The 44,078-nt window shown below is 43.6% G+C and carries 38 protein-coding genes and 3 pseudogenes (1 of these 41 running past the window's edge); 36 read left to right on the forward strand and 5 right to left on the reverse strand.

Going from position 1 to position 44,078, the window contains the following annotated elements; genetic code table 11:
- The 6 genes from KUV50_RS08575 to KUV50_RS08600 all read left to right on the forward strand — a co-directional run.
- Positions 1 to 338 carry the 3' portion of a DUF2851 family protein gene (locus tag KUV50_RS08575; RefSeq protein WP_222579711.1) on the forward strand. The gene continues 955 nt to the left of window position 1, outside the view, so only the last 338 of its 1,293 coding nucleotides appear in the window; the start codon falls outside the window, past its left edge; the stop codon is at positions 336 to 338.
- Complete coding sequence (gene lpxK, locus KUV50_RS08580; RefSeq protein WP_222579712.1) at positions 335 to 1,393, forward strand: tetraacyldisaccharide 4'-kinase; 1,059 nt, start codon at positions 335 to 337, stop codon at positions 1,391 to 1,393. The genes KUV50_RS08575 and lpxK overlap by 4 nt, the downstream gene beginning before the upstream one ends.
- On the forward strand, positions 1,390 to 3,090 hold the full coding sequence (locus KUV50_RS08585) for a hypothetical protein (protein ID WP_222579713.1): 1,701 nt from the start codon (positions 1,390 to 1,392) through the stop codon (positions 3,088 to 3,090). The genes lpxK and KUV50_RS08585 overlap by 4 nt, the downstream gene beginning before the upstream one ends.
- Before the next feature lie 3 nt (positions 3,091 to 3,093).
- Positions 3,094 to 6,759, forward strand: coding sequence for a methionine synthase (gene metH, locus KUV50_RS08590; RefSeq protein ID WP_222579714.1), 3,666 nt, complete (start codon positions 3,094 to 3,096; stop codon positions 6,757 to 6,759).
- 226 nt (positions 6,760 to 6,985) lie between these two features.
- Positions 6,986 to 7,486: an O-acetyl-ADP-ribose deacetylase gene (locus KUV50_RS08595; RefSeq protein WP_222579715.1), complete on the forward strand. Its 501-nt coding sequence runs from the start codon at positions 6,986 to 6,988 to the stop codon at positions 7,484 to 7,486.
- A gap of 255 nt (positions 7,487 to 7,741) precedes the next feature.
- Positions 7,742 to 10,222, forward strand: a complete 2,481-nt coding sequence (locus tag KUV50_RS08600) for a gliding motility-associated C-terminal domain-containing protein (protein WP_222579716.1) — start codon at positions 7,742 to 7,744, stop codon at positions 10,220 to 10,222.
- Between the two features lie 53 nt (positions 10,223 to 10,275).
- On the opposite strand, the gene KUV50_RS08605 is transcribed toward KUV50_RS08600, so the two are convergent.
- Both KUV50_RS08605 and KUV50_RS08610 read right to left on the reverse strand, forming a co-directional pair.
- Positions 10,276 to 11,331 carry an amidohydrolase family protein gene (locus tag KUV50_RS08605; protein WP_222579717.1) on the reverse strand — a complete coding sequence of 352 codons (1,056 nt, stop codon included), beginning with the start codon at positions 11,329 to 11,331 and terminating at the stop codon, positions 10,276 to 10,278.
- A gap of 113 nt (positions 11,332 to 11,444) precedes the next feature.
- Positions 11,445 to 12,806, reverse strand: a complete 1,362-nt coding sequence (locus tag KUV50_RS08610; protein ID WP_222579718.1) for an ATP-binding protein — start codon at positions 12,804 to 12,806, stop codon at positions 11,445 to 11,447.
- A gap of 717 nt (positions 12,807 to 13,523) precedes the next feature.
- Between KUV50_RS08610 and ruvB the strand changes: the two genes are divergently transcribed.
- From ruvB to KUV50_RS08725, 21 genes and pseudogenes are all read left to right on the forward strand, one after another.
- On the forward strand, positions 13,524 to 14,561 hold the full coding sequence (ruvB, locus tag KUV50_RS08615) for a Holliday junction branch migration DNA helicase RuvB (RefSeq protein ID WP_222579719.1): 1,038 nt from the start codon (positions 13,524 to 13,526) through the stop codon (positions 14,559 to 14,561).
- Positions 14,562 to 14,581: 20 nt separating this feature from the next.
- Complete coding sequence (locus KUV50_RS08620; RefSeq protein WP_222579720.1) at positions 14,582 to 16,096, forward strand: NAD(P)H-dependent oxidoreductase; 1,515 nt, start codon at positions 14,582 to 14,584, stop codon at positions 16,094 to 16,096.
- Between the two features lie 41 nt (positions 16,097 to 16,137).
- The gene (locus KUV50_RS08625; RefSeq protein ID WP_222579721.1) at positions 16,138 to 18,156 is read left to right on the forward strand and encodes an alpha/beta hydrolase family protein; all 2,019 of its coding nucleotides are present in this window, start codon (positions 16,138 to 16,140) and stop codon (positions 18,154 to 18,156) included.
- Between the two features lie 299 nt (positions 18,157 to 18,455).
- Positions 18,456 to 19,286, forward strand: coding sequence for a helix-turn-helix domain-containing protein (locus KUV50_RS08630; RefSeq protein ID WP_222579722.1), 831 nt, complete (start codon positions 18,456 to 18,458; stop codon positions 19,284 to 19,286).
- 191 nt (positions 19,287 to 19,477) lie between these two features.
- Positions 19,478 to 20,050 (forward strand): YceI family protein, encoded by a 573-nt coding sequence (locus tag KUV50_RS08635; RefSeq protein ID WP_222579723.1) that lies wholly within the window; start codon positions 19,478 to 19,480, stop codon positions 20,048 to 20,050.
- Between the two features lie 405 nt (positions 20,051 to 20,455).
- The gene (locus KUV50_RS08640) at positions 20,456 to 21,397 is read left to right on the forward strand and encodes a ClpXP adapter SpxH family protein (protein WP_222579724.1); all 942 of its coding nucleotides are present in this window, start codon (positions 20,456 to 20,458) and stop codon (positions 21,395 to 21,397) included.
- Positions 21,390 to 21,830: pseudogene (locus KUV50_RS19400) on the forward strand (DoxX family protein). Before KUV50_RS08640 ends, KUV50_RS19400 begins: the two are co-directional and overlap by 8 nt.
- Positions 21,831 to 21,953: 123 nt before the next feature.
- A pseudogene (locus tag KUV50_RS19710) lies at positions 21,954 to 22,510 on the forward strand (trimeric intracellular cation channel family protein).
- A gap of 355 nt (positions 22,511 to 22,865) precedes the next feature.
- Positions 22,866 to 23,150, forward strand: coding sequence for a GNAT family N-acetyltransferase (locus KUV50_RS08665; protein WP_222579727.1), 285 nt, complete (start codon positions 22,866 to 22,868; stop codon positions 23,148 to 23,150).
- A 233-nt stretch (positions 23,151 to 23,383) separates the two neighbouring features.
- Positions 23,384 to 24,322 carry a ring-cleaving dioxygenase gene (locus KUV50_RS08670; protein ID WP_410000037.1) on the forward strand — a complete coding sequence of 313 codons (939 nt, stop codon included), beginning with the start codon at positions 23,384 to 23,386 and terminating at the stop codon, positions 24,320 to 24,322.
- A gap of 11 nt (positions 24,323 to 24,333) precedes the next feature.
- Positions 24,334 to 24,954: an alpha/beta hydrolase gene (locus tag KUV50_RS08675; protein ID WP_222579729.1), complete on the forward strand. Its 621-nt coding sequence runs from the start codon at positions 24,334 to 24,336 to the stop codon at positions 24,952 to 24,954.
- A 38-nt stretch (positions 24,955 to 24,992) separates the two neighbouring features.
- Positions 24,993 to 25,160: a hypothetical protein gene (locus tag KUV50_RS08680; RefSeq protein ID WP_222579730.1), complete on the forward strand. Its 168-nt coding sequence runs from the start codon at positions 24,993 to 24,995 to the stop codon at positions 25,158 to 25,160.
- Between the two features lie 309 nt (positions 25,161 to 25,469).
- On the forward strand, positions 25,470 to 27,773 hold the full coding sequence (locus KUV50_RS08685; protein ID WP_222579731.1) for a putative monovalent cation/H+ antiporter subunit A: 2,304 nt from the start codon (positions 25,470 to 25,472) through the stop codon (positions 27,771 to 27,773).
- 3 nt (positions 27,774 to 27,776) lie between these two features.
- Positions 27,777 to 28,193 carry a Na+/H+ antiporter subunit B gene (locus tag KUV50_RS08690; RefSeq protein ID WP_222579732.1) on the forward strand — a complete coding sequence of 139 codons (417 nt, stop codon included), beginning with the start codon at positions 27,777 to 27,779 and terminating at the stop codon, positions 28,191 to 28,193.
- Entirely contained in the window at positions 28,194 to 28,553 is a 360-nt protein-coding gene (locus KUV50_RS08695) for a Na+/H+ antiporter subunit C (protein ID WP_222579733.1), read from the forward strand.
- Complete coding sequence (locus tag KUV50_RS08700) at positions 28,550 to 30,055, forward strand: proton-conducting transporter membrane subunit (RefSeq protein WP_222579734.1); 1,506 nt, start codon at positions 28,550 to 28,552, stop codon at positions 30,053 to 30,055. The genes KUV50_RS08695 and KUV50_RS08700 overlap by 4 nt, the downstream gene beginning before the upstream one ends.
- A 6-nt stretch (positions 30,056 to 30,061) precedes the next feature.
- Positions 30,062 to 30,538 (forward strand): Na+/H+ antiporter subunit E, encoded by a 477-nt coding sequence (locus tag KUV50_RS08705; RefSeq protein ID WP_222579735.1) that lies wholly within the window; start codon positions 30,062 to 30,064, stop codon positions 30,536 to 30,538.
- Positions 30,535 to 30,807, forward strand: a complete 273-nt coding sequence (locus KUV50_RS08710) for a cation:proton antiporter (protein WP_222579736.1) — start codon at positions 30,535 to 30,537, stop codon at positions 30,805 to 30,807. Before KUV50_RS08705 ends, KUV50_RS08710 begins: the two co-directional genes overlap by 4 nt.
- Positions 30,804 to 31,196 carry a monovalent cation/H(+) antiporter subunit G gene (gene mnhG / locus KUV50_RS08715; RefSeq protein ID WP_222579737.1) on the forward strand — a complete coding sequence of 131 codons (393 nt, stop codon included), beginning with the start codon at positions 30,804 to 30,806 and terminating at the stop codon, positions 31,194 to 31,196. The genes KUV50_RS08710 and mnhG overlap by 4 nt, the downstream gene beginning before the upstream one ends.
- A gap of 119 nt (positions 31,197 to 31,315) precedes the next feature.
- Positions 31,316 to 31,666: a hypothetical protein gene (locus tag KUV50_RS08720; RefSeq protein ID WP_222579738.1), complete on the forward strand. Its 351-nt coding sequence runs from the start codon at positions 31,316 to 31,318 to the stop codon at positions 31,664 to 31,666.
- Between the two features lie 7 nt (positions 31,667 to 31,673).
- Positions 31,674 to 32,333 carry a DedA family protein gene (locus KUV50_RS08725; protein ID WP_222579739.1) on the forward strand — a complete coding sequence of 220 codons (660 nt, stop codon included), beginning with the start codon at positions 31,674 to 31,676 and terminating at the stop codon, positions 32,331 to 32,333.
- Between the two features lie 93 nt (positions 32,334 to 32,426).
- Here the strand turns inward: KUV50_RS08725 and KUV50_RS19715 are convergent, their stop codons facing one another.
- Both KUV50_RS19715 and KUV50_RS08735 read right to left on the reverse strand, forming a co-directional pair.
- Complete coding sequence (locus KUV50_RS19715) at positions 32,427 to 32,591, reverse strand: aspartate dehydrogenase domain-containing protein (RefSeq protein ID WP_222579740.1); 165 nt, start codon at positions 32,589 to 32,591, stop codon at positions 32,427 to 32,429.
- Positions 32,592 to 32,604: 13 nt separating this feature from the next.
- Complete coding sequence (locus tag KUV50_RS08735) at positions 32,605 to 34,272, reverse strand: thiamine pyrophosphate-dependent enzyme (protein ID WP_222579741.1); 1,668 nt, start codon at positions 34,270 to 34,272, stop codon at positions 32,605 to 32,607.
- 782 nt (positions 34,273 to 35,054) lie between these two features.
- Between KUV50_RS08735 and KUV50_RS08740 the strand changes: the two genes are divergently transcribed.
- Together KUV50_RS08740 and KUV50_RS08745 are read left to right on the forward strand one after the other, a co-directional pair.
- Positions 35,055 to 36,227, forward strand: coding sequence for an MFS transporter (locus tag KUV50_RS08740; RefSeq protein ID WP_222579742.1), 1,173 nt, complete (start codon positions 35,055 to 35,057; stop codon positions 36,225 to 36,227).
- Between the two features lie 233 nt (positions 36,228 to 36,460).
- Positions 36,461 to 36,955 carry a hypothetical protein gene (locus KUV50_RS08745; protein ID WP_222579743.1) on the forward strand — a complete coding sequence of 165 codons (495 nt, stop codon included), beginning with the start codon at positions 36,461 to 36,463 and terminating at the stop codon, positions 36,953 to 36,955.
- A gap of 50 nt (positions 36,956 to 37,005) precedes the next feature.
- Here the strand turns inward: KUV50_RS08745 and KUV50_RS08750 are convergent, their stop codons facing one another.
- A complete protein-coding gene (locus KUV50_RS08750; RefSeq protein ID WP_222579744.1) occupies positions 37,006 to 37,161 on the reverse strand; it encodes a hypothetical protein in 156 nt (51 codons plus the stop codon).
- A gap of 249 nt (positions 37,162 to 37,410) precedes the next feature.
- Between KUV50_RS08750 and KUV50_RS08755 the strand changes: the two genes are divergently transcribed.
- The 7 genes and pseudogenes from KUV50_RS08755 to KUV50_RS08785 all read left to right on the forward strand — a co-directional run bounded on the left by KUV50_RS08755 (position 37,411) and on the right by KUV50_RS08785 (position 43,500).
- Entirely contained in the window at positions 37,411 to 37,884 is a 474-nt protein-coding gene (locus tag KUV50_RS08755; RefSeq protein ID WP_222579745.1) for a Dps family protein, read from the forward strand.
- A 174-nt stretch (positions 37,885 to 38,058) separates the two neighbouring features.
- Positions 38,059 to 38,871 (forward strand): SDR family oxidoreductase, encoded by an 813-nt coding sequence (locus tag KUV50_RS08760; protein ID WP_222579746.1) that lies wholly within the window; start codon positions 38,059 to 38,061, stop codon positions 38,869 to 38,871.
- A gap of 120 nt (positions 38,872 to 38,991) precedes the next feature.
- A complete protein-coding gene (locus KUV50_RS08765; RefSeq protein WP_222579747.1) occupies positions 38,992 to 39,630 on the forward strand; it encodes an HdeD family acid-resistance protein in 639 nt (212 codons plus the stop codon).
- A 289-nt stretch (positions 39,631 to 39,919) separates the two neighbouring features.
- Positions 39,920 to 41,392, forward strand: coding sequence for a catalase (locus KUV50_RS08770; protein ID WP_222579748.1), 1,473 nt, complete (start codon positions 39,920 to 39,922; stop codon positions 41,390 to 41,392).
- Between the two features lie 269 nt (positions 41,393 to 41,661).
- Positions 41,662 to 42,393 carry an MgtC/SapB family protein gene (locus KUV50_RS08775; protein WP_222579749.1) on the forward strand — a complete coding sequence of 244 codons (732 nt, stop codon included), beginning with the start codon at positions 41,662 to 41,664 and terminating at the stop codon, positions 42,391 to 42,393.
- 109 nt (positions 42,394 to 42,502) lie between these two features.
- A pseudogene (locus KUV50_RS08780) lies at positions 42,503 to 42,733 on the forward strand (ferritin-like domain-containing protein); the annotation flags it as partial.
- A 377-nt stretch (positions 42,734 to 43,110) separates the two neighbouring features.
- Positions 43,111 to 43,500: an HNH endonuclease gene (locus tag KUV50_RS08785; protein ID WP_222579750.1), complete on the forward strand. Its 390-nt coding sequence runs from the start codon at positions 43,111 to 43,113 to the stop codon at positions 43,498 to 43,500.
- Positions 43,501 to 44,078 lie beyond the last annotated feature (578 nt).

A 44,078-nucleotide genomic window follows, 5' to 3' on the forward strand; every position in this document is an offset into this window, starting at 1 on the left:
GGAACGACCACTATCGGTTTGATATAAAGTCAAAACAACGTCGCATCAAAAAAATGGGTGCTTCCAGTAAGGATTCCATATTTATTAATGTTTTGGTACCCTTTCTCTTCTTTACAGGTGTCAAAAAGCGCGATCAGTCGGTCAAAGACAAAGCCTTACGGATATTGGAAAATCTCCCCGCGGAAACCAACAGTATTATCCGAATGTGGAAAAAACTGGATGTGACGGTAGAACATGCACTCGATTCTCAGGCACTTCTGTATCTTTACAAGTCCTATTGTATGAACCGCAAATGTGCGCAGTGCAGGATCGGTCAGGCTATACTATTGAAATCATGACAGATACATGGATCTTACGAATTATACTTTTCCCATTTACATTGATATACAGGGCGATTATCGGCATCAGAAGTTTCCTGTATGATGTGAATTTGTTGAAGTCGATCTCTTTTGATGTTCCCGTCATCTCTGTAGGGAATCTAAACACCGGCGGCAGTGGTAAAACCCCTATGATTGAATATCTGATCAGGCAGTTGAGCCCATTCATTAAGGTTAGTGTCCTGAGTCGGGGATACAAGCGAAAAACAAAGGGGTATAAAAATGTAACAGAAGATACGGATTATACCCAGGTGGGCGATGAGCCTCTGCTTCTGAAGAAAAAATATCCCAATACGGCCGTTGCCGTCGGGGAAGAAAGAGCACTGGCGATTCCCCAACTCTTACAGAATTACGACGGAATACAACTGGTCATGCTGGATGATGCTTTTCAGCATCGGGGTGTTCGTCCTTATCTCAATATTGTCTTAACCGAGTACAATAATCGATTTACAAAAGATTTTCTCCTCCCGATGGGACGCCTGCGTGAACCCCGGAGTGCGGTAGAACGAGCGGATATCATTATCGTGACGAAATGCCCAAACACCCTAGCCGACACGGAGAAACAGGCCATTCAGCAAGAAATTAATCCAAAATCCCACCAAAAACTTTATTTCTCCTCCCTGAAATACCACACGGCCTACAATGCATTTGATACAGAGCAACGGATCTTATTGGAACATCAATCCGTGTTTTTGATGACCGGCATAGCCAACCCCGAACCGATTGTTCAGTTTTTAAAATCTAAAGAGATACATTATTTTCATCGAAAGTTCAGGGACCATTATGCGTTTACAAAACACGATATTGCTACAGTCATAGATTCCTATGAAAAAATGGATGAAGCAAAAAAAATTTTCCTGACGACGGAAAAAGACCTTATCCGCCTGGTTCCACACCTTCCTTATTTTCGCAGCAAAGGCATTGATGTATTTATTCTTCCCATCGAAGTAGTATTTTTGGATGGAGATCAGTTTATAGAAGATATCAAGGAAAAGCTATTGAAATTTACGGTATGAGAAAGTTCATTCTTATGGCGTTCGTCGGATTGCTCCTGGTGGGACGGCCGGTCTGTGCCCAAGACAATCCAGTCCGACTGGGTTCCATGGAATATGAACAGATCCAACGGTTGGTTGCAAAATATTCCGGAGGCGAACGGATATTTCCATCGTCCCGGACCCTGAGCCGAAAAAGGGTGGTGGAATACGTCATGAGTCTTCCTGTATCGACATTGAATGAGCGCGATTTGGAGGTAGTGCGGTCTTTGGTTAATGATTCCCCGGAATGGTTTACAGATACCGCTTTTCTGTCCGACCTCCATTCCCAAAACGCCACGCTGGTTCCCCAAAAAAAAGATGCCTGGCTGAACGCCTTTTATCCGTATTCCAGCACTCTAATTTTTGTCCGCAAAAAAGACTTTTTTATGGGGGTGAATCCTGTGATCCAATGGAAGTATGGCCGACAACGCGATGGGTTACCCAATCTATTTGAAAATCGAAAGGGGCTGGCGCTTCGAATGGGCATTGAAAACAAGATATTTATCGACACGAAGATTGAAGAACTCCAGTTTTCCAGACCGGATTACATCAATCGCTATACCAGTACATACAAATCCAGTCCCGGATTTACTTTTTACACCCGATATCAGAGCTCTGTAGTGCCAGCGATCCGGGGTCTGGATGTGCTGGATGGAGAAGCCCACCTGACCTTTCCGATCGGAAAGTATGCTTACACCCGATTCGGGTACGGGCGGGAATTTATCGGAAACGGGATCCAGTCCCTGCTTTTGTCCGACTTTGGAGGAAACTATCTTCATCTCAATTTTGATATACAGATTTGGAAGTTGAAATATCGCTACATGATCGCAGAATTATCGGGATTGAGTGCCCGGCAGGTGTCCGGCGATCAGTTGTTGCCCAAAAAATTCATGGCTACGCACATGCTTCAGTTTAGACTTTGGAACAAGGCGCACCTGGGGCTTTTTGAATCGGTCGTATTCAATCGCCAACAACAACTGGAGTGGCATTACCTTCTTCCGGTGATTTTCTTTCGGACGGTCGAACGCGCCATCGGGAGTCCGGACAATATTTTACTGGGGCTCGATTTTAAATCTACTCTCTTCGATAGGCTCGACCTCTACAGCCAATTTGTGCTCGATGAATTTAAATCATCCGAATTGTTTGGCGGTAACCAATGGTGGGCGAACAAGTGGGGGCTGCAGCTCGGGGCGAAGTTGTTTGATGTGGGTGGGATTAATAATTTAAACGCCACTGCCGAGTACAATACCGTACGCCCTTACAACTATTCTCACCGGGATACTTTGTCCGCATACACCCATTACAATTCGCCTTTGGCTCATCCTCTGGGCGCTAATTTCAGAGAGTTTATCGGGCGCCTGGATTACCGGCCACACCACCGCTGGCAGATGTTTGGAGTGCTTTATCATCATACCCAGGGCTTGGATTTCGATGGAAAAAACTACGGGAGCGATATCAGAAAATCGGGAACAACGCGTGTCATGAACTACGGAGTGCGTACCTTGCAGGGCCGACGAGTGCAGGTGACCGGTTTACAGGCCGGCCTGACGTTTATGCTATGGCATGATGCCTACTTGGATCTTAATTTGGGGCTTCGCCGGGAGGATCAAAACAATAATATCTGGGGCAGTGTTGCGTTCAGACTCAATACGAAACGTACCGGAATGTCAATTTTTTAAAGCATGAAGCAAAGTATACAAGAAGTATTACACGACCGAATCGTTATTCTCGATGGTGCAATGGGCACCATGATTCAGGATCAGAAGCTCAGTGAAAAGGATTTTCGTGGCGATGAATTTTTAGATCATCCGACGGATGTGCGAGGCAACAATGATTTGCTGAACATCACGCAACCAGCTATTATCGAATCCATTCATTATCAGTATCTGGAGGCTGGGGCCGACATTATCGAGACAAATACATTCAATGCCACGTCGGTGTCACAGGCGGATTATTCGATGCAGCATTTGGTGCAGCGGATAAATTTTGGCGGAGCGCAGGCAGCTCGCAAAGCGGCTGATGCATATATGAAAAAACACCCGGGATCTTCCAAATACGTGGCCGGGGCACTGGGCCCTACTTCCAAAACCGCCTCGTTGTCTCCGGATGTGAATCGACCAGAGTACCGCGCGATCGATTATGATGGGCTTCATAAAATATATAAAGAACAAGCCAGGGCACTTCAGGAGGGTGGGGTGGATTTGTTCCTCCTCGAAACGGTTTTTGACACGCTCAATGCCAAAGCAGCCATTCATGCTATTCTTGATCTGGAGGAAGAGACGGGTCGGCATATGCCATTGATTATTAGTGGAACCATTACGGATAATAGCGGACGAACTCTGTCGGGCCAGACCGTGGAAGCTTTTTGGATTTCCATAGCACACGCCCGGCCACTGGCCGTGGGATTGAATTGTGCCCTGGGCGCCAAAGAGATGCGCCCTTACTTGCAGAACCTGGCCAGCATCGCTGATACCTATATCAGTGCCTATCCCAATGCCGGATTGCCCAATGAAATGGGTGAGTATGATCAGGATCCGGAAGAAATGCGGGCATATATTCGTGATTTTGCGGAAAGTCATTTTGTCAACATCGTCGGTGGGTGTTGCGGCACCACACCGGACCACATTCGGGAAATAGCTGAAGCTGTCCGGGGGCTGACGCCACGGAAACCTGAGCCTCAGGAACCATACAGTCAATACAGTGGACTGGAAGCGCTGGTAGTGCGTCCGGAATCCAATTTTATCAATGTGGGTGAGCGGACCAACGTCACCGGGTCGAAGCGATTTGAACGGCTGATCAAGAACAAGAAGTACGAAGAGGCCCTGGAGGTGGCTCGCCAACAAGTAGAAGGAGGAGCACAAGTGATCGATGTGAATATGGATGAAGGGCTCCTGGATTCTGCAGATGAGATGAAAAATTTCCTAAACATGGTTATGTCAGAACCTGATATTTCCAGATTACCGATTATGGTTGACTCTTCCAAGTTTTCGGTGATTGAAGCCGGATTGAAGTGTGTCCAAGGGAAATGCATTGTCAACTCCATTTCGCTGAAGGAAGGTGAAGAAGAATTTATCGAACACGCGCGCAAGGTGCGAAAATACGGCGCTGCTGCGGTGGTGATGGCCTTTGATGAGGAAGGTCAGGCCGAAACCGCTGAACGTCGGGTTGAGATATGTTCCCGGGCGTATCGTATTTTAGTGGAAGAGGTCGGCTTTTTACCCCAGGATATTATTTTTGATCCCAATATTTTTGCTGTGGCAACGGGGATTGCGGAGCACAATAATTATGCGGTCGAGTTTATTGAAGCAGTAAAACAACTCAAAAAATTGTTTCCATTAGCTAAGATTAGCGGTGGAGTGAGCAATCTTTCGTTTTCTTTTCGGGGCAATAATACTGTCCGGGAAGCTATGCATGCGTCTTTTCTATACCATGCTGTGCAGGCCGGAATGGATATGGGAATCGTGAATGCAGGAATGATGGAGGTGTATGCGGATATTCCTGAAAAGCTGTTGACCCTGATCGAAGATGTGCTTTTTAATCGTCATCCGGATGCGACGGAAAAACTGGTAGATTATGCAGAACAGGTCCGCAATAAAGGGAAAAAGGTCGAACGTGATCTGTCCTGGCGGAAAAATACCGTGGAAAAACGACTGGAGCATTCACTGGTGAAAGGGATTACAGAATTTATCATCGAAGATACAGAAGAAGCTCGTCAGAAATATGATTCTCCGTTGACCGTTATTGAGGAGCCTCTGATGAACGGCATGAGCGTCGTGGGGGATTTGTTCGGTGCCGGAAAAATGTTTTTACCGCAGGTCGTAAAAAGTGCGCGGGTGATGAAGCTGGCCGTCAACTACTTGACTCCTTATCTGGAAGCTGAGAAATCAGATGAAGACAGAGCAGTTGGAAAAGTGCTCCTGGCTACGGTGAAAGGAGACGTTCATGATATTGGTAAGAACATCGTCGGTGTTGTATTGGCATGCAATAACTATAAAATCATTGACATGGGCGTGATGGTTCCGGCCGAAAAAATTCTGGCCAAAGCCATCGAAGAAAAGGTGGATGTCATCGGGTTGAGTGGTTTGATTACGCCATCATTGGATGAAATGGTGCATGTAGCGAAAGAAATGACGCGCCAAGGATTTGAATTGCCGCTGTTGATAGGTGGAGCAACGACTTCCAAGATACATACCGCGGTCAAAATCGAACCACACTATGCACCGCCCGTGGTTCATGTACTGGATGCTTCCAAAAGTGTCTCCACAGTTTCTTCTTTGATCGGAGAAAATAAAGAGAAGAAACAGACTTTCATCGAATCCATAAGTGCGGAATATGAAGCGATCAGAGCACGAAGAAAGAACGTGGGGAAAAAAAGGTTTGTGACAATTGATGAGGCTCGTGAAAACAAGTTGAACCTGGACTGGGAAGGATATACTCCCCCACAGCCCGATTTATTGGGTTTAAAAACATTTCATAAAGTCGATTTTCGGGAAATTAAAAACTACATCGACTGGACCCCGTATTTCCAAAGCTGGCAGTTAAAGGGAAAATATCCCGATATTTTTGATGACCAGGTGGTCGGTAAGGAAGCCCGGAAGGTGTTCGATGATGCACAGGAAATGCTGGCACGTATGATCGATGAAAATTGGTTGCAAGCAAATGCTGTTGTTGGATTTTTCCCGGCACAGAGTGAAGGTGATAAGGTATATGTTTATGAATCGGATGGCAAGACGGTCCGGGAAGAACTATTATTTCTTCGGCAGCAAGTCAAACGAGCCAAAGGGATTCCCAATCTGAGTCTGGCCGATTTTATTGCACCCAAATCATCGGGTAAGATGGATTATATCGGTGGATTTGCTGTGACAGCCGGCCTTGGAATAGAGGCTCACGTTCAAAAATATGTTGATGCACACGATGATTATAATAGCATCGTGCTCAAAGCGATGGCGGATCGGTGTGCGGAAGCATTGGCCGAAATGATGCATCATAAGGTGCGTACCTCTTACTGGGGATATCAACCCAATGAAAGCCTCACAAACGAAGAATTGATTCGGGAAGAATACCAGGGAATCCGTCCTGCCCCGGGTTATCCGGCCTGTCCGGACCACACGGAGAAGGAGAAATTATTCCGACTTTTGAATGCGACAAAAAATACGCAAATAGAATTGACCGATTCGTATGCGATGTACCCTGCAGCGGCTGTATCCGGTTGGTATTTTTCACATCCGGATTCACGATATTTTGGGGTTGGCAGGATCGATCGGGATCAGGTCGAAAGCTATGCCACTATGAAAGGAATGGATATGGAAGAGATGGAGCGGTGGCTGGGGTCTTTATTGGGGTATTAAATGAATGGTTATTAATAAATGATGAGACAGAGCACTAATGCATCAAAAACTAAATAGCTATAGTTTTATTTCCCGCAGATTTAGCTGATTTTCGCAGAAATACGCTTTGAACACGCCGACGGCGTGGTAATTTCTGCGTTAATCTGCATGATCTGCGGGAGGTTTTGATAAGTATGGACCTTTAGAATTTGCCGTACTAGTCGATCCACAACTTAAAGCAACAACCATGGAAATCATCGTACAAAAAGGAGATATCACCAAAGTCAAAGCTGATGCCATTGTAAACGCAGCGAATTCATCCCTGCTGGGAGGAGGAGGTGTAGATGGCGCTATTCATCGGGCTGGCGGACCCGCAATACTTGAAGCGTGTAAGAAAATACGTGAAAAACAGGGTGAATGTCCGCCTGGCGAAGCTGTGATAACAACCGCCGGTGACCTGGATGCCCGGTATGTGATCCATACAGTTGGTCCGGTATGGAAAGGAGGAGGTCATGATGAAGCGAACTTATTGCGGAAGTGTTATGAAAATTCTTTAGCGCTGGCTGAAGCGAATGAATTAACTTCGATCGCTTTCCCCAATATAGCGACCGGCGTGTATAATTTTCCCAAAGCCAAAGCAGCCCATATTGCTTTGGACGTGGTCAGGAATACGACTTCTGATTATCTGAAGACGGTGTACTTTGTATGTTTTGGCGAGGATAATTATGAGTTGTACCTAAAGGCCTAAGGTGTGCAAGTCGCTTTGCATAAATGATCTATACCAGATATCGACCCCTGGACTATATGGACCCATCGTATTCTAAAAAATGGAGGATTCACGTCGTTTCTGGGGATATTTTATAATTAACAGCATCGAAATACCGATTTGGTCTATTCTTTGTTTACAGTGAATAAGAAAAACCTGAAATGTGTATTCCCATCTTACTCATCGTTTTTTAAATGGTTATGGCGAAATGATGTTTCCGGATAGTAAAGACAGATTATGAAATTTGGCTTGGTTATTCCATTTTGGTTAATGGCTTTTTCACTTTTTTCACAGAAATGTGCGTCAGTGGACATCGACCCTATTGAATATTTTGAAGTAACCGCACAAGGTGATCGTCAGATACAATCGTATTTGGTTCCATGCTCGAAAAGTGGAGATCTGAAATTTAAGTTGCCTTCCAAGGCTTTGGTGGGATATGTTGATCCTGAACCTTCCACGCCTCCCGGTATTTTACTGGTTGTTATGAAACGAGATCCGGGGAAGTCTGTGCTGACCATCGATGAATTCAATGACGCGGTTTACAAGGATATCAATGGTTTACCGTTGTATTTTTCCGATCCGTCAAAGTTGATTGATATCTCCACACTAACGAATCTGGACAATGTGTCTGGTGCATTTTTTCTCATGCCGGTGATGGTGTCCAATACCAATGGAACCGATCCCGACACTTGGATGGAAGAAGATTGTGTCAAGTTGTTTAGACACTCCGCCATCCATATGGTCTATTCTCCGGAACAGCACGAATTGGTTCATTTTGATGAAATTTCATTTACGAACTGGCCCGTTGACACATCCATAACAGACTTTTTTGACTTTTCTTTTACAGATCAGGAAACTGGTGAAGAAATCTCCTTTGTGATGACGGACAATCGATCGTTTCGTCTGCAGTTCCCTAAATCAAAAGGTGTATTCAATTTTGAAATTACCTGGAAAAATTACGATTGTTCTACTCTTGAAATTGGTAAAAACTGGGCTTTTCCGGCCGTGGAGCTCATCGCTGATACCGTCACCGGATATCGGAACAGCAGTCTAGGTGTCCCGGTACGTGTCCGAAATTTTGAATCAGTGTCAGGGCTCAGCGCTGTCCTATCCTGGCATACGGATTCTTTGGCTTATTCAGGAATTAGTCATGTCCACCCAGCTTTGGAGCCCTATTTGGAGTTTGCTTCTGTGGATCATGGTGGTAATATGGAAGGGGTGAAGATCCGTTTTCCCTCCGGGTTGGATACCCTGACCCTGACCGACAGCAGTGTTCTGTTCGAATGGTGCGGAAAGCCACTCACCGACGAAGGAACTACGATTCCCCTGCGATTCCGCGACCAGGATGATCCGGCATCGTCTTTTTATATCCATGGTTTGGAGGCTGATTTTCTTTTGGGAGACGGTTCGATTGAAGTGCTGAAGGACCGGGAACTGATCTACGACCTCAATCAATTGTGTAACACCATGGATGGAACACATCGGATCAAACTGGATGTAATCAGTGAGCCGGCATACCCTTATACGTATTCCTTCCATTCTGTCGAGGTTCCGGATTCAATGGTAGTATCGACCCCGTTTGTTATTCCGGATGTGCCACCCGGGCATTATGAATTCACCATTCGGGATTCCTTTGGCTTTGAAATCACAGAAGATTTTATCGTTCTGGAACAAGTTCCTCCCAACTTTGAAGTAAATATCGATGCCAGTCGCGTAATACAACCGACCTGCATCGACCCGATGGGCGGGCAGCTTGCGGTAGCTGTTGCACCATCCAATCAAAACTATCAATATGAACTGCTCCATGGTAGTGCATCATTTATTGATGATATCGTGTCCGGCCTGGAACCGGGAAAGTATACCATACGGGCAAAAGACGAAGAAGGATGTGTAGATACGGTAAGTTACACTCTCACGAATCCGGAGGAAATCTATGTGACGTGGGATGCTGCCTCTATGGTGTTGTGTCCGGGGGATGATGAAGTGCATTTTGAGGTGCAGGATTTAAATGATCCACCAGATCCGTCCCTCCAATATCAGATTGAGGGCGGGCCTGTCCTAAACGTCGGCTCGGTGGCCAGCTTCACGGATCCTGGAACTTACCAGGTACAGCTCTGGAATGAGGATGAATGTACACTGGATACGAGCGTGACGGTCTATGCCGGGCCCGAGAAATTGACGGTGTGGGATACTGCCGCTATACGGATTAATATTCATGATACTTTAAACTATGCGGTGGCGGAGCCGACGGGGTTGACCGATATTTCCTGGCAATACAGCAGTGTGGAGATCAGCGATCAAGTGGATATGGAGTATGTGCCTCAGGAAAGTGGAGAATTACTTTTTTCAGCAGAGGTCTACGATCGGTGTATGTATACAGATACCTTGTTGGTTGAAGTATTTATTCCGGATTATAGTAAAACGGACTACCAATTTCCCAATGTGTTTACACCAAATGGAGACGGGATGAATGATTATTATAGTGTCGCTCCTATGGACAACATCAAGCAGATCCTGCAATTAGAGATTTTTGACCGGTATGGGAATGCGATCTATAAGGAGGATTATTCCGATGCATCGGGTTCTTTGCAGCGGGGCTGGAATGGATATTACGGTGAACAAGAAGCCGAATCGGGCGTATATGTGGTACAGGTGGCCTTGGAATTGTTGAATGGTCAAAAAAAACAGGTGGGGTTTGATGTATTGTTATTGCGGTGATGTCAGCGATGCAGGTGTTTTTGAAAGGGTGTCCTACGATTTGAATGTAACCGCTACTCCCCGATGCCATACCACCGGACGGCGTTGGTATAATAAATTTTATCCACCACTGCGGCCGGAAGTTTGAGTCCGTGAAAAGGAGCATTGATCAGTTCGCTCTCCATTTTCTCATCCGTTACAAAGTATTGCCAGTCCCGCTTCCAAGTATTCTCCATATTCTGGTGGAGCTCATCACGGGGTGTATTGCCTCCGTCGCCCATATCAGTTCCATACATGATCCGGTCTTGATACCGGATAAAAAATTCACGTACCCTTTCGCGATCTTTGGAGGTTTGATAAAAGATTTGTCCCATACGAGCCGCCAATTCCACGGACATATTGGGAAAACGGTCCAGCCTTTCTGCTATTTCATCGACGCTCCATTCCAGGCTGGCCAGATGCGCGGCCACAAAAGTGAGCTCCGGATTTTGCTCCAGCATATGATCACGGGCATCAATTTGGTCCTGATAAGAAGGCATTTCCGGCTGGAGATACATGTGGTACTCTGGATGGCGCTGGAAATAGTTCCGGTCATTGTTCGTAGTCATAGCATCGAGGGGTAACCAGCAGTTTTTCGGTTCACCGATATGTCCCATCAGGGTTTTATTTCGGTTTTGGATGTACTGAAAAATGGGTTTAAATTTTGGATCATCAATCATGATGAGTTCGCCGGCCTGATCCCGGGAAACCATCCCTATGTTTTTCCAGACCTTGACTCCGAGTGCGCCCTGATCAAAACAGCTGTCCAGCCAGGTGATAACTTTTTCTTCCCACTGCGGATCATCCCAATCCGAGACTGCAAAAGCCGTGACCATCTGTACTGTTTCCGGGAAGTTTTGATGTTGTATGAGGCCGTGGTGGTATTTGGTGTGTACGTCTTCCCAACCTTTGGTATATTCGAGGGAGACATTGATCAACCGAAAATTATCTTTTTTGGCTTTTTCTACAAAGTCAGGTCGTTCTGTGTTGATGTGAATGTGGACATCATATTTGGGGACCGAGGTGTAGTCATCTGTGGTGTAGTAGGTTTGGCTGATAAGCTCCATGCCTGTATATAGCAGAAGCAGCATCAAGAAAAAAATATTATTTATCGGCATATAGTTCGTTCCGTATGTTGATCCGTAATATACTATAATTCGAGTTATGATATAACGGTTAGTATGTTAAAAAGCTGCAGGAGTGACTACCCATATTTATCAATAAACCAGGATAAGCATTGATCCAAATAAGTGCCTAAATAATAAGGAACATTCATGAGATAAAATAATTTACCTTTTCGGGTTCTGGTCTTTTCTAATTTAAATTCTCCGGCATACATTCTTACGGCCAAAGAGTGTGGAGCCCTGTCAATAAACTCATGCAGTGATTTCAGCGAACCGGTGGCACCCGATTTGATTTCAATGGGTACGAGAAGACCTTGACTACTATACAGTAAATCAACTTCAGCAGAAGATTGAGTTTTATCACGGACCCAGAAATTGGGTTTTTTGTAGCTGGTGGTATTCATTGATATCAGTTCCTGGGTGATCATATGAGGGATAATTGCCCCCCTGTAGGCGCTATTGAGGTCGTCCATGAGGAGCATATCTGCCTGGATGTTCAATTCAAAATTAAGCAGTCCTGTATCCATAAATTGTAATCTTGGGGATTTCTTGTAATCAGGAATGACTGGTGGCTTTGTGCTCGTACTGGGATATATGATCTGGATAACCTTAGCTTGGTCGAGACTCCGAAAGGCTGCACTTACTTCCCGTGATTTGTAATTTGAATAACCAAAATTCTGAAATTTGATCCGCTTATCGACCAAGGCAGGTGCGGTCTCCATTATATGCCTGATCACTTTCATCTCAGTTGAATTTTCCGCATATTTTCCCACATCATCTTTATAGGTATCCCAGATGCTTTCATAAGTGGGAATTAATCCGGCCAGGTCTTTCGTAATACTGTATCGAGCTACAATTTCGGGCATGCCTCCAACAATACAATATCGATGAAATAAACTCAATACGGTGCTGTGGACGGTCTTGTCCAATGGCACGGTTTTCAGATGATCGTGGAGTAAGTCGTGACCGATTCCTTTCAAATATTCCTGAAAATTCAGTGGGAATAAGTACATATAATTCACTCTGCCAACGGGAAAGCTTTTGACATCTTTCAGTCTGTGTTCAAGTAGAGAGCCTGCTGAGACCACATGGAGGTCAGGTACTTCTTCATATAAGTAACGTAAGAAGCCTATCGTTTTTGGAGATTCCTGTATTTCATCAATGAACAGCAGGGTGCCTTTCCATTCGGTTGCAGACAGATTTTTTTGTAAGGACAGTACTTCAATCAGTCGTTGTGCAGAATCAACTTGCTGGATGATCCTCTGATTCTCGGTTTTTTCAAGATTAAATTCAATAAAATGCCTGTATGTTTCCCCGAATTGTCTGATTATGGTGGTTTTGCCTACTTGTCGGGCTCCTCGAATGATCAATGGCTTGCGCTGGTAGTTTTGCTTCCATTGCATTAGGTCAGACCAAATATTTCTTTCAAAAAGTGAGTTCATTATTTATTAATTGAAACAAAACAAGGGTAAATATAAATAAATAATGTAACAAAACAAGGGTAGATGATGTGGTATATTGTAAAAGCCCTATTTGAGCTTGATTCAATAGACCTTGGAGAGGTCATAAGTAAGTAGGCAGATGGTTTTGCAGTATTCATCGACTTCGGAGAAGTCGCAATGTCTAAGCATACATTCCGACCTCTCTGAGGTCGATATTTTGACAATAACCGTTGCTAACATACTTCGACCTGCGCTGCAGGTCTGATTATAATCTACATTTAGAGCGCTATAGTACGTACCCCAACTTGTCAGTGAATTTGCACGCATAATTCACCTTACATATTTTTTTTTGAGAGTGGACATACTGCTTGAAAAAAATTTACTACTTACGCCAATGATCTCCCATATACGATACAAGGGGGCGGTGGTTATTTTTATTTTACGAGGTCAGTATGTCTTTGTGGGAAGTGAAGAATTCACAAGCGAAATCTGTAATGTAAACTGATCGCACAAATTCTTTGACTTGTTGGGGATGGGAGCGCTTCATATAATGCATACAATTTCTGATTTGGTGCACTAGATCTAATAATCTAATTGGTCAATTCTGTTCACAATTTATTCCTCCGTGAATTTCTCTGTGGTACTTAGTAAAACAAAGAATGTTATCTACCTGAACGTTCGTTCTGATATAGCAAAAAAACACTATATTTGTTTTCTATGAATCCACATTTAGATGCTACCGGAGAAAGTGCTTCAGCAGAAGAAAAACAGATCGACAAGGCTTTACGGCCCGAAAGTCTGAATGATTTTTCAGGACAGGAAAAGCTGGTGGAAAATCTGTCGATTTTCATCGCCGCAGCTAATATGCGCGGAGATTCACTTGATCACGTTATTCTCCACGGTCCGCCCGGTCTGGGTAAAACCACCCTGGCCTACATTATTTCTACAGAAATGGGGTGTGAACTTAAATCTACCAGCGGACCAGTACTTGAGAAACCCGGCGATCTGGCGGGACTGCTTACCAACCTCAACCCCGGAGATGTCCTTTTTATCGATGAAATTCACCGGCTGAATACTGTTGTAGAGGAATATCTTTATTCCGCCATGGAGGATTTCAAGATCGATATCATGATCGAAAGTGGGCCCAGTGCCAAGAATATTCAGATTTCATTGCACCCCTTTACCCTGGTCGGTGCTACGACCCGGATGGGATTGATCAGTGCCCCCATGCGAGCGCGGTTTGGAATCAATTTTCACCTGGATTATTATGATCACGATACTTTGCAACGTATCGTAAAGCGGTCCGCCGGGCTGCTGCAGGTGGAAGTGGATGAAAAAGGATCACGGGAAATAGCGCGACGAAGTCGTGGTACGCCACGTATTGCCAACGCTTTGTTGCGACGGGTTCGTGATTTTGCGCAAATAAAAGGATCCGGAAAAATTGATCTGGCCATTGCCCGGTATGCCCTGGACGCATTGCAGGTGGATGACCATGGGTTGGACGAAATGGATAATAAGATTTTGTCTGCCATCATCGACAAGTTTCAGGGTGGACCCGTGGGCATCGGATCCATTGGTACGGCGGTCGGTGAAGAAGCTGGAACCATTGAGGAGGTCTATGAGCCCTATCTGATTATGGAAGGTTTTATTCAGCGAACTTCCAGGGGACGGATTGTCATGGAAAAAGCCTATGAACACCTTGGGAAGCCGATCCCTCAACAACACTCCGGCGGGTTGTTTGATGGTCTTGAGTAGGAATAAAATCGAAATACCTTATGAAGGTTTTAGTGATTCTGGGTCATCCTCGACCGGATAGTTTTGCAGAAGCTATGGCAGAAGCATACATGGATGGTGCGCGGGCGGCTGGCGTCGAAGTCACTTATCTGAAGCTTTATGACTTGGAGTTTGACATCCATGTTACTACTCAAAAGCTTCGGAAGCAATTTTCGGAACCCGATCTGGATTATGCCCGGCAATGTGTATCCGAAGCGGATCATTTGGTATTTGTCTATCCCACCTGGTGGGCCACCATGCCGGCTTTGCTAAAAGGTTTTCTGGATCGGCTGCTTTTGCCGGGGTTTGCTTTTGAAGAAAAGGATCGAAATACAGACTGGATCCCACTTTTGAAGGGGAAGACAGCTCAGCTGATCACGACGATGGACACGCCCATCTTGGTTTATCGATTTCTCTATCATGCGCCCGGGACCAACGCGATGCGCAAAGGAACATTAGGTTATTGTGGAATAAAACCAGTCCGGTTTTTGGGTTTTTCTCCCATTTCCTACACCACTGAAGATAAGCGTCGAAAATGGCTCCGCCGGGTCCGACGCGAAGGTGAAAAACTGGAATCCGGCGTATTGACATCCTGGGAAAAGCTGTGGTTCAAAATGATGCCCTGGCTCAAAGCGATTCGCTTTCAGTTCTATCCGATGACGTGGGTGTCTTATGCGGTCGGCGGGTTCAGTGCGGCATATCTCGGACACGCTTTTGATGCCTGGATATTTTGGTTGGGCTATGCATTCCTTTTTTTACTGGAGGTCGCTGTCGTGTTCAATAATGACTACCACGATTATCCCAGTGATGAGGTGAACAAGAATTACAGTCCTTTTACCGGTGGATCACGGGTGCTTGTGGATGGTGATCTCACCCGGGGCCAGTTGAAAAAAGGGAGCATTGCGGCCCTATTTTTGGCTGGCTTTCTGGGGCTTCTGGTTGTTTATATGGCGAATCTGGGTATTGTGCCGGTCGCGGTGATTGCTCTGCTCAGCATATTAGCGTTGGGCTATACGGCGCCTCCGTTAAAATTGTCATATCGAACCCTGGGTGAGATCGATGTGGGATTGACGCACAGCATCGGGGTGATGTTGTGCGGATTTCTGTTTCAGGGGGGAGATGTGTTCGATCCATTTCCATGGATGATCAGTGTTCCCTTGTTTTTGAGCATTGTGGTAGCCATCATCCTGGCCGGGATCCCGGACTATGCAGCAGATAAGACAATCGACAAGAAGACCGTGGCGGTTCGTTTTGGAAAGAAGGTTGCGATGTGTATCTCCATGGCCATCACAGCGACCACCATCTTGGTCACCTTGTGGTGGTGGCAGTTGCCAGATATCGGCTCTTTGTATGCTACCGCTGTTTGGTTTATCCTGCCTCATGGAATGCTCTTGCTTTACAAGACGGTCTGGTATGCGTTCGGTCTGAAAATTCCTGAGCGCATCGATGGTTTGCTTGTACTTTCTTTGTTGTTTATTTTTTGGTTTGGGTTGTTTCCATTGCTTGCTATTACGTGAAAATCGTTGGTGTAATAGGAGGCTTTAAAACATAAATATCTATGAAAATATTCTTTTTTATCCTCACACTGACACTTCCCGTGTTTTGTTTTACCCAGTATCCAGGTGGGTCGAAATATACAACACCTGATCAATCCAATAATATACGTCATTATTTGATGAAAGAGGCGGCCGCCATTACATCCCGGTCCTTGGATACCATCCAGGATCTTTCTGGATGGAAGAGAGTTCAGAAGCAGAAAAAAGAAGAACTTGCAGAAATGTTGGGTCTGGATGGTTATCCGGTCTTTGAGCAAAGACCTGCTCCATACTACAAGCGCGTGGGTACCATACGCCAGGATGGTTTTGACATTGTGAAGCTGTATTACGAGTCAATGGATGATTTATTTGTTCCGGCAAATTTATATATCCCTCATAAACTTAACCAGGCGGCACCCGCTATTTTATACGTTTGCGGGCACAGTCATACACAAAAACACCATTACCAGGCTCACGCCCGAAATTTTGCTGAGCAAGGATTCGTATGTCTGATCATCGAGACCATTCAACGCGGGGAGGTAAAAGGCGACCATTTGGGTGCTTATGAAAAAGGGTGGTTTCAGTGGTACAGCCGGGGGTATAACCCTGCCGGAGTAGAGGTCTGGAACGGTATCCGGGGCATTGATTTAATGGAGTCATTGGCTGAAGTGGACCCAAAAAGAATTGGGGTGACCGGTATTTCCGGCGGAGGCTCACAAAGCTGGTATCTTCCGGCGCTCGATGGGCGGATACGAGCCGCTGCAGCAGTAGCCGGAGCAGGAACTCTGGAAGGCCAGGTGTGCCAGAAAACCCTGGATGACCACTGCGATTGCATGATGCCGATCAATACCTACTTGTGGGATTTTTCAGATATCGGTGCCTTAATCGCACCCCGTCCATTTGTGGTAGCTCAGACCCGGCACGACGGGTATTACTCGATCGAAAGTGTTCGTGACCTGTATCAACGGACCTCGAAAATATATGAGCTGTATGGTCGTGGCGATAACATCACAATGAAGGAAGCTCCCGGCGGGCACAGTTACGGTGAAAACGATGAAATGCGGCCATGGATTCTTTCTTTCTTCAGAAGGCATTTGCAAAACGACAAAAACGGAACAACAGAGCAGGGTAACATAGATGTTTCAAAAGTACTTTCCGATACTGATTTATCGGTATACTCAGGTAAGCCACCAGAAAATGATCGGACTAAATTGATCCAGGAATCCTTTGTTCCCAAGGCGGAGGTTCCGAATATTTCATCCAAAGCCGATCTGAACGCTTATCGACAACGGATTACAGACCAACTAAAAGCCAAAACCTTTAGAGCCTTCCCTGAGGAGCCGGTACCTTTCGAAGCAAAATTGGAATTCTCTACACGAAATTTTTCGAAATTTGGTCGGGAGATATACAGCTTTGTGTCGGAAAAGGGATGGCGCTTAAAGCTAGATGTAAGAAGAACAGCCCGTCCATCTGAAGAATCAACCCCGGTTGTATTAATCCTAAATAATCCCAATGAAACCAAATGGGCATCACATCATCTGGCCCGAGGGCATAACAATGATTATAACATCGCCTATTTTGAAGCCCGGGGGATCGGGGAGACGGGATGGGCGGAAAATCAAAAATGGCACATCCGCCGGGCATCGGCCTGGACCGGTCGTACAATTGCCTCCATGCGGGTGTACGATGTTCTGCGTAGTCTTCAGTACCTTCGTACATTGGAAGGGGTGGATCCAGCGAACATTCATCTGGCTGCACGCGGTGAGATGGCCGTCGTTGCGGCGTATGCAGCTTTGTTGGATGGAACTATTAAGTCGCTGACTCTGGAGAATCCACCAGCGACGCAGGATGTAGAAAGCGATCCCGAAGGACGCGGCCCTGCTTTGGAAATGTTGAATTGCCTTCGAATCACGGATCTGCCTCAGGTGGTTGCTTGTCAGTTTCCGGGGAATCTGACTCTGCTCGGCCAAATTCCGGAATCGTATCAATGGGTGGAAGAAATTTACAACGACTTGGGGAACATGAGCATTAGATCACAGTAATATATTCTATTATCAATACTTGGGTTCCGTGCCTACTCAAGTTACGAAGCTGAGTAGAGAGTTTACGATTAAAGAGTACACATTTTTGAAACATATGGATTAATAAAAGGGGGTAGAAAAGAAAACTCTTGAACCCTTGCTATCAATGATTTTGGAAATTCAATCTGAATACATGTTATATTGGAAGTTATAACTAGCGCACACGAGGGGTGCGCGGCGGTATAGACTCCTCCTATCCCTCATAAAATTTTAGTGAACCATTTCTCCCTAAAACCAGTTAAATTCCTAACTTAGAGTATATGAATCAGCTTTTCAAGATTTTTAAAATTGACAATGAGGAAGCCGCGAGAATAATTGCTTCGCCTGATGAACCCCATCAGCACGATTACGAAGAGTTGATTGTAGGGATGGCGGGTGAGTTAGAGCATTTTATTGATTTCAAGACGACTCGCATTGAAGCGCCCTTTGTAAGTTTTGTGACCAAAGGGAAGGTGCATCGCATTATCCCAAAACTAAAGAACGGACAATGCGACATGTGGGTACTTCGTTTCCAAAGTGAGTTTATCCCCGAAACTACTTTTCAGCTCTATAGTTATTACCACGATCAGGCGACCCTGAAGTTACAAGGCGGAGATTGTTTCAGTCACCTGGCAGCACTCTGCGAAACCATAGATGCCGCCATGCAACAGGAAAGTCCGGATCTGGGTGTAGTGCGGCATTTGCTAAATGGTTTGTTCGTCATGATCGAGTCAGAAAGGGAAAAATTAACTTCAGATGACCACGGATTGGAGAAAACACAAAACTCAACCCTGCAAAGTTTTCTGAAAATTCTTGAAGAGAACTACCACAGACCGGTGGGGGTGGATTTTTATGCCGAAAAGCTATTTATGTCGGCCAGAAATCTGAACTTGATTTGTAAAAATATACTACAAAAAACCGTTAGCGAGATTATTGAAACGCGAAAGCTTATCGAAGCCAAAAATCAACTTTTGCAAACAGATAAGAATATTTCTGAAATTGGATTTGACTTGGGATACAATGAAAAATCCTATTTCTCCAATGTGTTCAAAAAGCGGACAGGCCAGACACCTTCCGAGTTTCGGGAAGAAATGATGAGCCTGCTTTCCTGATTTTACAACTCATTGTCCAAATTCTATTACCTCAACCCCTCCACTCGATGATATCTTTGCACTTATAAGAAAAGGTCACACTCATTACCTGAATGACTGCATACCGTGTTAAACAAACAGGTAGCATTTGGTAGGAAAACCACGTGGCCTACAGGTGAAACTCAATTTACAAAACAATAAATTTTTATATTATGAAAAATCTTATTTCATTATTTGCATTGGTATTGCTTGCGGTAAGCTCATTTGCACAGACTCAATGGAAGGTTGACCCTTACCACTCCTCCCTAAATTTTAACATCTCACATTCCGGTATAAGTATTGTGAATGGAAAATTCCTGGAATACACCGGGAATCTAACTACAGATGGGGAAGCATTGAATGATGCCAAAGTTGATTTTACCGTTAAAGTGAATAGCATCAATACCAATGTTGAAGATCGGGACAACCACCTAAGAAGTGCTGATTTCTTTGAGGTTGAAAAATACCCGAATATGACTTTTAAAAGTTCAAAAATCTTACCGACCGGTAAACCCGACCACTATTTATTGTATGGTAAGCTGACCATAAAAGATGTAACGAAAGACGTGATATTTGATGTACACTATGGTGGGACCGTCGAGACGGATCAAGGAAAAAAACTAGGCGTGAAAGCCAAAACGACCATCAATAGATTTGATTATAATATTGATTTTGACCCGACGGCCGCTGGTGTTGGGAAGGATGTACATATATTGATTCACGCCCAATTTGCGACTGCAGAGTGAGCAACAGAAAATTTCAATTAGTCAACATTTTAAGCTTTATAGTTTTTAAGTGCTGAGTCCACTCCAGAAAATCATATTTTAAAATGATTAGCCCCGGTGCTTTAGCCCGGGGTGTTTATCATGCCGACCATATTGGCTTTAGCCATGTAAAACACAAAGCACTCAGGGCTAAAGCCCATCATTATTTTACATTATCATACCCGGCCTAAAGGCACGGGCTAATAAAACAAAAAACTGATTTTTCAGAGTAAGCTTAGTGTTGAATGATAATATGATCGGGAGTACTTAATATGCAGAGCTAAGATTATGTAGGATGTCATCCTCAATAGAGCGTGACGTAACCACTTGCTTTTAAATATCTTCTTAGCAATAAGCCTTCTGTGGGACAATCAAAAATTTAAAAAAATGAATAACGAAAATATTATTAATAATCCATTATTGTGTGACATCGAAACGGGGATGTGTGAAACATCTGATGGAAGTATGGGTTCGATATCTAAAACCGATGTGCAATCCAGTGAGAAATCCATAAAAGTCATTTATTATACCGACCCAATTTGCTCTTCGTGTTGGGGCATCGAACCACAACTGCGTAAACTCAAATTGGAATACGGTAATGATCTTGATATCGAATACAGAATGGGTGGGTTATTACCGGATTGGAGTTACAACAGTGGAGGTATCGGAAAACCATCGGACGTGGCTCACCACTGGGACGAAGTGAGTATTCATTACGATATGCCTATTGACGGAGATGTATGGTTGGAAGACCCTTTGGAATCATCGTACCCGCCCTCTATCGCATTCAAAGCGGCACAAATGCAAGATAAAGAAAAAGCCATTTTATTTCTTCGCGAAATACGGGAAATGGTTTTCCTACAAAAGAAAAACATTACGAAGTGGGAGCATTTGGCCGCTGCAGCCAGAGCCGTAGGTCTTCAAGTGGAGCAGTTGAGAATAGACTATGAAGGGCAGGCCACGGCCATATTTGAAGAAGATTTGACGAAGGCGAATGATATGGGTGTCAGAGGATTCCCTTCTGTTTCCTTTATTGACGAGTCGGGGAATAAAGAATTTGTTTACGGTACAAGACCGTATGCATTTTATGAAATGGCTATTCTGAAGTTGAATCCGAAGGCCTCAAAAAGCGAATACAGTAAAGATTGGAGAACCCTTTTTACAAAATATGCGACGCTGACCGCTAAGGAGTTTTCTGAGCTATCCGGAACGCCCAGAAATGAAAGTGAAATGGTGCTGAATGATCTTTCTGATGAGGGAGTCTTGGAAAAATGGACCACCAAAAACGGAGCTATTTGGAAATTTATCAAACATAACACAAATGATTAAAAACACGTTCAATCCTGGCAATTACGCTGCACATATTAACTTTGCATTGCTGGTTCTTCGTATTGCCGTCGGAATTTTAATGCTGACCCATGGCTTGGGTAAATTTGAAAGATTATTTGGAGAGGGCCCCATTCAGTTTTCTGACCCGATTGGCATAGGCGCAACAGCATCATTGGTGCTGGCCATCTTTGCTGAAGTGTTCTGATTTATTCTATTAATATTCGGATTGGGAACACGTCTGGCCGCCATTCCATTGCTTATCACCATGCTAGTGGCTGCGCTGATTCATCATATAGATGATCCTTTCAGGAAACAAGAGTTGCCTTTGCTCTATGCCTCTATTTACTTTTTTATTGCTTTGGCAGGAGCAGGCAAGTTGTCCCTTGACCACTGGATCCACCAGCGGTTCCATCGTCAGGCGAGTTTAGAATAGGCATACTAGAAAAGATGGAATAATCTTTTTAAATTAAGCACGGTTTAAAAACGAACGGAATCGTTAAAAATTTTAGATGTTGCCGGCACTGCAGCTTTCAGTTTTGCAGGGATCTATGCTGCCATGGAAAAAAAGCTGGATGTCTTCGGAATTTTTATTATTGCTTTCATTACCGCATTGGGCGGGGGAACATTGCGGGACGTTTTGGTGGGGCAATTGCCCGTAAACTGGATGCTTGATTTGAATTCAGGAGTGGTTGTATTGCTGAGTACCATCGTTGCGTTACTTTTTAGAGGCGTCATAAAAGACTATCACAATGTCCTCCTGTTCTTTGATTCCATCGGGCTCGGCTTTTTTCGATCGTAGGCATACAGACTGGTATTGCGCTGGAATTGCATCCGGTGATTTCGATCGCACTCGGAACCATTACTGCGTGTTTTGGAGGAGTGATTAGAGATATCTCTTTGAGTAATATACCACTCAACTTCCAGGAAGAAATTTATGCGACAACGTGTATTGTTGGAGGTATAGTTTTTTTCATATTGCTCAAGGTGGGTGTGCCTACCATGCCGGTTGAAGTCATTTGTCTCATTACGATCGTTGTATTCCGTCTTTTATCGGTAAAATACCACTGGCACTTACCTGTCATCTGGAAAGTTAAAGAATCGGAGCATAGCTAATTAACGACCACAAGTACTTATTTGATGAGAGGCAGAACATGGGAAAAAATCACTCTGAACTTCGTCAATCAGTAGTGTTGAGATCAAAAGAGTAAGATTCGTGGTACAATGGCTTGGTCGCAATTTTTGAGGTTTAAGCGCTGACGTACCAGTTCATGGATAAACATTTAACTGTTTTTTTCTGTTGAATCAATGATATACAAAACTGTTTTCTAAAATTTTTAGTTTCTTTAAGTAATGATTTCCTGCCTCAAACTTCTTAACATAGATCAACGTCCACCACTATAAAGTCACGTAAATTTATCCCTGATGAAAATCCGTTATTTGGCACAAAATAAAAAATCCAACAAAAGATATGGCAGCAATAGAACAAGAGGATAACGGGAAAAAAGGACGGTTTATCATTTATGAGAATGAAGAGTTTGCCGGAGAAATGACTTACACCTGGGCAGGAACGAAAAAATTTATAATTGACCACACGGGCGTGGAGAAAAAATTCGGTGGACAAGGATTTGGGAGGCGACTCGTGATGGCAGGGGTGGAATATGCGCGGAAAAACAACTTAAAAATCATCCCATTATGTCCTTACGCAAAAAGCAGATTCGACAGGGATAAGAGCATAGGTGACGTTTTGGCGTAAGCAAAAGTAGTTGATACCTATTTATACCATAAGTAATGAAAACGGCTTCAAGTTTTTTAATCTGAGATTGGAAAAGGGGGCATGATACCATTTTATTGATTCTCAGGTTGGTCTTTGGCCTTGTATTATTTCACCTGTTTGCTTTTATAGCATTGACGCTAACCGGCCCGGGAAAGTTTTCCTTGGACGATCGACTGTTTCACCGGAAATAAAACAGAAAAACTTTAAAATAAATTATGGACAGAATACTCGGATTACACCACATTACTGCTATTGCTGGCGATGCACAGCGGAATTACGACTTTTATACTAAGGTTCTCGGTCTTCGGATGGTCAAAAAGACCGTTAATTTCGATGACCCACAGACCTACCATTTTTACTTTGGAAACGAAGAAGGTAGTCCTGGAACCATTCTGACCTTTTTCCCGTGGCGAAATGTCAGGCAAGGGAAGAACGGAGCCGGCATGGCCACAAAAATCGGGTACTCGGTACCGAAGGACAGCCTGGAGTTTTGGAAAGCACGATTCGAAAAGTATCAAGTCCGGTACGACGAGGGGGGAGAAAGGTTTGGAGAGAAATACATCGCTTTTCAGGATCCGGATGGATTGCGGATCAACCTGATTGAAACGAAACACAACGATGAACGCAAGGGCTGGGAGACGGCTGAAGTGAAAAATGATGTGGCGCTGAAAGGGTTTCACACCATCACGCTGACCCAGAACAGCATTGACGCCACGGCTGCCATCCTCACGGATGTTTTTGATTATCAGTTGATCGAACAGGAAGAGAAATATTCCCGTTATCAAACCAGTGCGGTGGACAATGCCGCCATTGTGGATTTGCTGGAAATGCCGGATGCGCCACGAGGGTTAAATGCAGGTGGTACGAACCACCATGTGGCATTTCGGGTTAAAGATGAGGAAACTTTGATGGCATACAGAAAGAAAATTGTGGCACGTGGCCTTCACATTACCGAAAAAATAAACCGGGATTATTTCTTTTCACTCTATTTCCGGGAACCGGGTGGCGTGTTATTTGAGATAGCCACCGACAATCCGGGGTTTGCCACGGATGAAACGGTTGAAAATCTGGGTAGTTCGTTGCAATTACCAAATCAATATGAAGCTATGCGGGATCAGATCGTGCAAGGTCTACCAGAATTAAAAACGTAAACCACACGATCATGCACAAAAAAAATGTCCACAACGCCGGTCAATCTTTGGATGAAGCCAAAAAAGTACTCATTATGGTTCATGGCCGGGGAGCCAATGTCCGTGGAATTCTCGGACTTGCTGCACACTTAAATGTAAGCGAATATGCGCTGCTGGCTCCTGAAGCAACGAACAATACCTGGTACCCGTATTCTTTTATGGCCAAACCGGAACAAAATGAACCCTGGCTTTCTTCTGCGCTTGATCTACTCAAAGAAGTGGTAGATGATGTCACGAAACAAGGGATCTCTGCTGAAAATATTTACTTCCTGGGTTTTTCCCAAGGAGCGTGTCTGACCTTGGAATTTGTGGCTCGTCATGCCCAAAAATGGGGTGGTGTGGTTGCTCTGACCGGAGGGTTGATTGGTAACAAGCTGTATAAACAGAACTATTCCGGTGATTTTGCCGAAACACCTTTTTTTATTGGTACCGGGGATCCCGACCCGCATGTACCGCTTGAACGGGTGAGGGAAAGTGTTCGTATTTTGGAAGAGTTGAATGCTCAGGTGCATCTTGAGGTGTACGAAGGACGACCACATACCATCTCGCAAGACGAAATCGAGCAATCCAATCACATGGTTTTTACTGAATGAGCGCAATATACTCGAATCATGGCTGATAATTTTTCCCAATGAACACCGTGATTTCGATCTTGAATTATACTGATGAAGGATACGTTCTGGTTAAACTGCTCCAAGGAAACCACATGTGGCAGGAAAACAAGTCGATAAAAGGGACTTCGTTCTGCGTCGTCCGGAGTACCTTTGAGTCCGACGTGCCTTTGCTGGATCCGGGCTGATCCGGCAAACGATGTAGTGTGGAGTGTCTGCTTGTTTTGCGACATTTCATGAGCATCTGGTCATGGGTTAGAATATGTAATACGCGCACTATCAGGTGTGTAAGTGTGGTGTAAGGTGCTGATTAAAAAGTCAATAGTAAAACGATCATGGATCATTCGTACATATATTGGAACAATCCTTGGTTTTTTCAACCCCATTCCACGTACATTATAAATACAAATTATTCCCAAAACGGGCGCAATCCCTTTAAAATCCAACAGTCTATTGTATCTTCACTCAACTAAATCAAACAGACGCCTATAAAATATATGCTTACAGCTGTACTAACAGGATTTATATTTGCATGTGTGCTGGTATTTGCCGGAAAACCTTTAAAAGGTCGCGCATCTCTTATTAATGCTGTGGTTCCTATTGGGCTGTTCGTGTATTTTTGCGCACAAATTCCACAGGTGATTGCGGAGGGCGCAATCTACAAGTCATACTCCTGGGTATCGTCCATGGGTGTTGATATGAATTTCAATCTGGATGGTTTATCAATGATTTTTGCATTGATGATTACCGGGATTGGAAGTATGGTATTTATATATACTTCGGCTTACATGAAAGGCAGTCCACAGCTCGACCGGTTTTACGGTTATTTGGGCATGTTTATGGCCGCTATGCTAGGCGTAGTGTTGTCTGACAATCTGATTACTATATTTGTTTTTTGGGAACTCACCACGATCGTTTCATTCTTCTTGATCGGGTACAACACCCATGATAAAGGGTCGCGTAGAGCAGCAATGACTTCGCTGGGGTTGACCGGACTTGGCGGTATGTTGCTTCTAGGTGGAATCATTTTGATGGGGTCTATCGGAGACACTTACTCCATTCAAGAAATGCTCAATTCTGGCATCGCGTTTTCGGACAATGCCTATTACCCGCTCATTTTATTTTTTATCATCGGTGCTGCTTTTACCAAGTCCGCCCAATTTCCTTTTCACTTCTGGTTGCCACTGGCGATGAAAGCCCCAACACCGGTTTCGACCTATCTGCACTCAGCAACCATGGTCAAGGCGGGAATCTATCTGATTTTTCGACTTAGTCCTTTGTTGGGAAATGATCCCTCATGGAATAACACGCTTATGCTATTTGGTGGTATTACGATGCTTTACGGTGCATGGCATACTGTTTTTCGGACAGACTTGAAAGCGATCCTTGCGTATTCTACCATATCGGCTCTGGGAATTCTTACTTTTTTGATAGGACTGGGCACAAAAGCCGCTTTTCTTGCCGCCCTGATTTTTATCATGGTCCACGCACTATATAAGGCTACCTTATTCCTGGTTGCCGGATCGATCGATAAAGCCACGGGAACACGTGATATTTTACGACTTCGCGGGTTGGGCAAATATATGATTCCCGTAGCCATAGCAGGAATCCTAGCTGCGATATCCAATGCAGGAATCCCGCCATCATTCGGGTTTCTGGGGAAAGACCTGATCTATGAGGCCACACTGGGTATGGGAGAATCCGCAGTGTTTTTGACAGCAGCAGCTGTCTTGACCAATATACTTCTCCTTTATGCAGGCTTTGTGGTGGGCATAAAACCCTTTATGGGTACACGGCTGGATCCGGAGATCAAGGTAAAAAAACTCTCACCAGCTATTTGGGTGCCGGGCTTAATTCTAGGAATACTATGTATTGTTTTCGGTATATTCCCCGCTGTGGGCGAGGGTCTGGTCCGCCCGGCACTCTCAGCAGTTTACGGCGAACCATTTGAGTCACACCTCAAACTATGGCACGGGTTTACTACCATCCTTCTTTTGAGCGGTATAACTATTGCTTGCGGTGTATTGCTGTATCTATTTGTCAAGCCCAGTAATCAGAAGGTGGCGCTTATGGCCAAGGCAGATTTTATATCTCCACAGGTTATTACAGAACAAATTAGCCGCGGCTTCTTGCGATTGAGCATCTTCTGGACACGAACCTTTAATAGCGGTTATCTGGGATATTATGTGATTACAGTCATGGTGTTTGTGATTGGAATCGTAGGCTACGAGCTTGTGGCGGTGCTCCATGTTAAAGTGGACTTCAGTCAGTTAAAGGAGGTGACCTTTTACGAAATGAGTACCATTTTGATCATGATTTCGGGAATTGTGGTTGCTGTTTTCTCTCAGTCGAGGTTAGCGGCTATAGCTGCTTTGGGTGTATTGGGTTATGCGATGTGTATTATTTTCGTTTTTTACGGAGCTCCAGATTTGGCGATGACTCAATTTTCGATCGATACGTTGACGGTCATTCTTTTTGTATTAATAATATTCCGGTTGCCAAAGTACAAGGTACTTAGCAATATGCGCTCACGCATACGCGATGGTGTGGTAGCCCTTTCATTTGGTACGCTCATCACCCTGCTTATTTTGGAAGTGCTGGCCCAGCCCGTTAATCGGGAACTAAGTGAATTTTACGCGGACAACGCTTATTTGCTTGCCAAGGGAAAAAATGTGGTCAATGTTATTTTAGTGGACTTTAGAGGAATTGATACCCTGGTAGAAATTACTGTTCTGGCTATTGCGGCAATCGGCGTGTTTAGTCTTATGAAATTGGAAATAAAAAAATCTGAAATTGATTAAACTATGAACTCAGTCATACTGCGTACTGCAGCCAGCTTTTTATTACCGTTGCTGATTATGTTTTCGGTTTTTATCCTCCTGAGAGGACATTACCTGCCCGGGGGTGGATTTGTGGGTGGACTGGTGGCGGCCGTAGGTTTTGTGTTGCACATGTTTGCCAATGGGCTTGACGAAACCCGACGACTGTTAATGATACATCCGGGCTATCTGTTGCCATGTGGACTTAGTCTGGCTTTGCTTAGTGGTTTTACTCCTGTACTTATCACCGGAGAACCGTTTATGACCGGAGTTTGGTTAGATGACCCCGTTCCCGTCATTGGAAGCATCGGCACAGCTTTGTTTTTTGACCTTGGGGTTTACCTGGTAGTAGTAGGGGTATCGCTGACCATATTGTTTACTATATCAGAAGAAGTAAAATAAATGGAATTACTGCTTGCCATAACCATCGGATTGCTTTATGCTTCAGGCGTTTACATGGTGTTGCGCCGAAGTATGGTAAAGCTTATTATAGGCATCATACTTATTGGTAATGGTGTCAACTTTCTCATTTTTTTGTTGGGACGAATTACCAAAGGCAGCACACCTATAATATCCGAAAATTCGGATACTTTTCTGGAAGCTTATGCCGATCCCGTTCCTCAAGCTTTGATCCTAACGGCCATTGTAATTAGTTTTGGTTTGCAGGCATTCGCCATTGTACTGATTAAAAGAGTTTATAAAGTGCTCAACACGGATGATATTGATCGATTAAGTCATACTGAAGACTACGATATACTATGACGCAACTTATATTTTTGCCCATACTATTTCAAGCATGCATTGCCGTATTGCTTTTGTTTTTCTTTGGCAAAGTCAAAATACAAAAGATTATAAGCATCGCAGGAAGTGCGCTTAACCTGGCTGTTGCGGGAGGCGTGTTCTATGTAGTCCGGCTGGAGGGTAGTATGGCTGTTCAAGCTGGAAATTGGCAGGCTCCATTTGGGATAACTTTTGTAGCCGACACATTGGCGGTTACTATGGTATTGCTCACAGCCATTGTCGGATTTGCAGTATCCATATTTTCAGCATATACCCTGTCCGGTAACCGCATCCGTTTTGGGTATTTTCCCGTTTTTCATTTTTTAATGATGGGACTCTGTGGTTCCTTTTTGACCGGTGACTTGTTCAATATGTATGTTTGGTTTGAAATCACCATTATTACCTCGTTTGTGCTGCTCACACTTGGGAATGAAAAGGAACAGCTTGAAGGAGCGGTTAAATACTTTGCGATGAATATGCTGGCATCGCTTATCTTTCTGACCGCACTGGGTATATTGTATGGGTTGACAGGTACGCTTAACATGGCCGATCTTTCAGGAAAACTCATGGCTATTGAAAATCGTGGGCTCGTTAATGTTTGTGCCTTGTTTTTCTTTTTTGGTTTTGGGATTAAGGCTGCATTATTCCCTATGTATTTTTGGTTGCCGGACTCTTACCATACCCCGCCCACTGCCGTAACCGCGGTGTTTGCAGGTCTTTTGACCAAAGTTGCTGTATATGCGCTTATTCGCGTGTTCAGTTTGGTATTTATCCCAGAAGCATTTTTCAATAATTTATTCCTCATCGTTGGTGCATTCACTATATTAAGCGGAGGAATAGGTTCGCTGGTGCAAAACAATATTCGAAAAGTTTTTTCTTACCTCATTATATGTCACATTGGTTACATGATTATAGGTCTGGGACTTTTTACCCAAGCAGCCCTGGCCGGGATGATGTTTTACCTTATTCATGATATAATTATAAAAACCAATTTGTTCTTAATGAGTGGAATGATTATTAAAATAAAAGGGAGTACCGACATTCGCCAGCTTGGCGATATTTACAATGATCATCCGAGAATCGCTTTGTTGTTTGCCATAAGTTTGTTTTCTGTGATCGGGATCCCGCCCTTATCAGGGTTTTGGCCCAAGATATCGTTAATCTGGGGAGGAATCGAAAAGAGCGATTATCTCAGTGTCGGGTTTATTCTTTTTGGTAGCTTTATAACCTTGATGGCTGTGGCGCGAATCTGGTCAAAGGTATTTTGGAAATCGTCTACGGTAACGGCTCCCCCTAACGCGCCTTTGTTTTTTGATCAATTGTCAAAAAGAAGAAGGTTTTGGATTTTATTTCCGGTTGGCTTTTTAAGTGTCGTTACCTTGTATATTGGTTTTGGGGCTGATAACATCCACCTGATCGCCAGTCGTATCGCTGAAGATTTAATAAATGTGGATGCTTATATCGAATTGGTGTTGGGTAAATAAATTAAGATGAGGAAAAAATTTTTAACGAATATCATATTGGTTTTGATCTGGGTAGCCCTGACGGGTGATTTTACTTTTGTCAACTTTGTATTCGGATTTTTTCTTGGATCGCTCGCATTGTGGTTGGCCGACAAAGAAAGTGACAGCAGGAAGTACTTCCGCCTTATTCCTGCCGCTATAAGCTTTGTATTATTCTTCCTCTATGAATTGATCAAAGCAAATATTCAGGTGGCTTACGAAGTGATTAAGCCAACTCTGCACATGGAGCCCGGTATTGTCGCGATACCATTGGATTTGAATACTGATTTGGAAATCACACTTCTCGCCAATTTAATATCACTTACTCCGGGAACACTAAGTCTGGATGTTTCTGATAACAAAAAAGTATTGTATGTGCACGCTATGTACGTGCATGATAAACAAGAGTTTATTGATAGTGTTAAAAATGGATTTGAACGAAAAGTAATAGAGTTACTACGATGACCATACAACTATATCTCCAGTTTGTTATACTTCCTTTAATGGCAGTGACCGCCATACTGATATTTATTCGCTTTTTACTCGGTCCCAGCCTGAGTGATCGTGTGGTGTCTCTGGAGCTTCTCATGACTACGGCCATAGGTATGATATGTGTTTTTGCAGTCGTTTTTGATGAACAGAATTATATGGATGTGGCTGTCATTCTGGCCTTGATATCTTTCCTGACTACCGTGGCCTTTTCGTATTACATTGAAAAACAGAAACGACAATGACAGATATAGCCATAATGATCATAATCACCCTCGGTGCGTTATTTGTATTGTTTGCTGCACTGGGAATTGTTCGTATGCCAGACCTGTATTTACGGATCTCAGTAACGACCAAAGCGGCAACATTGGGGGTAGGAATGATTTTAATCGGTGCTGCAATGTATTTTAATGAAGCATCGATAACTACACGGGCACTGGCTATTGTTTTCTTTTTAATTCTTACAGCGCCCGTGGGTGCGCACCTCATCGGTAACACGTCGTACTATAAGGGCGTCCCACTATGGAATCGCAGCAAAGTAGATGATTTGAAAAATTCATCCAATGGACCACCCGAAAATGAAGTCCGGAAAGATGAACCTCAGAGACCACAAGGAGAGCAAACTGCAGAATAAGTTCCGTTTTCGGATGGGCTTGGTAGATCATTGATGTTGTCCCATTGTGTCTCGATAAAATTGGTGTTTTTTTCAAGACCATCTGAATCGAGTTGAATAATTAGGATTAACCAATAACCATGATTACAATTACCAGAGTATTTAGTGATAGCGCAGGCGAAAGTCATTTTGAGGAGATCCAAATGCCCCTAAGGGACGATGGTGAAATTGGTTTTCTCTCTGAAAGCATTCCCGCAAAGGAGATCATCTTTCGGAAGGTTAAACCCGATTATGACTATGATTTCCATACTGCACCCCAAAAACAATTCATCATATTATTGGATGGTGAAATCGAAATTGAAACTTCCCTGGGTGAAAAAAGGACGTTCAAAGGTGGTGATATCTTGTTGATGGAAGATACTCAAGGTAAAGGGCACAAAACAAGAAATCTTCAGAATATTGAAAGAAAATCTATTTTTATCACGTTCTAAATCTTACATGGATATACTCTTTGATTCCTTTGAACACCTTTTGGATCCTGATTGGATTATGCAAAATGGAGGGTTGTATTTGGTGCTTTTGATTTTATTTATTGAAACCGGCGTGTTTTTTGGATTTTTTCTGCCCGGCGATCCTTTATTATTTGTCTCAGGGATGCTCATTGCTTCTGTCGATGAAGCGTATCCGTTTAGTCTGGAAATTTTAAATCTTCCCTATTGGTTGTTGCTTTTTATGGGTTCCACCATAGTGGGTAACTTTTTTGGGTATTGGTTTGGACATAAATTTACTCATTTTGTCAATCGTAAAGAAGACACCTGGTTTTTGAAACAAAAACATGTGCAGGCCGCCAATGAATTTTATGATAAGCGAGGTGGCTTCGCAGTGGCTATTGCCCGTTTTTTACCCATTGTGAGGACCTTTGCCCCTATTGTGGCCGGTACGGTTAAAATGGATTTTAAAAACTTTACGTTTTACAATGTGCTGGGAGCCGTCCTATGGGTAGGGAGTATTACTACATTAGGATATGTTTTGGGAGAGACTCCCTGGGTGCTCAGAAATTTGGAATATATTATTCTTGGCATTATCCTCATCGTCACCTTACCGGTTGTTTTAAAACTCACTTTAAAAAAACGAATAAAGGCTTTCCCTAAAAGGTAATAGGAAATACTAAGTTCCGCAGTAAATTAAACACGCTATATGCAGCCAATGTGCTGGATTTCGGATTGTCCTCAGGGGGTTTTGTCTCCACGATCACATTAATATTAATCGTCTCCCTGCCAATTTGATCTCATGCCTGTTGCTTTCAAATCCGGGGATGCTATGAATGGATGCCTTTATATTTTCCACTCCAGTTGTGGCTAAAGCAGTAGTCACTGCCCCATTCACGTTTTTAGGAAAATGTTCTATCGCTTCCATAAAAATATGATGATCAGTGGTTCATGACCTCCGGCGGTTCGGGCGGGTAATCGGCATCAATTTCTACTTCAATCAAACTTGTCTTTTCTGACTGAAATGCCTGGTTAAGGACCCCTTGTAATTTTGCCGGATCACTGCAGGAGTACCCTTCTGCTCCACACGCTTCGGCGAACTTTTTAAAGTTGATTGGATGCAACTCAACTCCATATTTTTCTGCGCCTGCTTCTTCTTGCTCATACCCTTCGATCGCAAAGGAGTTGTTCTTGAAAATAATTATTTTCAGCGGTAGATCATAGTGTACGGCAGTAGCCAGTTCCACCATCAACATAGAAAACCCCCCGTCACCAGCCATGACGACACATTGCCGCTCCGGGTTGGCGAGCTGTGCGGCGATGCCATAAGATAGCGCTGGTCCTGCGCTGGCTAGATTGCCGCACACTGTAATCTCTTGCTGATCTTTAATGGGCAAATGGCGCGCAGTAAATACAGTATGAGCACCCGTGTCAATAGCAATGTGTGCATCGTCTTCCAGGAGTTGAGCCACTTTTGCCACCAGGTAAGGTGGTGTGATTAATTTTGATGGAATCGATTCCATTCTTCGAAGCATCGCGCGCCATTCACCCATTTCCTCCTGTGCCTTTTCTATAAAATGTCGATTGGTCTTTTTATTTAATTTAGGAATTAAAGCACTTAAGGTGGCCTTTACGTCACCCGTTAATCCGATTTGCACCGGGTAGCGCAGTCCTATCCGCGATGGATCGAGATCAATTTGGATGGCTTTTGCGTTTGTGGGGTAGTATTCGAGATAGGGCATCGTGCTCCCAAGTATTAATAATAAATCACAAGCTTCCATCATCTTTTTTGAAGGCAATGTCCCCAGCGTCCCGATTCCCCCCGTGGTGTAGGGCGAGTCATCAGGTAACAATGCCTTGGCAAGCAGTGCTTTGGCCACAGGTGCACCCAACAACCGAGCCAGCTCAAGGACTTCATCCCGAGCAGCAAGAGCACCGCGACCTGCAAGAATCATAACTTTCGAACTTTTATTCAGCATTTTGGCCGCCTGCTCCAAGGCTTCATTGGGTGGAGTTTCAACACCTGGAGTATGGAATGAGCTTCCCGTTAAGTGACCTTGTTTTTTTAACCGTACATCGTCTTTCAGAGCCATTTGCTGAATTTCCGTGGGAATACTAAGGTGTGAAACTGTGCCATTGGTCAGCGAGGTACGACAGGCAATATCTACCATGGATTGGGCATGGACCGGTCCGGTTACTCTTTCGTTGAAATCGGCTACATCATCCAATAAAGAGATGGCGTCGATTTCCTGGCTGTAGGTTCCGCCTGAAAAATCTTGCGTGATCACGCCTGTAATGGCCAGCACTGGTGCGCCTTCCATCGCAGCATCGTAGAGCCCGTTGAGCAGATGCGTGGTGCCGGGCCCTGAGATAGCCAGACAAACGCCCAGTTTACCGGTGATTTTGGCATATCCGGAAGCCATAAAAGCAGCAGCTTCTTCGTGACGTACACCAATAAGCCGAATGTCTGCTTTTCGTCGGCGCAAAGCTTCAAATATGGGATTTACGGCATCGCCAACCAATGAAAAGATAGTATCTACATCCCAGGCAATGAGTTTGTCCACCACAATATCAGCGGTCGTGTTGGATAAAGTATAGGGCTCTTTCATTTGACAAATGGATTTAATGATTTTTACAATGTGATTGACCGACTTTGAGATCAAAAGCGAAAAACCCCTGAAACTTTCATTTGATCTTTCAGCTGATCAATTGTTGATATTACGTGCCGTGGTCCAAATTGTTTAACTTTATGCGTTTCAAAGATTATAAATATGGAATTATAGCTACGGTGTATTTCGGGTTTATTGTTATTGTACTCCAGGTGGAAAGCTTACAGTAATCTTTGAATGGGTAAAGCTCATGCTGTTAGATGAAATAGAATAGAGAGAATTGCCTCCGTGCGTGAGTTCATGAATAAAAGTCAATAAACGCTTGGTTGACCGGATACGAATCTGTAATATTATCTGAAAGATGCTGCCTTCAGCAAACATTATTAATTCTGTCTATACAACTAAAAATATGCCCGAACTGATCATACAAGCCCGCGAAGCAGCGATTAGCTCACACTTTAGCGTCAACCGGATACTTCCTTTTCGGAAAAAAAGAATGGTTGGCCCTTTTATCTTTATGGACCATCTCGTGAACGGATTTACGGTACCATAGGATTTATTCATGGTTCATTGGTTTTGCTCCGACTTATACATGAATTAGCTTTAACAATCGGAAGCTGATAATGCTTCACATCACAATCATCTCATCCCATTTCACATCCGATATTCTTTATGTCAACACGTCTCGGGTGTAGTTAAATTGATCTCATTTTCAAATTAATACTAACTTTAGTAACTTGATCAACTGACCAATTTTCAAGAATAATACAACGAAAGTCACTATGAACAAACATCAGTCTACAGAAAATATAAAAAGTGGCTTTCCGTGGTTGATCATGATTCTGATGTCATCGGTCACTTTTGTAGGATTATTGTCTGAATTAATGCCTTCGGGGATTCTTCCCCAGATAATGGCCGATCTGGACATCAATGAGGTACAGGGTGGGAACCTCGTGGGGTACTACGCCATTGCGTCTGCGATTTTTGCCATTCCGCTTATCTCCATGACAATGTCTTTCAACCGTAAAAATTTGCTGCTGATTTTACTTGCCGGATTTTCTGGTTCGAATATCATTGCCGGGATGTCCAGTGATTATACGGTCATTGTTATCTTAAGGGTCATCGGCGGAATTTGTGCCGGGGTGATGTGGCCCATGATTGCTGCCTACGGAATGCGACTGGTGGATGAGGCGTATCACGGGAAGGCAATTGCTGTGATTATGGCAGGCAGTACCTTGGGCATTAGTATCGGGATGCCCATTGTGACTGTGATTGGAAACGACTATGGTTGGCGAACGGAGTTTATAGCGTTGGGTGTATTTATTGCTCTCATTGCAGTGATTGGGGCATTTGCCTTACCTTCTACGCCAGGAGAGAAACTAACAGCAAGTTCTTCTCCATTTTCACTTTTAAAAATTCCGGCGGTATGGATTGTCCTTTTACTCACGCTGCTTGGGGTCAGTGCACACTATGGAGTTTATGTGTTTATTACGAGCCTGGTCGATGAAATCCAACTTGCCGGGGGAACAGAATGGGCATTAATTCTTTTTGGAGTGGGCTCATTGATCTCTGTGCTGCTGGCTGTGAAATATACGGACCATTATCTGAGGCTGCTTACCGTAGCCATGTTTGGATTGTTAATCGCTTCAATGGGCTTGCTTTTGGTATTTGGTGGAATGCGTGGAGTAGCTCATTTTGCTTTCTTTTTGTGGGGATTGTCGTTCGGTCCGTTGGTCACGCTATTTCAGGCAGCGGTCAGTAAGCAAGTGGAAAGCGCCAAAGACGTGGCGACATCGGTACAGTCGTCGACTTTTAATTTATCTATTATGATAGCTGCTTCCGTGGCGGGCCTGTTGCTTGGCGTTTATTCACCCATGAGCCTGACTTGGTTTGCGATTGCACTGGCTCTTCCGGGGCTGATCATTTCCTTTTTTGCCAAAAAGACGTTGGACTGACTAACTAGTGCTGCAATTCAGAAGTTGTATGTATTATATGAAGCGTTCCCATCCACAACAAGTTGGGATGCGGATTTAGCGTTCTACATTAGGAGTATAACTACCATAGGGTGAACCCTGTGACAGCATAATTTGTGTTTAAGGCTGCATGAGTGAGTGGTTGATTTTTTATATACTTAAAAAAAGGTTATGTTTATACTATTGGCAATTTCGCTTCATTAAACATACAGATGATGAAATACGCTTTTCTGATTTTACTGACTATTGTGCTTTTTTCATGCAATCAAAAAACAGACCAGGTCCAGGTTTTGCAGAACCGAATTGATAGTCTGAAGCATGAAATTGAAGAGGCCTATAAGCCTGGTTTTGGCGATTTTATGTCCAGTTTACAGGTTCACCACGGTAAACTTTGGTTTGCGGGCCAAAATCAAAACTGGGAACTGGCTGATTTTGAAATTCATGAAATTGAAGAAGCTATTGAAGATATACGGAAGTATCAGAAGGACCGAAAAGAAAGCCAAATGATGACCATGATTGAGCCTTCCCTGGAAAGAATTGAAGTTGCGATAGATCAAAAAGATCCTGTTCTTTTTAAAAAGGAATACATCGAACTAACCAACACGTGCAATAGCTGTCATCGCAGTACTGACCACGGATTTATTGTGGTGAAATCACCGGACGGGCCGCCTTTTAGTAACCAGGAGTTTCAGCTTCTGGATAAAGACTAAAGCTTTTTTGAAGTGCGTTGTTTTTGATGTGAAATGATCCGAATCATTGGTTACAGGTCCAATGGTATGTCATATTCAGGTGCTCTTCGTCGAAACAAAAAGTCACCGTTCCGTACGGAGGCCAATACGTTTACTCTTTTGCGAATCGCTTCATAAACGGAGGATTCGTTCAATACGATAAAGTTGGCTGCTTTGCCTTCTTCCAACCCATAGCTTTTCAACGAGCATTTCGGTTGCGTTGCTACGGTATAATTTTGCGTTAATAAATTTTTTTTAACGTTGGATATGCATTTTATGAATTCATTTTCTCGGTTGATTACAATATAATCAATCTTGGCAACAAAGTGCGGTATTCATTGTTAGATGTTTAAAGTTCCATGGGTATAAATAGCCCTACGGTGGTGTGGAACATGGTGGATGTAAACACGCATTATTAAATAAAACTATAGTCTAACATGGCAAAATTAAATTCAATTGGTCTGAACGTCGAAAAGTCCAAAGTACTTGCTGAAAAACTTAATGAGTTACTCGCAGATTACTCCGTATTTTATCAGAACATCAGAGGATACCACTGGAATATCAAGGGAGATAAATTCTTTGAGCTCCACGATAAATTCCAGGAACTGTACGAAGACCTGTTTGTGAAAATTGATGAAGTAGCAGAGCGTATTCAGACTCTTGGTCACACCCCGCACCATAAATTCTCCAAATACCTCAAAGACGCAGAAGTTAAAGAAAGTACCGAAGTTGCCGATGGAATACAAGATGTGAAAGACACCCTCGAGTCGTTGCAAATCATTATTACACTTCAGCGAGAAATTCTCGATTTATCAGCAGACGCAGAAGACGAAGGAACCAATGCACTGATGAGCGATTATATCCGCGAACAGGAAAAGCTGGTTTGGATGTATTCTTCCTATATAAGTTAATCGTTCTCACTGCAAAGTGAGCAACACCCACAAAGCTATAGCCTACGGTCCTAAAGGGGTACCTTATAGCTTATACAGCAAAAGATAAAACACCCAATGGGGCGTGGCATGAGCCACGGTTCATTGGGTGTTTATAGTCTTTGCAGGTCGGTTATTAACCATAAATTAAGTATGATGAATGTACAAAAAGAAGTTATTGTCATTACTGGTGGTGCCGGAGGCATTGGCCAGGCTTGCGCCCGGGCTTTTAAGAATCATCCCTTAGTCATTACAGACTACGCGCAGGAAGTCGTCGATGAGGTAGTTGAGGAATTATCCAATGAAGGATTTGATGTCTCAGGACTGGCCTGTGACATCACCAATAAATCCGATATCAAGAAACTGACCCAATTTGTAGCTGATCAGGGTTCTTTAAAAGCATTCATTCACACGGCTGGTGTAAGTGGTACGGTCAAGGATCTTAAAAAAGTCTTTACAATTGACTTGATCGCCACAGATCTTTTGGTTGATGCTTTTTATTCCCTGGCCGAAGAGGGTTCGGTTGCTGTCTTACTCGCTTCCATGATGGCCCATTCGGTTCCCGCCAATAAAGATTATGATGAAGCACTTTCTAACCCTCAGGCTCCGGATTCATTTGAGACCGTCCGTCAGATGGTGAATAATGATTCAGATATGATGTACAATTTTGCAAAAAGAGGCGTACTTTTATTGACGCACAAAAATGCGAATAAGTGGGGCGAGAAGGGAGCGAGAATCGTTTCTGTTTCTCCCGGCGTTATCGAAACGCCTATGGCTCTTAAAGCGGCAAAAGAACATCCGGAACGAATGGATTTGATTAAGCAAGCGACACCTTTAAAGCGAAATGGCCAGCCGGAAGAGGTTGCAGAAGTAGTTTCTTTTTTAGTAAGTGATGCAGCGCGTTTTATCACGAGTACTGACATCCTGGTTGACGGTGGTGTGATACACAATATAAAGGCCATGGCCTAGCCCGCCGAGCGCTAAATGCCTTAGCTATATGAACTTCGAGTTTGATGCACGAAGTCCACAGCGATAACAAAGGAGCCGAAAGCGCTCATATATACCTTCTTCACCACTAAAATTACAACTATGATACCTTCATTATTAAAGTCGATAAGGAAATCCATCCAGTATTGGTACGTCCCGTTGCTTGTTGGGATTTTCTTTGTAGTAGTCAGTCTCGTCGTGTTTTTCTCACCCAAAAGCTCCCTCTTGGCGTTGTCCTTGTTGTTCTCATTGTCTTTTCTATTTGGCGGACTTTCAGAGGTCATTTTTTCGATGGTCAACAGGGAACAATTGGATAATTGGGGATGGTCGCTCGCTTTTGGAATAATCACCTTTGTCGTCGGGGTGTTGTTTTTGATAAACCCGTCCATATCACTGACTGCGTTAGCATTTTACATCGGCTTTGTGATCCTGTTTCGGTCTATATCCACGATTGGTTTTGCCATAGATGTTAAAAAATATGGTAGTAAAAGTTGGAGTATACTTTTAATCTTAGGGATTATCGGTGCCATCGTCTCATTTATCCTCATTTGGAAACCAATTTTCGCAGGACTGGGGGTTGTTGTCTTGATCGCACTAAGTTTTTTATTTGCCGGTCTATTCAATATTGTCTTTGCACTGCAACTCAGAAAATTACGCAAAAAATCTAAAAATATTTCCGGCAAACTGCTGAAGCGATATGATGACCTTATGGATGAAATCCGGGACGAGTGGGAAGATTGATGAAGATCGGCGTCATGACCAATAAATAGATGTTGCAGTGAACAAGGCTTAACAATGTGGTGAGGCATACCACATACCCCGAATTCCACGGACATAATGATTCATTTTTGACGATTTGCAAAAAATAATTGTATCTTAATCCGCCAGTGCTCTGGCTCTATCTGACGATGTAAAAGAAGAATAAAGCAAGGCTTTAAAGTAGTCGAATACATTGGTGGGCTGGAAAACCTGGCAGGGGGACTCCCCCTTACTTTATTTATCATATTTTTTGCACAAAAAACGAATAGCTATGGATGAAAAGGACAAAAAAAAGAAGTTGTTTTCTGTATCGGGCCGACCGATTGCAGAAAACCAAAACGTAAAAACAGCTGGAAAACGGGGTCCCATGCTCCTGGAAGATTTTTGGTTTTTGGAAAAGCTGGCTCATTTTGACCGGGAAGTCATTCCGGAACGTCGGATGCACGCCAAGGGTTCCGGTGCGTTTGGTACTTTTACAGTTACACACGATATTACCCAATATACCAGAGCTAAGATATTTTCAGAAATTGGCAAAAAAACCGATGTGTTTATGCGTTTTTCTACGGTTGCCGGAGAGCGGGGAGCGGCTGATGCAGAGCGGGATATCCGGGGTTTTGCGATCAAATTTTATACCGAAGAAGGTAATTGGGATCTCACCGGAAACAACACCCCCGTTTTCTTTTTACGCGACCCATACCGATTTCCTGACCTGAATAAGGCCGTAAAAAGAGACCCCAAAACGAATTTGCGCAGTGCCAATCACAATTGGGATTTTTGGACGCTGTTGCCTGAAGCCTTGCATCAAGTCACCATCACGATGAGTGATCGGGGAATTCCTAAATCCTATCGGCATATGCATGGATTTGGCAGCCATACGTTTAGTCTGATCGATGCCGACAACAACCGGGTCTGGGTCAAGTTTCATTTCAAAACACAGCAGGGAATTAAAAACCTTAGCAATGAAGAAGCCGCTGCCATCATAGCCAATGACCGGGAAAGCAATCAACGAGATTTATTCAATGCGATTGAGAAAGGTGATTTTCCACAATGGAAAATGAAAATTCAGGTCATGACCGAGGAGCAGGCCAGAGAATGTCCGTTCAATCCATTTGATCTGACCAAAGTATGGCCTCATGGCGATTATCCTTTGCACGACGTGGGTATCCTGGAATTAAATCGAAATCCGGAAAACTACTTTGCCGATGTGGAACAGGCTGCATTTAATCCAGCCAACGTGGTTCCCGGTGTTGGGTTTTCACCAGATAAAATGCTGCAGGCCCGGTTGTTTTCCTATGGGGACGCACAGCGGTATCGGTTGGGGGTCAACCACTATCAGATTCCCGTAAATAAACCAAAGTGTCCTTTTCACAATCCGTCCAGAGATGGGACCATGCGTGTAGACGGTAACGAGGGTAGCACGTTGCATTACTTTCCCAACAGTTACCAACAATGGGAAGAGCAAAAAGAGTATACCGAACCCCCATTGCCGTTGGAAGGCGATGCGGACCACCATGATTTCAGAGAGGATGATGATGACTACTACACGCAACCTGGAAATCTTTTCCGTTTGATGAATGACGAACAAAAGAACTTATTATTCAAGAACACCGCGGCCGAAGTGGGCGGGGCAGAACGGTTTATTCAGGAAAGACATATTGGGAATTGCTACAAAGCAGATCCGGACTATGGAAAAGGAGTGGCCGAAGCACTGAAAATTGATATTACGCAATTGGATCTTTCCTAAATTTTTATGGCATTCTTTTTAAAAATGTTGCAGTCTTAGGTAAGGAGCACATCTAGGTTTGGCTTTATTCGAAGCAGATTAAGAATCTCCTTACCTTCGGATGATGATTTTCAGTGCCAGAGGAATTATGAAGGGTGCAAGGGGCAGAAATGGGAAAGTACGCCGCGTGGTTATGGTTTAAGCCAGCCATTATTTTACTGTGACGGGGGATATATCTTTAGGTATATATGCGGCAATGAGACACCCAAATGTATAATACAATAAACTTTATGATAGAGCTTGTAGATATCTATGGGTATATCCTGCGGTTAGGTGCTGCATTTTTATTGGGAGGGATCATAGGTTTTGAGCGGCAATGGCAACAGCAAAACGCCGGACTGAGAACCAACACGCTCGTAGCCATTGGAGCGGCTTCTTTTGTATTGTTATCGATAGAGCTTCATGGTCTTTCAGGGGGCGATCCCAGCCGGATTACGGCTCAGATCGTTACTGGAATTGGTTTTATTGGTGCGGGGGTGATTATGAAGGATGGATTTGATGTCCGGGGCCTCAATACGGCTGCGACCATATGGTGCTCAGCAGCCGTGGGAACATTAGCTGGTATGGGGTTCCTTCCTCAGGCGGTCGTAACCACTACAGCCGTGGTCTTATCTCATTTGCTCCTAAGACCGATAAGCGTTCGATTAGCCAAATTGTCATCATACAACAAAACGAGGATCAGCGAAACGTTTTATCAGATTTCTATTCATTGTTCTCTGGATGTCGAATCGAACGTGCGATTTCGGGTGTTGAGGTACATTGAAAATAATAATCAGCTGTTGCTCCGATCGATTAATCGGGATGTTATCGACTCCAATCCGGAAGAAATTCATATCCAGGTCGAAGTGGCCACGATTGGGAAACAAGAAAGGTTGCTTGAAAATCTGGTCGCCGGTCTGACCATGGAGCTCAAAGTATTCCGTGTAGGTTGGGAGCTGGTGGGACAGGAAGCGGAGTTTTAATATATATTTTAACAGGTATTCATGGACTCATTTCCAGGTGAGAGATATGTATTTAGCTTTTTTGTGCTCTGGGATGCTAGAGCCGTCTTGAGGCAGGCAACCTCCAGTTCTTAGACTAAAGTATTTAAAAGATGCAAAGGTCAAAGAAATCACCGAGGTGGCAGATGGAGTACAAGATGTGAAAGATACTCTTGAGTCCATACAAATCATTATCACCCTTCAACGTGAAATTCTGGACTTATCTACTGATGCAGAAAATGAAGGAACCAATGCGCTGATGAGCGATTATATCCGTGAGCAAGAAAAACTTGTGTGGATGTATTCGTTTTTTATTAGTTAATTACTTTTATAACGAGTATAGATATCCTGGTAGATGGTCAAGTGATCTAGGAAGCTTTTGATAAGACACCAACAGTCATCCACAAGATGATTGAATCGAAGAAGTGCTTATCCATGAAGACATTTTCGCTCAAGTTATTTAACACATCAACGAGCCCTTATCGGTCATAATGCCAGTTGATTACCTTCCGGTTCCAATATCAAGTTTCATGTGAATTCTTGAAAAACAACATCGGGCCTATATCGGCTTAATACTAATGACAATCATAGTTGGTTTATACCTGCTTCGCAAATTGCTGTTTTCAACAACCTGAGTCCCATTATCACCATTATAGCGGGGCACTGATTTTGAATGAGACCTTAAACAATTACCACATTGTGGGTGGTATCCTAGTGGTTGCAGGGGTAGTAATGGCACAAATATTTAATAATTTGGAGACAAAATATCGGCTACGAAATCCCAGACTTGCCTTAGACAAACCGGTAGACACAATTGGAAAAAATTTAACTATAATAGGAATTTCCAGCAAAACAAGAAAAAATCTTTGTGCGAAATCAGGAAACCGATGTTCGATATGCAGAACGGAATTATTTGCGAAAAAATTTAAATCGGATGAAGAAAATATCGGGGAAGAATGTCATATAATTAGCAGTAAACAGAATGGACCAAGACATCACCCGAATTTAGATGATTATGACAATTTAATTCTGCTTTGTAGAAACCATCATAAAGAAATAGACGAAATATCAGAGACTTTTTCCCAATAAGTATTACGGTTTATAAAAACTAAACACGATAATTAGGTAAGCTCTTTTTTGAAAGAAGCTGTCGAAAAATATAAAAAAGTACAACCTAGATTTTATCAAGAAAATTACAACTGGCAAATACCTTTTAGAGATTATACAAAATTCTTATGGCTGCCGAACTGATTATGAACAAGTAGACACCGAAAAAGAATCTGATTTTATTGATGGAATTGTGCAAAGTTTAATCGACTACGGAGATATAAGCTGTACGGTGGAGGCCTATGACAGAGTAAAAATGGGATTTGAACTCAATGAAATTCAAAAAAGGAGAAAATGACAAATGGCCTATTGCAACAATTGTAATACGGAAAAAAGAAAATCCCGAAATAATAAAAGAAAATCTGAATGACTAAAAAGCGCGAGCCTTCTCTTGGGACTGTAAAGTATTTTGTGTATAGCCCCCCGCCCCCGGCCGGGGGCGGGGGGCTGAAAAATTTTTTTTACATTTTTCCGCCCCCGATCATTGGGATTCATGATTTGTAAATCTTATATTAAAAATTATGAAGAACCAAAAAGTAGACGAGTTACTAGACTCAATT

It is taken from the genome of Membranihabitans marinus (genome assembly GCF_019802045.1).
In the GTDB taxonomy this organism is placed as follows: Bacteria; Bacteroidota; Bacteroidia; order Chitinophagales; family Saprospiraceae; genus Membranihabitans; species Membranihabitans marinus_A.

What these genes read in the sequence shown, in the direction of transcription:
- KUV50_RS08630 (WP_222579722.1), top strand. Translation starts at nt 18,456, where the DNA reads ATGAATCAGCTTTTCAAGATTTTTAAAATTGACAATGAGGAAGCCGCG.
- KUV50_RS08720 (WP_222579738.1), top strand. Translation starts at nt 31,316, where the DNA reads ATGATTACAATTACCAGAGTATTTAGTGATAGCGCAGGCGAAAGTCAT.
- lpxK (WP_222579712.1), top strand. Translation starts at nt 335, where the DNA reads ATGACAGATACATGGATCTTACGAATTATACTTTTCCCATTTACATTG.
- KUV50_RS08695 (WP_222579733.1), top strand. Translation starts at nt 28,194, where the DNA reads ATGGAATTACTGCTTGCCATAACCATCGGATTGCTTTATGCTTCAGGC.
- KUV50_RS19715 (WP_222579740.1), bottom strand. Translation starts at nt 32,591, where the DNA reads ATGGAAGCGATAGAACATTTTCCTAAAAACGTGAATGGGGCAGTGACT.
- KUV50_RS08700 (WP_222579734.1), top strand. Translation starts at nt 28,550, where the DNA reads ATGACGCAACTTATATTTTTGCCCATACTATTTCAAGCATGCATTGCC.
- KUV50_RS08745 (WP_222579743.1), top strand. Translation starts at nt 36,461, where the DNA reads ATGAAATACGCTTTTCTGATTTTACTGACTATTGTGCTTTTTTCATGC.
- KUV50_RS08740 (WP_222579742.1), top strand. Translation starts at nt 35,055, where the DNA reads ATGAACAAACATCAGTCTACAGAAAATATAAAAAGTGGCTTTCCGTGG.
- KUV50_RS08685 (WP_222579731.1), top strand. Translation starts at nt 25,470, where the DNA reads ATGCTTACAGCTGTACTAACAGGATTTATATTTGCATGTGTGCTGGTA.
- KUV50_RS08595 (WP_222579715.1), top strand. Translation starts at nt 6,986, where the DNA reads ATGGAAATCATCGTACAAAAAGGAGATATCACCAAAGTCAAAGCTGAT.
- KUV50_RS08665 (WP_222579727.1), top strand. Translation starts at nt 22,866, where the DNA reads ATGGCAGCAATAGAACAAGAGGATAACGGGAAAAAAGGACGGTTTATC.
- KUV50_RS08600 (WP_222579716.1), top strand. Translation starts at nt 7,742, where the DNA reads ATGAAATTTGGCTTGGTTATTCCATTTTGGTTAATGGCTTTTTCACTT.
- KUV50_RS08775 (WP_222579749.1), top strand. Translation starts at nt 41,662, where the DNA reads ATGATAGAGCTTGTAGATATCTATGGGTATATCCTGCGGTTAGGTGCT.
- KUV50_RS08635 (WP_222579723.1), top strand. Translation starts at nt 19,478, where the DNA reads ATGAAAAATCTTATTTCATTATTTGCATTGGTATTGCTTGCGGTAAGC.
- KUV50_RS08770 (WP_222579748.1), top strand. Translation starts at nt 39,920, where the DNA reads ATGGATGAAAAGGACAAAAAAAAGAAGTTGTTTTCTGTATCGGGCCGA.
- KUV50_RS08755 (WP_222579745.1), top strand. Translation starts at nt 37,411, where the DNA reads ATGGCAAAATTAAATTCAATTGGTCTGAACGTCGAAAAGTCCAAAGTA.
- KUV50_RS08705 (WP_222579735.1), top strand. Translation starts at nt 30,062, where the DNA reads ATGAGGAAAAAATTTTTAACGAATATCATATTGGTTTTGATCTGGGTA.
- KUV50_RS08610 (WP_222579718.1), bottom strand. Translation starts at nt 12,806, where the DNA reads ATGAACTCACTTTTTGAAAGAAATATTTGGTCTGACCTAATGCAATGG.
- KUV50_RS08620 (WP_222579720.1), top strand. Translation starts at nt 14,582, where the DNA reads ATGAAGGTTTTAGTGATTCTGGGTCATCCTCGACCGGATAGTTTTGCA.
- KUV50_RS08765 (WP_222579747.1), top strand. Translation starts at nt 38,992, where the DNA reads ATGATACCTTCATTATTAAAGTCGATAAGGAAATCCATCCAGTATTGG.
- mnhG (WP_222579737.1), top strand. Translation starts at nt 30,804, where the DNA reads ATGACAGATATAGCCATAATGATCATAATCACCCTCGGTGCGTTATTT.
- KUV50_RS08605 (WP_222579717.1), bottom strand. Translation starts at nt 11,331, where the DNA reads ATGCTGCTTCTGCTATATACAGGCATGGAGCTTATCAGCCAAACCTAC.
- KUV50_RS08760 (WP_222579746.1), top strand. Translation starts at nt 38,059, where the DNA reads ATGAATGTACAAAAAGAAGTTATTGTCATTACTGGTGGTGCCGGAGGC.
- KUV50_RS08710 (WP_222579736.1), top strand. Translation starts at nt 30,535, where the DNA reads ATGACCATACAACTATATCTCCAGTTTGTTATACTTCCTTTAATGGCA.
- KUV50_RS08625 (WP_222579721.1), top strand. Translation starts at nt 16,138, where the DNA reads ATGAAAATATTCTTTTTTATCCTCACACTGACACTTCCCGTGTTTTGT.
- KUV50_RS08675 (WP_222579729.1), top strand. Translation starts at nt 24,334, where the DNA reads ATGCACAAAAAAAATGTCCACAACGCCGGTCAATCTTTGGATGAAGCC.
- KUV50_RS08640 (WP_222579724.1), top strand. Translation starts at nt 20,456, where the DNA reads ATGAATAACGAAAATATTATTAATAATCCATTATTGTGTGACATCGAA.
- KUV50_RS08585 (WP_222579713.1), top strand. Translation starts at nt 1,390, where the DNA reads ATGAGAAAGTTCATTCTTATGGCGTTCGTCGGATTGCTCCTGGTGGGA.
- KUV50_RS08725 (WP_222579739.1), top strand. Translation starts at nt 31,674, where the DNA reads ATGGATATACTCTTTGATTCCTTTGAACACCTTTTGGATCCTGATTGG.
- KUV50_RS08680 (WP_222579730.1), top strand. Translation starts at nt 24,993, where the DNA reads ATGAACACCGTGATTTCGATCTTGAATTATACTGATGAAGGATACGTT.
- KUV50_RS08690 (WP_222579732.1), top strand. Translation starts at nt 27,777, where the DNA reads ATGAACTCAGTCATACTGCGTACTGCAGCCAGCTTTTTATTACCGTTG.
- ruvB (WP_222579719.1), top strand. Translation starts at nt 13,524, where the DNA reads ATGAATCCACATTTAGATGCTACCGGAGAAAGTGCTTCAGCAGAAGAA.
- metH (WP_222579714.1), top strand. Translation starts at nt 3,094, where the DNA reads ATGAAGCAAAGTATACAAGAAGTATTACACGACCGAATCGTTATTCTC.
- KUV50_RS08735 (WP_222579741.1), bottom strand. Translation starts at nt 34,272, where the DNA reads ATGAAAGAGCCCTATACTTTATCCAACACGACCGCTGATATTGTGGTG.